At 48.6% G+C, this 57,671-nt stretch carries 55 protein-coding genes and 1 pseudogene (2 of these 56 running past the window's edge); all 56 read right to left on the bottom strand.

Going from position 1 to position 57,671, the window contains the following annotated elements; all coding sequences use genetic code 11:
- A protein-coding gene (pgsA, locus tag FGB90_RS02880; RefSeq protein WP_138809062.1) for a CDP-diacylglycerol--glycerol-3-phosphate 3-phosphatidyltransferase crosses the window boundary here: on the bottom strand, positions 1-63 show its beginning. Its footprint begins 516 nt before the window's first position; 63 of the gene's 579 nt are visible here — the first part of the coding sequence; it begins with the start codon at positions 61-63; the stop codon falls past the left edge of the window.
- A gap of 359 nt (positions 64-422) precedes the next feature.
- A complete protein-coding gene (locus tag FGB90_RS02875) occupies positions 423-1,316 on the bottom strand; it encodes a helix-turn-helix domain-containing protein (RefSeq protein ID WP_138809061.1) in 894 nt (297 codons plus the stop codon).
- 17 nt (positions 1,317-1,333) lie between these two features.
- Positions 1,334-2,107: a DUF3388 domain-containing protein gene (locus FGB90_RS02870; protein WP_138809060.1), complete on the bottom strand. Its 774-nt coding sequence runs from the start codon at positions 2,105-2,107 to the stop codon at positions 1,334-1,336.
- Positions 2,108-2,579: 472 nt separating this feature from the next.
- Positions 2,580-2,828 carry a DUF3243 domain-containing protein gene (locus tag FGB90_RS02865; protein WP_138809059.1) on the bottom strand — a complete coding sequence of 83 codons (249 nt, stop codon included), beginning with the start codon at positions 2,826-2,828 and terminating at the stop codon, positions 2,580-2,582.
- 128 nt (positions 2,829-2,956) lie between these two features.
- Positions 2,957-3,685: an elongation factor P 5-aminopentanone reductase gene (gene ymfI / locus FGB90_RS02860; RefSeq protein ID WP_138809058.1), complete on the bottom strand. Its 729-nt coding sequence runs from the start codon at positions 3,683-3,685 to the stop codon at positions 2,957-2,959.
- A complete protein-coding gene (gene yfmH / locus FGB90_RS02855) occupies positions 3,686-4,981 on the bottom strand; it encodes an EF-P 5-aminopentanol modification-associated protein YfmH (RefSeq protein WP_138809057.1) in 1,296 nt (431 codons plus the stop codon).
- Complete coding sequence (yfmF, locus tag FGB90_RS02850; protein WP_138809056.1) at positions 4,974-6,269, bottom strand: EF-P 5-aminopentanol modification-associated protein YfmF; 1,296 nt, start codon at positions 6,267-6,269, stop codon at positions 4,974-4,976. Before yfmF ends, yfmH begins: the two co-directional genes overlap by 8 nt.
- Positions 6,270-6,585: 316 nt before the next feature.
- Complete coding sequence (locus FGB90_RS02845; protein WP_138809055.1) at positions 6,586-7,305, bottom strand: GntR family transcriptional regulator; 720 nt, start codon at positions 7,303-7,305, stop codon at positions 6,586-6,588.
- 459 nt (positions 7,306-7,764) lie between these two features.
- The gene (locus tag FGB90_RS02840; protein WP_138809054.1) at positions 7,765-10,197 is read right to left on the bottom strand and encodes a DNA translocase FtsK; all 2,433 of its coding nucleotides are present in this window, start codon (positions 10,195-10,197) and stop codon (positions 7,765-7,767) included.
- A 277-nt stretch (positions 10,198-10,474) separates the two neighbouring features.
- Complete coding sequence (locus FGB90_RS02835) at positions 10,475-10,723, bottom strand: YlzJ-like family protein (protein WP_138809053.1); 249 nt, start codon at positions 10,721-10,723, stop codon at positions 10,475-10,477.
- The gene (locus tag FGB90_RS02830; RefSeq protein WP_138809052.1) at positions 10,720-11,481 is read right to left on the bottom strand and encodes a ClpP family protease; all 762 of its coding nucleotides are present in this window, start codon (positions 11,479-11,481) and stop codon (positions 10,720-10,722) included. The genes FGB90_RS02835 and FGB90_RS02830 overlap by 4 nt, the downstream gene beginning before the upstream one ends.
- Positions 11,482-11,553: 72 nt before the next feature.
- On the bottom strand, positions 11,554-13,221 hold the full coding sequence (locus FGB90_RS02825) for a ribonuclease J (protein WP_138809051.1): 1,668 nt from the start codon (positions 13,219-13,221) through the stop codon (positions 11,554-11,556).
- 190 nt (positions 13,222-13,411) lie between these two features.
- Positions 13,412-14,287: a 4-hydroxy-tetrahydrodipicolinate synthase gene (dapA, locus tag FGB90_RS02820; protein ID WP_138809050.1), complete on the bottom strand. Its 876-nt coding sequence runs from the start codon at positions 14,285-14,287 to the stop codon at positions 13,412-13,414.
- Between the two features lie 12 nt (positions 14,288-14,299).
- Positions 14,300-15,523 carry an aspartate kinase gene (dapG, locus tag FGB90_RS02815; RefSeq protein WP_138809049.1) on the bottom strand — a complete coding sequence of 408 codons (1,224 nt, stop codon included), beginning with the start codon at positions 15,521-15,523 and terminating at the stop codon, positions 14,300-14,302.
- A 16-nt stretch (positions 15,524-15,539) separates the two neighbouring features.
- Complete coding sequence (gene asd, locus FGB90_RS02810; protein WP_438502669.1) at positions 15,540-16,592, bottom strand: aspartate-semialdehyde dehydrogenase; 1,053 nt, start codon at positions 16,590-16,592, stop codon at positions 15,540-15,542.
- Between the two features lie 141 nt (positions 16,593-16,733).
- The gene (dpaB, locus tag FGB90_RS02805) at positions 16,734-17,327 is read right to left on the bottom strand and encodes a dipicolinate synthase subunit B (protein WP_138809048.1); all 594 of its coding nucleotides are present in this window, start codon (positions 17,325-17,327) and stop codon (positions 16,734-16,736) included.
- Positions 17,327-18,229, bottom strand: coding sequence for a dipicolinic acid synthetase subunit A (dpaA, locus tag FGB90_RS02800; RefSeq protein ID WP_138809047.1), 903 nt, complete (start codon positions 18,227-18,229; stop codon positions 17,327-17,329). Before dpaA ends, dpaB begins: the two co-directional genes overlap by 1 nt.
- A 206-nt stretch (positions 18,230-18,435) precedes the next feature.
- Positions 18,436-18,672 carry a YlmC/YmxH family sporulation protein gene (locus tag FGB90_RS02795; RefSeq protein ID WP_138809046.1) on the bottom strand — a complete coding sequence of 79 codons (237 nt, stop codon included), beginning with the start codon at positions 18,670-18,672 and terminating at the stop codon, positions 18,436-18,438.
- 66 nt (positions 18,673-18,738) lie between these two features.
- Positions 18,739-19,977 carry a M16 family metallopeptidase gene (locus tag FGB90_RS02790; protein ID WP_138809045.1) on the bottom strand — a complete coding sequence of 413 codons (1,239 nt, stop codon included), beginning with the start codon at positions 19,975-19,977 and terminating at the stop codon, positions 18,739-18,741.
- 11 nt (positions 19,978-19,988) lie between these two features.
- Positions 19,989-20,972: a polysaccharide deacetylase family protein gene (locus tag FGB90_RS02785; RefSeq protein ID WP_138809044.1), complete on the bottom strand. Its 984-nt coding sequence runs from the start codon at positions 20,970-20,972 to the stop codon at positions 19,989-19,991.
- Positions 20,973-21,644: 672 nt separating this feature from the next.
- Positions 21,645-23,756 (bottom strand): polyribonucleotide nucleotidyltransferase, encoded by a 2,112-nt coding sequence (pnp, locus tag FGB90_RS02780; RefSeq protein ID WP_138809043.1) that lies wholly within the window; start codon positions 23,754-23,756, stop codon positions 21,645-21,647.
- A gap of 300 nt (positions 23,757-24,056) precedes the next feature.
- Complete coding sequence (gene rpsO / locus FGB90_RS02775) at positions 24,057-24,326, bottom strand: 30S ribosomal protein S15 (RefSeq protein WP_138809042.1); 270 nt, start codon at positions 24,324-24,326, stop codon at positions 24,057-24,059.
- A 121-nt stretch (positions 24,327-24,447) separates the two neighbouring features.
- Positions 24,448-25,392 (bottom strand): bifunctional riboflavin kinase/FAD synthetase, encoded by a 945-nt coding sequence (gene ribF / locus FGB90_RS02770; RefSeq protein ID WP_138809041.1) that lies wholly within the window; start codon positions 25,390-25,392, stop codon positions 24,448-24,450.
- Between the two features lie 40 nt (positions 25,393-25,432).
- Positions 25,433-26,341: a tRNA pseudouridine(55) synthase TruB gene (truB, locus tag FGB90_RS02765; RefSeq protein WP_138809040.1), complete on the bottom strand. Its 909-nt coding sequence runs from the start codon at positions 26,339-26,341 to the stop codon at positions 25,433-25,435.
- 142 nt (positions 26,342-26,483) lie between these two features.
- Positions 26,484-26,828: a 30S ribosome-binding factor RbfA gene (rbfA, locus tag FGB90_RS02760; protein ID WP_138809039.1), complete on the bottom strand. Its 345-nt coding sequence runs from the start codon at positions 26,826-26,828 to the stop codon at positions 26,484-26,486.
- Positions 26,829-26,859: 31 nt separating this feature from the next.
- Positions 26,860-27,138: a DUF503 domain-containing protein gene (locus FGB90_RS02755; RefSeq protein ID WP_138809038.1), complete on the bottom strand. Its 279-nt coding sequence runs from the start codon at positions 27,136-27,138 to the stop codon at positions 26,860-26,862.
- A complete protein-coding gene (gene infB, locus FGB90_RS02750) occupies positions 27,138-29,288 on the bottom strand; it encodes a translation initiation factor IF-2 (RefSeq protein ID WP_138809037.1) in 2,151 nt (716 codons plus the stop codon). Before infB ends, FGB90_RS02755 begins: the two co-directional genes overlap by 1 nt.
- Positions 29,289-29,363: 75 nt before the next feature.
- Complete coding sequence (locus tag FGB90_RS02745; RefSeq protein ID WP_138809036.1) at positions 29,364-29,663, bottom strand: YlxQ family RNA-binding protein; 300 nt, start codon at positions 29,661-29,663, stop codon at positions 29,364-29,366.
- Entirely contained in the window at positions 29,663-29,935 is a 273-nt protein-coding gene (rnpM, locus tag FGB90_RS02740; RefSeq protein ID WP_138809035.1) for an RNase P modulator RnpM, read from the bottom strand. The genes FGB90_RS02745 and rnpM overlap by 1 nt, the downstream gene beginning before the upstream one ends.
- Positions 29,936-29,947: 12 nt before the next feature.
- Entirely contained in the window at positions 29,948-31,117 is a 1,170-nt protein-coding gene (gene nusA / locus FGB90_RS02735; protein WP_138809034.1) for a transcription termination factor NusA, read from the bottom strand.
- A gap of 112 nt (positions 31,118-31,229) precedes the next feature.
- A complete protein-coding gene (gene rimP / locus FGB90_RS02730) occupies positions 31,230-31,700 on the bottom strand; it encodes a ribosome maturation factor RimP (protein WP_138809033.1) in 471 nt (156 codons plus the stop codon).
- A 270-nt stretch (positions 31,701-31,970) separates the two neighbouring features.
- Complete coding sequence (locus tag FGB90_RS02725; protein WP_138809032.1) at positions 31,971-36,272, bottom strand: PolC-type DNA polymerase III; 4,302 nt, start codon at positions 36,270-36,272, stop codon at positions 31,971-31,973.
- 315 nt (positions 36,273-36,587) lie between these two features.
- Complete coding sequence (locus FGB90_RS02720) at positions 36,588-38,288, bottom strand: proline--tRNA ligase (protein WP_138809031.1); 1,701 nt, start codon at positions 38,286-38,288, stop codon at positions 36,588-36,590.
- 107 nt (positions 38,289-38,395) lie between these two features.
- Positions 38,396-39,655: an RIP metalloprotease RseP gene (gene rseP / locus FGB90_RS02715; protein WP_138809030.1), complete on the bottom strand. Its 1,260-nt coding sequence runs from the start codon at positions 39,653-39,655 to the stop codon at positions 38,396-38,398.
- Between the two features lie 4 nt (positions 39,656-39,659).
- The gene (locus FGB90_RS02710; protein ID WP_138809029.1) at positions 39,660-40,814 is read right to left on the bottom strand and encodes a 1-deoxy-D-xylulose-5-phosphate reductoisomerase; all 1,155 of its coding nucleotides are present in this window, start codon (positions 40,812-40,814) and stop codon (positions 39,660-39,662) included.
- A gap of 42 nt (positions 40,815-40,856) precedes the next feature.
- Positions 40,857-41,648 (bottom strand): phosphatidate cytidylyltransferase, encoded by a 792-nt coding sequence (locus FGB90_RS02705; RefSeq protein WP_138809028.1) that lies wholly within the window; start codon positions 41,646-41,648, stop codon positions 40,857-40,859.
- An 18-nt stretch (positions 41,649-41,666) separates the two neighbouring features.
- Positions 41,667-42,440, bottom strand: a complete 774-nt coding sequence (gene uppS / locus FGB90_RS02700; protein WP_138809027.1) for an undecaprenyl pyrophosphate synthase — start codon at positions 42,438-42,440, stop codon at positions 41,667-41,669.
- A gap of 183 nt (positions 42,441-42,623) precedes the next feature.
- A complete protein-coding gene (frr, locus tag FGB90_RS02695) occupies positions 42,624-43,181 on the bottom strand; it encodes a ribosome recycling factor (RefSeq protein ID WP_138809026.1) in 558 nt (185 codons plus the stop codon).
- On the bottom strand, positions 43,178-43,906 hold the full coding sequence (gene pyrH / locus FGB90_RS02690) for a UMP kinase (RefSeq protein WP_138809025.1): 729 nt from the start codon (positions 43,904-43,906) through the stop codon (positions 43,178-43,180). Before pyrH ends, frr begins: the two co-directional genes overlap by 4 nt.
- A gap of 112 nt (positions 43,907-44,018) precedes the next feature.
- Complete coding sequence (gene tsf, locus FGB90_RS02685; RefSeq protein ID WP_138809024.1) at positions 44,019-44,900, bottom strand: translation elongation factor Ts; 882 nt, start codon at positions 44,898-44,900, stop codon at positions 44,019-44,021.
- Between the two features lie 159 nt (positions 44,901-45,059).
- On the bottom strand, positions 45,060-45,782 hold the full coding sequence (gene rpsB, locus FGB90_RS02680; RefSeq protein ID WP_138809023.1) for a 30S ribosomal protein S2: 723 nt from the start codon (positions 45,780-45,782) through the stop codon (positions 45,060-45,062).
- A 149-nt stretch (positions 45,783-45,931) separates the two neighbouring features.
- Positions 45,932-46,390, bottom strand: a complete 459-nt coding sequence (locus FGB90_RS02675) for a helix-turn-helix domain-containing protein (protein WP_210237223.1) — start codon at positions 46,388-46,390, stop codon at positions 45,932-45,934.
- A 10-nt stretch (positions 46,391-46,400) separates the two neighbouring features.
- Entirely contained in the window at positions 46,401-47,168 is a 768-nt protein-coding gene (locus tag FGB90_RS02670) for a FliA/WhiG family RNA polymerase sigma factor (RefSeq protein ID WP_138809021.1), read from the bottom strand.
- A gap of 27 nt (positions 47,169-47,195) precedes the next feature.
- Positions 47,196-48,074 carry a MinD/ParA family protein gene (locus FGB90_RS02665; protein WP_171051672.1) on the bottom strand — a complete coding sequence of 293 codons (879 nt, stop codon included), beginning with the start codon at positions 48,072-48,074 and terminating at the stop codon, positions 47,196-47,198.
- On the bottom strand, positions 48,064-49,185 hold the full coding sequence (flhF, locus tag FGB90_RS02660) for a flagellar biosynthesis GTPase FlhF (RefSeq protein ID WP_138809019.1): 1,122 nt from the start codon (positions 49,183-49,185) through the stop codon (positions 48,064-48,066). Before flhF ends, FGB90_RS02665 begins: the two co-directional genes overlap by 11 nt.
- A complete protein-coding gene (gene flhA / locus FGB90_RS02655) occupies positions 49,182-51,221 on the bottom strand; it encodes a flagellar biosynthesis protein FlhA (protein ID WP_138809018.1) in 2,040 nt (679 codons plus the stop codon). Before flhA ends, flhF begins: the two co-directional genes overlap by 4 nt.
- Before the next feature lie 125 nt (positions 51,222-51,346).
- Positions 51,347-52,426, bottom strand: a complete 1,080-nt coding sequence (gene flhB / locus FGB90_RS02650) for a flagellar biosynthesis protein FlhB (RefSeq protein WP_138809017.1) — start codon at positions 52,424-52,426, stop codon at positions 51,347-51,349.
- Positions 52,426-53,205 (bottom strand): flagellar biosynthetic protein FliR, encoded by a 780-nt coding sequence (gene fliR / locus FGB90_RS02645; RefSeq protein ID WP_138809016.1) that lies wholly within the window; start codon positions 53,203-53,205, stop codon positions 52,426-52,428. Before fliR ends, flhB begins: the two co-directional genes overlap by 1 nt.
- A gap of 6 nt (positions 53,206-53,211) precedes the next feature.
- Positions 53,212-53,481 carry a flagellar biosynthesis protein FliQ gene (fliQ, locus tag FGB90_RS02640; protein ID WP_138809015.1) on the bottom strand — a complete coding sequence of 90 codons (270 nt, stop codon included), beginning with the start codon at positions 53,479-53,481 and terminating at the stop codon, positions 53,212-53,214.
- Positions 53,482-53,494: 13 nt separating this feature from the next.
- Positions 53,495-54,163, bottom strand: a complete 669-nt coding sequence (gene fliP, locus FGB90_RS02635) for a flagellar type III secretion system pore protein FliP (RefSeq protein WP_138809014.1) — start codon at positions 54,161-54,163, stop codon at positions 53,495-53,497.
- Positions 54,156-54,839 (bottom strand): flagellar biosynthetic protein FliO, encoded by a 684-nt coding sequence (locus FGB90_RS02630; RefSeq protein ID WP_138809013.1) that lies wholly within the window; start codon positions 54,837-54,839, stop codon positions 54,156-54,158. The genes fliP and FGB90_RS02630 overlap by 8 nt, the downstream gene beginning before the upstream one ends.
- Complete coding sequence (locus tag FGB90_RS02625; RefSeq protein ID WP_171051671.1) at positions 54,840-55,205, bottom strand: response regulator transcription factor; 366 nt, start codon at positions 55,203-55,205, stop codon at positions 54,840-54,842.
- Positions 55,206-55,243: 38 nt separating this feature from the next.
- Positions 55,244-55,507, bottom strand: a pseudogene (gene fliN / locus FGB90_RS02620) (flagellar motor switch protein FliN); the annotation flags it as partial.
- A gap of 304 nt (positions 55,508-55,811) precedes the next feature.
- Positions 55,812-56,786, bottom strand: coding sequence for a flagellar motor switch protein FliM (gene fliM, locus FGB90_RS02615; RefSeq protein ID WP_246056028.1), 975 nt, complete (start codon positions 56,784-56,786; stop codon positions 55,812-55,814).
- Between the two features lie 27 nt (positions 56,787-56,813).
- Positions 56,814-57,245: a flagellar basal body-associated protein FliL gene (gene fliL, locus FGB90_RS02610; protein WP_138809010.1), complete on the bottom strand. Its 432-nt coding sequence runs from the start codon at positions 57,243-57,245 to the stop codon at positions 56,814-56,816.
- Positions 57,246-57,317: 72 nt separating this feature from the next.
- A protein-coding gene (flgG, locus tag FGB90_RS02605) for a flagellar basal body rod protein FlgG (protein ID WP_138809009.1) crosses the window boundary here: on the bottom strand, positions 57,318-57,671 show its 3' end. The gene runs 477 nt beyond the window's last position; 354 of the gene's 831 nt are visible here — the last part of the coding sequence; the start codon falls outside the window, past its right edge; its stop codon occupies positions 57,318-57,320.

The raw sequence follows: 57,671 nt of genomic DNA, 5'->3' as shown, positions 1-57,671 counted from the left end.
GAAGATCATAAACAAAGGGATTAAAAAAATCCGGGATATTGTAATCTGATTGGGTACATTCATGTTGGGCCTCCTTATGCGTCAAATCATAAGCGGTAATTCCCGCTTAAGTCCCGGCCGTTCAGGCTATAAGCATCTTTGTCAATTTTACCAGACTCAACCACCAATTGCGAGAGGTTGCCACGTCAGGTGCGATTTTCACCTGACGTGGCAACCTCGAAGCGGCGTGCGGAGCCGATCCCCGGTCTTCCAGTCATACCGGTGCACTCCCGGTATGACCGGATCGGGCGAAGCCGCTGCTCCCTTTAAAACCTCAAGGTGCGATTTTCACCTGACGTGGCAACCTCGAATAAGCGTCCTTAAGGCGGCAGCCGCTAAAAAAGTTCCGGAAGACATCATCTGTTTTCCGGAACTGAATGGCATTATTCGCCTGGATTAAACTGAATGATCAGTCTCTGATGGGTATGATCGTCAAAATCGATAGGGTAATCCAACGGTTCATCATTGATAAAAACATCGACCCCCGGTGCATGCCCTATGTTAACCCTTACTTCCTCCTCCTCGGAGAAGTCGTACTCCAGTACGGTACCGGCGTCAAAATTCTCCCCAGCCAGTGTTCCACCCTCAGTATCAACAATATCAACCCACGTCCTGTCATTCACTTCTGCACGGAACTCAAAAGTGTCTGTGTCTGACAGTGTAAGCGTGGAATTATAACCACTGATATCCTCTACAGAAATCTCCTGCTCCGGTGCTTCCTCCTCCACCGGCTCCTCCTCGTCCGCTTCTTCCTCCTGCTGATCCTCATCAGCGGCTTCGTCTTCGTCTGTCTGCCCGGAGTCTGTCACGGCTGCACTGTCATCGAAGTCACCGCCTGAGTTTTCACGCTGAACAGCGTCATCGCGGGCCTGACTCTGGAAGAAAAATAATGCAGCACCAAGAAGTATAAGTACTATAACTGCAATAATTAACGTGTTAAGCAGGGATGAAACTCTGCCCGTGCTTTTTTTCACCGGTTTTTTCCGGCTGTTTTCTTTTTTCCGGCTTACACGAGGAGGAAGGTTCGCCTGTTCCCCCCGTTTAGCCGGCAGTTCGTCGCTGTGCTCCTCCAAAAGAAGTTCAGGATCCAGCCCAACTGCTTCTGCATAGCTTTTTACAAAAGCCCTGGCATAAAACTCGCCAGGAAGCCGGCTGAAATCCCCTTCCTCGATTGCAGCCAGATAGCGTTTCTGAATTTTCGTCTTTACCTGAAGCTCCTCAAGCGAAAGATTCTGTTCTTCCCTGGCCGACTTTAAACGTACACCTAATTCTGACAATGCTAACACCTTCCAAACTAGCTGATATCGAAGGATGAAAAACCTGAGTCTACAGCTTCGTATGTAATTTCTTCCGATTCATCGCTTCTCAGTTCAATAATATAATCAAAATCATCGAGTGAATACTCCGTTTCACGGATAAAGATATCCGGATGCTCAACAACTTTTGTGGCAGGGAGCCTCATGATCTCCGACACAAGCATTCTGTGTTTCTCGGATGCCCTCATCGTTGAAACGATCCCGTCAATAATATAAATATGATTTTCCGAAAATTCATCATCAGCAAGCTGGCTGCGGATCGTCTGTCTGAGCAGAGTGGAGGAAAGAAATGACCACCTTTTACTTGCACACACACTCGCAGCAACGACTGATTCCGTTTTCCCGACCCGCGGCATGCCCCTGATTCCTATGAGGCGATGTCCGTCTTTTTTAAAAAGTTCTGCCATAAAATCCACCAGAACTCCAAGCTCGTCTCTTACAAAGCGGAATGTTTTCTTCTCATCCTCATCACGCTCAATATAGCGGCCGTGTCTTACAGCCAGACGGTCCCTGAGTTTGGGTTCCCTGATCTTTCTAAGTGTAATTATATCCATCGTCTCAAGTATAAACTTGAGGCGCTCAATCGCTTCGTCACTTTCACTCCGGATGAGCATACCTCTTCTTCTGTGCTCCACACCGTTGATTGTAACAATATTAATTCTCAGCATACCGAGAAGGGAAGCTATTTCACCAAGAAGTCCAGGACGGTTCTCATGTATCTGATATTCAAGGTACCATTCCTTTTTATCCATAAAGAACTCCTTTCCGGAAAGGGATTCGTCAAAACTCGTCAGATTCCTTTTTCTATCATAAAGTATTTTCAAATCGTTTTAAAGAGAAATCATGGAAAAGCCCCTGTATTTTGCCTCAGTCTTCATGGTCAGTGCCGCCTTGAGTTTTTCGGCATGTATGTCAGGGGGCTTTTACGGAGGCTGTGTACGTATGGATTGTTGTTATTGACCAAATTACTTATGCAGCGAAAGGCGGCGACGCCGGCGGGAACAGCATCAGCTGCGAGCGTTACATCCTGTAATTGCTTCGAGCTGCTTCGACGCATACAGCCTCGTAGATTAACTTGCAGAGGAAGAAGCAGAAGGACTTCTCCGGCTCGCTGAAGCGATGCCCGCGGAAAGCGTCCGCCTGCAGCGGAATAAAACAACAATCTTTCCGAAAACATCTTTTACGTAAAAAAAGTGCCGCGGCACGCAGCACTTTTGTTTACGGTTATTTTCCCTGCACCAGCTTTACCATCATGTTCGCAATGGCGTGCTGTTCTTCTTCGTTTGCCACTTTCCACATGTCGGCAAGAACGGCTTCCTGTTCATTTTTCGGCTCCACCTGCTCAGCAAGGTATTCGCCTACCTGGTATGCCACGTCAGATACGACCTGATCGTTCATACCTTCCTGTTTCCCCTGATCAAGACGATCGCCGAGGAAATGTTTCCACTGTTCCCAGTTGTCCAATACACTCATGGTGTACCCTCCCTTTTGGTGTAGTTCTCCATTAGTTTCTCAATATGAAAGGGAACTATGCATAAGAAGGAAAGTTTTTCTCCTGCCGGCTTTACAAAGTTGAAGCCTGTCCGGCTGTGTCTCAGTACTCAGCAGTGCCAGGCGCCGTTAACTGACAGAATCTGCCCGCTCACGTAATCCGAAGCCGGTGATGCCAGATACGCCACCGCCTCTGCCACATCTTCAGGGGTTCCCGGCCGTCCTGCGGGAATTTCCTCCAGCAGTGCTTCTCGTTCAGCATCATTCATATGTTCATTCATCGGTGTATCAATCAGTCCCGGTGCAACGGCATTCACCTGAATCCCCGAAGGGCCAAGCTCCTTGGCAAGTGCTTTTACATAGGCGTTAAGGCCGCCTTTGATCATGGAGTACAGTACTTCACACGAAGCCCCGGTAAGGCCCCAGATGGACGAGATGACAATAATTTTCCCCTTCTTTTTTGCAAGCATACCAGGAAGGAGTCCGTTGGTAATTTCATAAGGTGCGCCAAGTCCGAGCCTGAATGCCTGTTCGGTATCTCCAGCCGTAAAATCCTGTACCAGACCTGTGTAGCTTTTACCGCTGTTATGAACAAGTACATCCACCTCTCCACCGGTTCCCGAAATAAGGCGCTGCACTCCTCCTGCTGCAGCAAGATCGGCCTGAATGGTATGTACATCCGTGCACCCTGCCTTCTCCAGACTGACCAGGAGTTCCCTTACCGCCTCCAGGTTACGGTTATAGTGGAGAACAAGCCTGTACCCGTCCGCCCCAAGACGAAGGGCGGCGGCTCTTCCTATTGAGCCGCTCGCCCCGGTAATCAAAGCTGTAGGAGCCAATTATGCTCCTCCTTTCGGTTTAACAAGACATTTGCTGAACTGACCGTCCGTTCTGAAATGCTCAGCCATGGCCTCCTGCAGATCCTCAACTGTAATGGATTCAAGAACCGGAATCACGTCAAACAGGTTCATGTCATTAAATTCGTAACGGGTAAACTGATTGGCGATGTATTCAGGTGAATTCAGGGATCGCAGGAAAAACCCGATTTTCTTTTTCCTTACCGATTCAACAGCCTGTTCGTCGAGTGTACCTGACGTAAATTCAGCCACCATTTCCTTAATGCGGTCCGCGAGCTTATCAGGTTCGGACGTATCCCCGCCGATCACGGAAAAACCGAAACCGAGTTCACCGGAGTAGTCAAACGAGAAAGTATCATCGATCAGACCCTCTTCATAAAGGGTTTCATAGTTGCTGGAACTCTGGCCGAACATCATTTCCAGAAGAATGTTAATGGCAAGCTCATGACGCAGCAGGTCTTCACCCTGACGGTCCGGAGAACGGTCCTTGAACCCGGTCAGACACTTTCCGGTTTTGACGTTCATCGGTATGGTCTGCTCAGGCTGGTCCACTTCAGGTGGCTCTGCTTCAAAGAAACGCTGAATTCGCTCAGGTTCAGCGAATTCCTTTCCGGCCTGGTTTTCCTTGACGAGCGACATCATCTCTTCTGCATCCACATTTCCTACAATAAATAAAAGCATATTGTTTGGGTGATAGAATGTTTCATAGCAGGTATAGAGGAGATCCTTCGTTACTTTATTGATGGAGTCCACTGTGCCGGCAATATCGATTTTTACGGGGTGGTACTCGTAAAGATTACCGATCAGCCCGAAGTATCCCCGCCAGTCAGGATTGTCATCGTACATTTTAATTTCCTGACCGATGATGCCCTTTTCCTTTTCCACACTTTCTTCCGTAAAATAAGGCTTCTGTACAAAGTTAAGAAGCGTAGTCAGGTTTTCCTTTACGTTTGAAGTACTCGAAAACAGGTACGCCGTTCTTGTGAAGCTTGTAAAGGCATTCGCAGAAGCACCCTGTTTGCTGAACTGCTGGAAAACGTCCCCGTCTTCATCCTCAAACAGCTTGTGCTCAAGAAAATGGGCAATTCCGTCGGGAACCTTTACAGCTTCCTTTTCCTGAAGGGGAATAAAGTGGTTATCGATTGAGCCGTATTTGGTTGTAAAGGTGGCAAACGTCTTATTGAAGCCGGGTTTTGGCAGGATGTATACGTCCAGGCCGTTGTCGAGCTGTTCGTAATACAGCGTTTCTTTGAGCTGATCAAAAGTCTGTTTATTCATCTGAACCACCCTCCATTCCTTTCAGGAAGTAAATTGTATCCAGCTTCGCCTGACCGGCAACACGGATAACATCTTCTTTTGTAACCTTTTCAATGCCCGGAATCCATTCATCAAGCTTTCTGTTCCTCTGACCAAGTTCATTGTGATAAAGAAGTTCAACAAGACCCCGCGGAGCATCCATTGTTTCAAGGAGCTGGTTTTTAAGCACTGATTTCGTCTGCTCAAGCTGCTCCTCTTCAAAATCGCCGTTTTTCATGGCTTCCATCTGTTCCCGGATAATCGTAACTGCTTTTTCGTAATTGGAAGTCTCAATTCCCGACATGACCATAAGTAGGCCTTTGTGGCTCTCCACCCGTGACGCTGCATAATAGGCGAGGCTTGCTTTTTCGCGAACATTGATAAACAGCTTGGAGTGTGAGAATCCGCCGAATAAACCGTTAAACAGCTGGAGAGCAAAATAGTCGTCGTCCTGGTAGGTTACATTCGTACGGTAACCGAGATGAAGTTTGCCCTGGCTCAGATCCTGTTCCTCAAAGATCTCGTTCTCATCAGCTTCCTCTTGAGCGGATGCTGTGGACGGGGTCTTTTCCTTCCTCCGTTCACTTCCGGGTAAAGAGAAGTTCCCTTCCACAAGGCGTTTAATCTCATCGGTCTCCACATCGCCCACCACATACAGATCGAAGAGATCTTCCTTCATTACTCTTTCATAGTAGGCATACAGCTCTTCAGGGGTAATCGAATCGAGCTGGTCTTCATTGCCGTATACAAAAAGCCCGTAAGGCTCATCTTTGCACATTTCCTCGTTTAAGCGCATATTTGCGTAGCGGATCTTATCATCGTATACACTCTGAATACGCTGCTTCAGATTCCGCTTTTCGCTTTTGACAATCGACTCCCTGAACGCACCGTTTTCTGCCAGCGGGTTCGTCACGACAGACGTCATCATTTTAAAGGCCTGTTCCAGAAGCGGAGTGCTGTCTTTCAGATATTTTTCATTAGCCACTTCAAGCTTAAAGGAAATCAGGTGATTCTCGCCTTTTTTATTAACATCTCCAGCCAGCGTGGCACCGTAGAGTCCGTCCAGTTCCTGACGGATTTTCTGGCGGGTCGGGTAGTCTTTTGAACCGCTTTGCAGCACCTGCGGCAGCAGTGCCCTCATCGTATGATCCTCTTCTGTCAGGTCGGCACGGATATGTAGCACGAGCGTGTTTGTTTTGTAAGTATCGGACTTTATTACATGAACATTTACAGGCCCATGCGAAAACTCGTTTACATTAATGGCTTCCATTCTGAAACCTCCTCATTTATCTTAAAGATTAGCTGTAGTCGGAAAGGTTGTTGCTTTATTCCGCTGCAGGCGGACGCTTTGCATCGCTTCAGCCTCCTCGGGAAAAACACCCTGCGGGGTCTTCACCTGATGCTATTCCCGCCGGCGTCGCCGCCTTTCGCTCGATAGTTAATTTGATAAATAGCAACAATCTATACGAACACAGCCTAAAGATTAAAACACATTGTAAAAGTATCCTCCGGCGTTAAAGTTAAACAGCAGACCCGGCGCGTTCTTTATTAGGATACCTTTTTTTAATACGATTATGATATTCAGGCTATACCCGTTTACGGATGACGTGAAATTTAAATTTATCCGCCCTGAAGTAATTCATTGAATAAAGAACCGGACGCTCCTGAAAGTCATAGTGCATCTGCTTAAGCGTGAGAAGTGACGTTTCGGGACTGCATTCAAGCATGCCGGAGATTTTCTCATGATACCCTACAGGCTCAATCTGGGTGTGCGCATAACTGATTGTTGTGCCGGACGCCTCCAGCTGGGTAAAAAGAGATTCCTCCCTGCGGTTGGAATAGTCCGGAAGAAGTTTTTTAGGGATCCGGTCGAGACAGTAGACAACCGGCTGGCCGTCCGCTGTACGCACCCGCTCAATTACAATCATTTCCCCGGGATTCTTATCCTTGAAAATGCGGCAGTCCTCTTCCGTTGCCACAGCTTCCGACTCGGAGAGAAAAATGGTGCCCGGTTCCATCTGGCTTCCTTTAATCATATCCGTTACGCTGTTCAGTTCTTCTATACCTGATGTAAACATCGGCTTTTCGCTGATAAATGTGCCAACACCGTGCCTTCTTAAGATGACGCTTTCATCTTCAAGCATACGAAGCGCTTCACGAAGTGTTGCTCTGCTTACCCCGAGTTTCCTCGAAAGTTCGAATTCGGACGGCAGACGCTGCCCGGGTTCGTAGTGCCCGGTTTCAATATCATTTTTAATACGATCGATCACCTGAAGATAAAGCGGACGCTGATCGGACTTAATCATTGACGTTCTCCCCTTACCACCATTTTCTCTATTTTCACATAATTTTCTAATGTCACTTTACCATGAATCCAGGATGTACACCAGCTTAACAATATATGATTCCCCACCTTACAGATTCACCGTCTTTAGGAAGGAAACCGTTCTGATAAAAAAAAGCTGTTTTCGGATAGATTGTTGTTTTATTGCGCTGCAGGCGGATGCTTTCCGCGGGCATCGCTTCAGCCTCCTGGGGAGTGCTTCTGCTTCTTCCTCTGCAAGGTAAGCTTCGAAGCTGTATGCGTCGAAGCAGCTCGAAGCAATCACAGGCTGTAAACGCTCGCACCTGATGCTTTTCCCGCTGGAGTCACCGCCTTTCGCTCCATTAATAATGTGACCAACAGCAACACTCTATACGAACACAGCCTAAAAAAAGAGAAGAGGTCCCCGGGCAACTGTGCCGGAGACTCCCTTCCTTACTTTTCAGCCATTCGACACCTGATCGTCACTGTGCTTGCTGACAAGAACTTCCCGGGGCTTACTGCCTTCATACGGCCCCACTACGCCCCGGACTTCCATCTCATCGATCAGACGGGCTGCCCGGGTATAGCCGATTCTGAATCTGCGCTGTAGCATGGAAACCGAAGCTGTCTGCATTTCCGTAATCAGTGCTACAGCTTCATCATACAGATCGTCGGATGCAGCTTCCTGAACACCACCGGATTCCCCTTCCTGCGGAATCATCTCTTCTGCGTATTTTGCTTTCTGCTGGTCGATGCAGTAGCCGACAATCCGCTCTACTTCCTCGTCACTCAGGAAAGCTCCCTGTATCCGGGTCGGTTTGGAGGCGCCTACAGGGATAAACAGCATATCTCCCCTTCCAAGGAGCTTTTCGGCCCCGTTACTGTCAAGGATCGTTCTCGAATCAGTCTGACTCGAAACACCGAACGCAATCCGGGACGGTATATTGGCCTTGATTACGCCTGTAATGACGTCCACTGAAGGACGCTGGGTGGCGATAATCAGATGAATTCCGGCTGCCCGTGCCATCTGCGCAAGTCTGGTTATGGAATCCTCTACATCCGAGGAAGCCACCATCATCAGATCAGCGAGCTCGTCTACAATCACGACGATAAAGGGCAGATAGGGTGCCTGATCTTCTACGTCTCTTGACCGGTTTTCTTTTTTCACATAGGCGTTGTAGCCTTCAATATTCCTTGTACCGGAATCAGCAAACAGCTCATAGCGCCGCTCCATTTCAGAAACGACTTTTTTAAGTGCCTGGGAGGCCTTCTTGGGATCGGTCACTACCGGTGAAAGAAGGTGGGGAATGCCGTTATAGACATTCAGTTCCACCATCTTTGGATCGATCATCATCAGTTTCACCTCATGGGGTTTGCTTCTCATAAGGATACTGACGACTATGCCGTTAATACAGACACTTTTCCCGCTTCCTGTAGCACCTGCAACGAGAAGGTGGGGCATTTTGTTTAGTTCGGCGATCACTGCCTCACCTGAGATATTGCGGCCGAGTGCGATGGCCAGCGGGTTCTCTGTATCGGTCATTGCTTTTGCTTCCAGCACTTCCTTTAATGTAACAAGTGCCACTTCCTGATTCGGTACTTCAATGCCGATGGCTGACTTCCCGGGAATGGGAGCTTCAATCCTGATATCCTTTGCAGCCAGTGCAAGTGCCAGATCATCTGACAGATTTACAACTTTGCTTACTTTAACCCCGGCAGAGGGGTAGACTTCATATTTTGTGACAGAAGGGCCGAGATGCACTTCCGTGACTTTTGCATTTACTCCGAAACTTTCAAGGGTATTCTCCAGTTTCCTTGCATTCTTTGAGAGAAGGTGATGTTCTTTCGACTGGTTGGTTTTTTTCGGATTATTGAGCAGGCTTGCGTCCGGAAGATCGTAATTCTCATTTTCCCGGCTAATTGCTGCAAGGGATGCCGTAGGTACGGGTATGACTTCCTCCTCGTCTTCCTCTTCCACAATGCCGGACTTCTCTGGTGCTTTGTTCAGTTCGGGTTCCCCGTATGTATCAGTTGGGCCGGGAGTCCGTGCTGAGTTCTGTTCACCATCGGACGTTTCCTCCTGGTAGGCCTTTGTGGAAAAATCATAAATAACCGGCTCTTCATCCTCAACTCCATTATCCTCGTGCTTTTGGGCAGGCACAGCCGGCTCTTTTGCACCGTTCTCTGATGGCTGGTGGTTCTGTTTTCTCGCCCGGGCTTCCTGTTTCATAGCCTGACGCTTTTCATTAATGGCCTCTTTCATGGAACTGAACATCTCGATTGTCCAGGCTCCCATGGCTGTAAGAGTCTTCTTGACTCCCGATGCAGCTTTGTCAAACCCTTTCTTCAGTACATCCATAACCGATCTGCCCGTAAAAAGAATAACCGAAGCCACCATCAGACCGATGGCGAATGCAATGGTGCCGCCTTCGGCAAACAGGAAATGGGTCATGGAAAATCCGAGAGCCCCGACCATACCTCCACCAAGCGTGTCGACTGCCGATTCGTTATTCAGCTGCATAAAAAAGATATGCCACGTATTACGGATCACTGAACGGTCCGTAAAAGGCGTTTCCCGGGACAGCACTTCAAACTGCCGCACATGCGTAAGCAGGGCCACTGCAAAAACAAACAGATAAAAACCGATTTTTCTTCTGGACCAGAAGCTCGGCCACTTTCTTTTAATCATAAAATAAAAAGCAAGCACAAGCAGACTGCCGGTAAGAAGAATATGCCAGTCACCAAGGATGAACCTGAAAAGCTGCACAATCCCCTCACCGGCGAATCCCAGCCTGGCAAAAGCAACTGTTGCAATGACAAATAAAAACACACCGGCAAGTTCATACGTGAGCTGTGTCTTCCATTTAGTATTTTTCCGTTTACGTTTCCCCACTTGCGATCACCTCTGATGCAGACCGTAAAAAGGTCTGCTGCTTTCATCTGCAGTTCTGTTTCTGTTACTTATACTTCGTCAGCCGGCAGTTAAATGCCTTTATCAAAAACGCTCTGTTCCTGTCTAACGAAAGGAGCACCAGGAACAGGTTTTAAAATATTCAGGACGGCTGCCTGACGGAATAAAAAAGAAGGAGGCCGGCTGACGGCTGCTCCTCTTATACGAACGCACGTTTTCATATCATTATAGCACAGCAGGTACTGCCGAACCAGGAAGGTTATTCCATCCCGCGACTGATACTGTCAGCGCTGAGCATGCTTCCCGGCTGATAGCGGCTGTCGAGATACATGTTCGGGTCAGTGGATATGAGCCTGACAACACGGAACTGCGGAGCACCTCCACCTGCCTGATTGACAGCTTCCACAATAAGCGAACCTCCGTCAACTTCCATTGTCTGCTGCTGCTCCCACACAGAATCATCAACCGGAAAAATCAGGTCCTGTGACTGATACGTATAAAGGATCACTGTACCACCTCACCCTGTTCGCTGGACGAACCTGCTTTTCCGATCAGCTCATTCAGTTTACTGATCGCTTTTCCAATCCCGCCGACTTCATTAATCATTCCGTATTTTACTGCATCTTCTCCAATTACGTTCGTTCCAATATCCCGTGTCAGGTTCCCTTTTGACAGCATCAGATCCTTAAACTTCTCTTCGGAAATATCGGAATTCCGGGTTACGAAGCTGATTACACGGTCCTGCATCTTATCCATATATTCAAATGTCTGAGGAACACCGATGACCAGTCCTGTAAGTCTGACAGGATGAATGGTCATCGTTGCCGTTTCTGCAATATAGGAATAATCGGATGCGACCGCTATCGGCACTCCAATCGAGTGGCCGCCTCCAAGGACTAGCGTGACTGTAGGTTTTGAGAGGGAACTGATCATTTCCGCAAGGGCAAGACCTGCTTCCACATCTCCTCCGACGGTATTCAGGATTACAAGAAGACCTTCAATTTTTCTGTTTTGTTCAGCCGCTACAAGCTGGGGAATGACATGCTCATATTTTGTTGTTTTATTCTGCGGCGGCAGCTGCATATGCCCTTCAATCTGACCGACAATTGTAAGGACGTGAATATTTGTATCCTCCATTTTCGGTACATTGGTTGAGCCAAGCTGCTGGATTTTGTCCAGTATGCCGTCTTTCTCCTTGCCTTTCCCCTGGTCCTGGGGCTGATCCGGATTCTGTCCCGGCTGATCATTACGGAAATCCTGATTCATTATGTGTGCCTCCTCTTTCATACTCTACGGATAGTATGGAAAAGAGCACGCCCTTTCATGCAGACAGGTAAATCAGGATTCCATTATAATCGGCATAATCATTGGTCTGCGCTTTGTTTTTTCATACAGGAAGCGTCCGAGTGCATCCCTGATGCTGTTCTTAATCTGTGACCATTCCATGATCCGCTGCTCCTGGCAGGCTTCAAGAGTCCTGGTTACAAGAGCCTCTGCTTCGTTGATCAGATCCTCTGATTCCCTGACATAAACAAATCCGCGGGATATAATATCCGGTCCGGCGATGCACTGATTGGACCGGCGGTTCAGTGTAACGACGATCACAATAATGCCGTCTTTGGACAGAAGTCTGCGGTCACGAAGAACAATATTTCCTACATCACCGACTCCCAGTCCATCTATCAGCACATTACCGACAGGAACTTTTCCCGTCCGTCTTGCCCTGCGCTGTTCGAACTCAACACACTCCCCTTTATCCAGAAGGAATATCTGTTTCCCTGACATGCCGCAGCTTTCTGCAAGTTGCCCGTGAGCGTACTGCATCCGGTATTCTCCATGAACCGGTACAAAATAGCGCGGTCTGATCAGGTTAAGCATGAGTTTCAGTTCCTCCTGATTCCCGTGCCCGGAAGCATGAACCTTATTGGGACCATAGACAACATCCGCTCCTGCACGATGCAGAAGGTCGATTGTCCCGGATATTGATTTCTCGTTTCCGGCTGACGGAGCTGCTGAAATAATGACTCTGTCGCCGGATTTAACTTTAATATGTTTATGTGTGCCTTTAGCCATCTGGGACAGAGCACCAAGAGGCTCCCCTTTGCTTCCTGAAGTGAGTACGACGAGTCTGTCGTCTTCAAGCCGCCCGGCTTCCTGTGGGGTTATAATCATGTCAGGATGATACGACAGATAATCATGGCTTGAAGCCGTCTCGATCACCCGCTTCATACCACCGCCTGCAGGCAGGACTTTTCTCCCTGTCCGCTCTGCAGCATCAAGAGTCTGCTGAATCCTCGTTATATTCGTTGAAAAAACCGATACAATTACCCGGCCGGATGCATCGTAAAAAGCTTCATTCAGGCTGTTTTCAACCCGTGATTCACTCAGGCTGACACCGGGCTTTTCAGCATTCATGCTGTCCGAGAGCAGACAGAGAACCCCTTTTTCACCGAGAGCCGCCAGTTTACCCAGCTCCGTTTCCCTCCCGTCAACGGGAGTCGGATCGAGCTTAAAGTCCCCCGTATATACAATAGGGCCCTGTGAGGTGTGAAGGCAGATTCCCAGAGAACCCGGAATGCTGTGAGTAACGTGGAAAAAAGTCACCGGGGCTTTTCCGACCTGAATTCTGGACGTACTGTCCACTTCGTTGAGGTCCGGTACAGGGCAGTCTTTTAAATCCCTGCACAGATCTTTCAGAAAGGCAAGTGTGAGCCTGCTTCCGTATACCGGGACGTTCACTTCCTTCAGCAGGTAGGGAATGGCCCCGATATTATCCTCATGCCCGTGCGAGAGAATAATCCCTTTTATCCGGTCCCGGTTTTCAAAGAGGTATGACATGTCGGGAATTACGATATCCACCCCGAGCATATCGTCATCCGGGTACATGAGGCCGCCGTCCATTACAATAATGTCATCATCAAGTTCCGCTGCATACATATTTTTACCGATTTCGCCAATGCCGCCCAGGGCGAACAGGCGGATCCGTTCTGTTTTTTTATTAGACAATCTCTGTTTCCTCCTAAGTTTATATAGTGTTACTCCGTTCAACTCACTGACTGTAGTATAACGCAGGCATAAAATGAATGACAAGAACGATGTGGGCACAGAGGAAGAATTTCGCAGACTGCGGCAGGTTTTCGTTATCATGTAAAAACCCGGAAGGCGGGTTGCCTTCCGGGCTGCTGTTTAAGCTCAATCAGTTTTTAAGAGTATCAAGAAGCGCTGCCAGTGTTTCTCTTTCCTGATGGCTGAGAGGAAGGAGAGGAAGGCGGACACCGCCTGCATCCAGTCCTTTCATCTGAAGCGCTGTTTTTACCGGAGTCGGGCTGGGAGCTGCAAACAGACCGTTCATTACAGGAAGGATCCTGCGGTGGATCGAAGCGGCTTCCTTCACGTTGCCGTTTTCATAGGCCGTGACCATATCCTGCATTTCATTTCCGAGAACATGTGAGGCCACGCTGACGACACCGCTGCCTCCGATACTCATAATCGGGAGGGTGAGACCGTCATCGCCTGAATAGACAGTAAAGTCCTCCGGAGTGCGGTCAATGATGTCAGTGATCTGATCCAGATCTCCGCTTGCCTCTTTTACACTTACAATGTTATCTATTTTGGAAAGTTCTATGACTGTTTCAGGAAGCATATTCGCAACAGTCCGCCCGGGCACATTGTAAAGCATAACCGGGAGACTGGTTTTTTCTGCAATGGTACGGAAGTGCTCATACATACCGCGCTGAGACGGTTTATTGTAGTAAGGCACAACAAGCATGACTGCATCAACGCCTGTTTTCTCCGCTTTTCTGGTAAACTCGGCACTCTGGTAGGTGTTGTTTGAACCAGTTCCAGCAATAACCGGGATCCGCTTATTGACGACTTTAACCGCATGCTCAAAAAGAGCAAGCTTCTCTTCCTGTGACAGTGTAGGAGATTCTCCTGTTGTCCCGGCTACTACAATTCCATCGGATCCATTGGCAATAAGGTATTCAATTACCTGCTCTGTTTTCTGGAAATCCACGTTACCCTTAGCATCAAAAGGGGTTACCATAGCCGTAATAATCTTTCCAAAGTTCATGCTGATCAACTCCTAATTCTGGTCTTTCTCCTGCCCCAGAAACATATCGTGCAGGGCGTTTACTGCTTCAGTCATATCCGCTTCTTTTACAAGCACCCAGATCGTAGTATGGGAGTCGGCTGACTGAAGGATCTGGATATTTCTGACGGAAAGAGCTTCAACAATACGGGACGTGACGCCGGGAACTCCGGTCATTCCTGCACCGACCGCGCTGACTTTCGCACAGTTCGGCGTTGTTTCCGGTGCGAGACCCATTGACTTAAGCACTCCGACAGCACGGTCTGCCACTTCATCCTTTACCGTATAGGCCACCCCCATCGGCTGAATGTTAATAAAGTCCACGCTGATGTTTTCATTGGCCATCGCCTTGAACACTTTGGACTGCAGGTCATATTCTCCCTCTCTTGCAGCCACTTTAATCTGTGTCACATTACTTACATGGGCAATACCTGTAATCGTACGCTCTTCCACATCTCCGCCCGTATCTCCGATCGAAGCGGTAATAAGCGTGCCTTCCCCATCGGAAAACGTCGATCTGATGCGAATTGGAACTTTAGCCTGCATGGCAATTTCCACTGCACGGGGATGAATGACCTTTGCACCCTGGTAAGCCATGTTACATATTTCGTTGTAAGTGGCTACATTAAGGGGTTTGGCTTTCTGTACCAGACGGGGATCCGCAGTCATAATACCTTCCACGTCTGTGAAAATATCCACATACTTCGCATTGAGGGCTGCACCAAGAGCTGTGGCGGACGTATCCGATCCGCCCCGGCCCAGCGTTGCCACAGACCCGGTTGGAGAGGCGCCCTGGAATCCGGTGACCACTGCAGCATCGAGCTGCTCAAGTTTTTCACTGAAAGAGTCCGTCTCCATATCCGTGATCTTCGCGTTGGTGAACTCCCCGTTCGTCAGAAATCCTGCCTCAGCACCGGTAAAAGCTTCGGCTTTAAGTCCTTTTTCATTAAGAAGCTGTGAAAAAACGACTGCTGAAACAGCTTCCCCGCATGAAGCAAGGAGATCAAGCTCCCTCGGGGATACAAGTGTTTTCGAACCTCCGGCCAGACCGAGAAGCGTATCCGTTGCATAAGGATCTCCTGATCTTCCTATGGCAGATACTACGACTACCACTTTTGTACCGGGCTTAACAGCTTTCATTACATGGGCGGCAGCCTTCTCTCTCATCTCGGCTGTCTTCAGAGAGGATCCGCCAAACTTCTGTACAATAATGTCCATAAGCCACCTCTGATATTTACTTGAGCAGTCCTTTTTCAACGAGCGCTTCTGCTATCTGTACTGAATTCAGTGCTGCACCTTTAAGAAGGTTGTCAGCTACAATCCAGCAGTGGAAACCTCGGTCATCGGAAAGGTCCTTGCGAAGACGCCCGACAAAAACATCATCTTTTCCTGCTGCATCAACAGCCATCGGGTAAAGCTGTTCGGAAGGATCGTCCATTACCGTAATACCGGCTGCCTCCTGCATCACACTGTGGATCTCATCTTTTGTAACACCGTCTTTTTCAACTTCGAAAAAGACAGATTCACTGTGACCGGTCTCAACCGGGAGGCGTACACAGGTTGCAGCAACACTGAGGTTTGCATCCCCTGTAATTTTTTTCGTTTCATTGATCATTTTCATTTCCTCAAACGTAAAACCGTTTTCCTGAAACAGGTCAATCTGAGGGACAGCATTAAAAGCAATCTGATAATGCTTTTTATCACCGGACACCGGAAGAATGTTTGCTTCTGCCTTCTTCCCATCCAGTACTGCCCTGGACTGGTCATACATTTCATCAATAGCATCAGCACCTGCACCTGATACTGCCTGATACGTGCTGACAATGATCTTTTTCATCCCGAAAGCCTTTCTTACCGGCTCAAGGGCTGCCACCATCTGAATAGTGGAGCAGTTCGGGTTGGCAATAATACCGTTATGGTGATCAAGGTGATCGGGATTCACTTCAGGCACCACAAGAGGAACATTTTCGTCCATTCTGAATGCACTGGTGTTGTCAACTACAATGGCACCCCGTTTTACTGCTTCCGGTGCGAGTTTTTTCGAAATCGACCCGCCCGCACTGAAAAGGGCAAGATCGATGTTTTCAAATGATTCAGGTGCTGCTTCCTGTACTTCGACTTCTTGTCCGTTAAAAATAAGTTTTGAGCCCGCAGAGCGTTTTGAAGACAAAGGCAGCAGTGATGAAGCCGGAAAATTTCTGCGTTCGAGTGTACGAAGCATTTCCTGGCCAACCGCTCCCGTAGCGCCTACAACGGCTACACGGAACTTTCCTGACTGTTTCAACATCCGATTCTCCTCTCTTCTTCTCTATGGTTTTAAACAGGACATAATACAACGTAGTTAAGGAAGCCTTAACTACGTGTGTGTAATCTGTGCGGAGATTCTCCTGCTGTTATTCTATTTTAGCAAGTATAACGTTTTTTTTCATTACTGACTATACCTTTCCACTAAAACAGGCTGAACCTGCTCCCCTTTAATGGCTGCTTCCACAGTATCACTCAGTTTTGTCATATCTGCAACGAGTGAATTTGGTTTCTTGAAAGGATGGTCCTGACCGAATGGAATAAAGTATATATTTTTTGTTGCCATAAGCCGCATTATATTAACTCCGTTAAGCCCGAGAGCATCATTTGTGGAAATACCAAGAACAACAGGTTTTCCATTACGGAGTGTTGCCTTTGCACCCATTAGCACCGGTGAATCGGTAAGGGCGTTGGCGAATTTGCTCGTTGAGTTTCCGGTCAAAGGAGCAATAACCATGCAGTCAAGCGGTGTTTTTGGACCAAACGGTTCGGCTTTCGGGATGGTATTTACAATCGGCTCTGAGGTAATACTTTTAATTCGCTCGATCCAGTCTTCACTTTTTCCGAACTTCGTGTCTGTATGCTGGACTGTATAAGTGACAAATGGTGTTACTTTCGCCCCCAGTTTTACCAGTTTCTCTATTTCGGGCATCACTTCTTCATAGGTACAGTGTGATCCGGTTAAGCCGAACCCGATATGTTTTCCTTCCAGAGACATCAGGAAGCCCCTCCTTTTCTTTTTTCCCACTGTTCTGTCAGCAGGGTGGCCAGCACATTGGCAATGATTCTTCCAGCCGTTTTCGGTGCCACAATTCCAGGCAGTCCCGGTGCAAGCAGCGCTTTTATTCCTCTTTTTTCAGCGAACTGAAAATCCGTTCCGCCAGGCTTGCTCGCCAGATCCACGATCAGAGCATGTGGCTGCATCTTGGCTATTACAGCAGCGGTAAGCACTTTTGCCGGAATGGTATTAATTATTACATCCACACCGCCGGCGTGTTTGTGCAGGTCATTCAGCTTCACAGGCTCCAAACCCATTTCGTAGGCTCTGGCCAGAAGTTCGGTTTCCTGGGCTGCCACCTTAACCTTTGCACCGAGCAGACTGAACGTTCTGGCTGCCGTCATTCCTACCCGTCCAAAACCCAGTATCATTATTTCGGATGAATGAATTGTTATATCAGTATGCTGGATTACCATCATAATGGTTCCCTCAGCTGTCGGAATGGAATTATAGATCGCCACATCATCGCGGCTGAATACTTCCACGAAGGGACGATTGCTTTTTTCAAGGAGACTCCTCAGTGTCTGAGTGGAAATCCCCGAATAAAGCGTGGCTGTTTTCTTTGTGCGGCCCAGCCATTCCGATGTAAGCTTCACAGGGTCTGCCGAGAAAATTGATTCGATTTCCCCTTTGGCATTCATCCCGCTGACCGGCAGAACGACTGCATCGACGGTCAGAGGATCGATCGCCTGAATCGACTGTTTTTTTGCTCCCGCAAATCCGTCATCCAGCTGATCAAACCCGACCAGAGATACATTCGCGTCCAGTTGGGAAAGCTTTCTTATTATTTCAAGCTGCCTTGCATCGCCGCCGATTATGACCACGTGCATATCCGTCAACATTCGTTTTCTCTCCCCTTTCTTTCCTTATCTATACCAAAGGGGAACCTGTTTGCGATGTTCTTCATCCACATTCTATGTAGGTATTCCTGAGGGTGTGCGGGGGAGACAGGGGGGAAATTCCGGGCCGATTTCAAGGCTGTGAATCACTGCAGTATAACCGGGTGATCTTTCTGCACAAATAAAACAGCCCGCCGGCAGGCAGGCTGTTAAGGCTGGACTTCGATGATAATCATGTCGGTACCTATTTTTTTTATCTGGTGCCAGTAGACTGTCACTTCCTTATCACGTTTACCCAGACCGAACCACTTCAGTGTGGGAATCACGAAAGCCTGAATCTGACCAGTCCTTTCATCAATGACCAGGTCAGTCTGGCCCAGGATGCCGAGGCGTTCCCCTTTGTGATAGTCAATAATCTCCTTGTTGCTGATCTCACTGAGACGCACTGCATTCTCCCCCTCTGTACTTTCTACTGTCCATATTATGAGGGGGAAACGTGTTTAAGACCTTTTTCAGTTAATGCCCTCAGGAAGCTTTCCCTGCGGACTGACGAGTGTCATGGCAAAGTCATTTGAAAATATTGAAGAGCCGGTTTTCCTTACATCATTAAGTGTGACTTTATCAATTTCGTGCACAATTTCATCGAGCGTCCGGTGGCGTCCAAGAAGCAGCTCATTTTTACCGTTCCGGCTCATCCGGCTGTTCGTGCTTTCAAGCCCGAGCATGAGGCTTCCTTTCAGCTGTTCCTTTGCATTCCGCAGCTCTTTTTCGGTAATCCCGTTTTCCTTCACATCGTTCACAACGCTGCTCAGGCATTTATACATTTCATCGAGGTGTCTGACCGCTGTCCCCGCATAAAGTGTCACCATTCCCGTATCATGGAACGAACTGTGATAGGAGAAAACAGAATAGGCAAGCCCGCGATTTTCACGGATCTCCTGAAACAGCCTGCTGCTCATGGAACCGCCAAGCACGTTATTCAGGAGTACAAGGGAATAAATATCATCATGTCCAATGGACAGTCCCTCATATCCGATGCAGAGATGAGCCTGCTCGGTTTCTTTTTTTCTTGCCATCTTTCCGTATCTGAAATCCGGCTTTGAAAGCTTTTTGTTGGACTTATACTGACGCATGCCGCTGAAAGTCTGCTCAATAAAATCCACAAACGACTCATCCACGTTGCCGCAGACACTGATCACCACGTTATCGGCATTGTAGAACTGGTCCATATAATTCACAAGGGAGTCCCCCGAAAAGGATTCGAGGGTTTTCTCAGTCCCGAGGATCGGATAGCCCAGCGGGTGATCCCCGTATCCTGCCTGGCTTAAAAGGTCGTGAACGATATCATCCGGAGTGTCTTCGTACATTTTGATTTCCTCGAGTACAACATCTTTTTCCTTTTTCATTTCTCCCGGGTCAAAAACGGAATTAAAGTACATATCCGCAAGTACTTCCACTGCATGACGGGCATGTTCATCGAGAACCTTTGCATAATAGCACGTGTATTCCTTTGAAGTAAATGCGTTTACCTGCCCGCCGATGGAATCAAAAGATTCGGCTATCTGCTGGGCATTTCTGGACTTGGTTCCCTTAAAGAACATATGTTCAAGGAAATGTGAAACCCCGTTTTCGAGTCTTGTCTCAAATCGGGATCCCGTCCCGATCCACACACCGATGGAAACGGAGCGTACTGTATGATTGGGTTCAAACATTATACGTAGTCCGTTATCGCTTACCACTTTTTTAATCAAATGACATCCTCCTAGTACCACGTCTGTTGTTGCCTTACCATGATGCGATCTTCACTCAGAAGGTCGGAAACAGTTCCTATGTGAAAACCTTTTTCCTTAAGTCCGGTAATCATCATCTCCAACCCCTTCTCTGCAGAGGAGGTTGGATGCATCAGAACGAGCGAACCGGGTTCGGATTTGGTAATAATCTTATCAGCCATCTGTTCAGGCGGCGGCTGGCGCCAGTCGATCGTATCCACCGTCCACATGACGGTATGCATGCCCATTTCAGCTGCAATATTCACTACGTCCTGGCGGAAGCTCCCGCTTGGGGGTGCAAACCAGTGAGGGGTTATACCGAGCGTGGCATCAATAATTTCGTTCGTCCGCTGCAGTTCTTCCCTGATTCTCTCGTTTGACAGCTGCTTCATATCCGGGTGGGAATACGCATGGTTTCCGATTTCGTGTCCTTCTTCTACAATCATTTTAGCAAGTTTTGGATTATTTTTCACCCATGATCCGTCCAAAAAGAACGTTGACTTTATGCCGTGTTCCTGCATCGTCTTCAGCATATCCGGAAGATACTCGTTGCCCCAGGCTACATTCACCATCAATGACACCATTTCCTTCTGCTCATTTCCCCTGAAAACAGGATTTGGCGGCAGATCATCCAGTGTAACCTCTGGTGTGGTCTGACGGAAAACAAGCTTCTGCTCATTAAAAACCCCGCCCTCCCTCATCTTCTCGTACGACGCCTGTTCATCAACGGCAAGTCCATTGAGTCCGGGCACGGCTTTCCATACTTTATCCACCCTTGCATCGACCGGTGCCACCTCATAGGCTGCTTTACGGTCTGCAATGTCCCTGTGTAGTTCTGATGTCCCTGATACCGGGGCTGCAGCCTGATGTTTGAGTTCATATATATAATTGCTTGTAATTGGATTCTGGACACTTCCAAATGTGATCACAAGTATGACCAGAAAGGTACTCCACTGCAGGAAAAACTTCTTAATCATAGGCTGTCCCTCCTTATGACTACCTTATGCAGGGACATAACCCGGTAGAACGAGTGCAGGAGAACCGGGTATTGAAGCCGAAATCGTCCTTCCGGAGCGTCGTTATACAGCAGTACTGCCCCAAACCGTTTGCAAAAAGTTCTTTTCGAAAAGCTCTTTTCGGAAGACCATTTTCGGAAAGATTGTTGTTTTTCTACGCTGCAGACCGACGCTTTCCGCGGGCATTGCTTCAGCCGGCAGAGTAGTTATCATGCTTCTTCCTCTGCCCGAATAGCTCCGAAGCGTCTGCGTCGAAGCAGCTCGAAGCGAACTCACGATGTAAACGCTCGTCCCTGCGGGGTCTTCGGCTGCTGCTTTTCCTGAGGGAGTCGCGGCCTTTCGCTTCGAAATTAATAATACCAATAGCAAAAAACTTTACGAAAAGAGCTTTTCAAAAAGATTGTTTTATTTCTACACTGCCGGCTGATGCTTTCCGCGGGCAGCGGTCCTGCTTTTTCCTCTGCCGGTAAGCTCCGAAGCCGGGTGCGTCGAAGCAGCTCGAAGGTTAATCACGGAGTAAACGCTCGTTGCTGGAGTCGAAGCCCTTCGCTGCGCAATCCGATAACAGCGTTTTAAAAAGAGATAAAAAAAAGAAGACCGCAGCCCGGTCTCCTTCCTGGTTTAAGTGGTATGTTATTTCTTTGCAGACTCTTCCTTATCCTTGAGAAGAACTTTACGTGAGAGGTTCACACGTCCCTGGTTGTCGATCTCGGTAACTTTAACAAGCACTTCGTCACCAATTTTTACGACATCCTCCACTTTTCCGACCCGCTCATTGGCAAGCTGGGAAATGTGGACGAGTCCGTCCTTTCCTTTGAACAGTTCAACGAATGCCCCGAATTTCTCAATCCGTTTTACTTTTCCAAGGTAGGTCTCTCCAACCTGAACTTCACGGACAAGATCCTCAATAATTCCTTTGGCTTTGTTGTTCATTTCAGAATCCGTTGAGGAAATATACACTTTTCCGTCCTGCTCAATATCAATCTTCACGCCTGTATCTTCAATGATCTGATTGATGATTTTTCCGCTCGGTCCAATAACGTCACGGATTTTATCGGGGTTGATGCTCATAGTCAGGATCTTCGGAGCGTATTCCGAAAGCTCTGTTCTTGGTTCCGGGATCGCGCTGAGCATATTATCAAGAATTCGCATGCGGCCCGTCTGTGCCTGGGAAAGAGCTTCCTCTAGAATCTGACGGTCGATTCCGCTGATTTTAATATCCATCTGAAGGGCAGTAACCCCTTTTTTCGTACCTGCGACCTTAAAGTCCATATCTCCAAGGAAGTCTTCCATCCCCTGAATGTCAGTAAGTACGGAAACGTCATCTCCGTCTTTTACAAGCCCCATGGCAATACCTGCAACCGGCGCCTTAAGTGGAACGCCTGCCGCCATCATAGCAAGTGTTGACGCACAGATACTTGCCTGTGAAGTGGAGCCGTTGGACTCGAGTACCTCGGAAACGAGACGGATTGTATAAGGGAATTCCTCTTCGGACGGAATAACCTGTTCCAGCGCCCGCTCGCCAAGGGCACCGTGACCGATTTCACGACGGCCAGGACCGCGGATCGGACCTGTTTCACCGACACTGAAGCTCGGGAAGTTGTAATGATGCATAAAACGTTTTGTTTCCTCAATACCAAGTCCGTCAAGAACCTGTACATCACCAAGGGCTCCCAGTGTACAGACGCTCATTGCCTGAGTCTGGCCACGGGTAAAGAGCCCTGATCCGTGAACACGGGCAAGCAGGTCCACTTCGGAGGAAAGAGGACGGATTTCATCGATTTTACGCCCGTCCGGACGGATTTTATCCTTCGTAATCAGCTTACGTACAACACCTTTGAGGATAATATCCAGTACTTCCTTTGCTTCACCGGAACGGTCCTCATCTGCATTTTCGCTTACGTACTCTTCGGAAACACGATCCATGACTTCCTTAATTGCCGTTTCCCGTGCATGCTTTTCAAAAACAGTCGCTGCTTTTTTGAGATCGTCTTCTGCCTTTTCACGCAGTTCGGCTTCCAGATCCTGATCGTGTGAGATAAGCTTTACTTCCATCTTTTCCTTGCCGACTTTAGCGACAAGATCTTCCTGAAACGCTACTAGACGCTTAATTTCATCATGGCCGAACATGATGGCTTCAAGCATAACATCCTCAGGGACTTCCTCTGCTCCTGCTTCCACCATATTGATAGCATCTTTCGTACCGGCCACAACGAGATGAAGGTCGCTTTTTTCCATCTGTTCAGTAGTAGGGTTGATGACGAAATCGCCGTCCACTCGCCCGACAATGACACCTGCAATCGGACCGTCAAACGGGATGTCGGAAATGGATAGTGCCACGGAGGATCCGAGCATGGCTGCCATTTCCGGAGGACAGTTCTGATCGTTACTCATGACGATGCTGATTACCTGTACGTCGTTTCTGAATCCATCGGGAAACAGCGGACGGATCGGACGGTCAATCAGGCGGCTTGTCAGTACCGCGTTTTCACTCGGACGGCCTTCACGCTTAATAAATCCGCCGGGAATCTTTCCGGCTGCGTAAAGACGCTCTTCATAGTTCACTGTAAGGGGAAAGAAAGGAAGATCCTTTGGTTCCTTTGATGCAGTAGCCGTACAGAGTACAGCCGTATCACCGTAACGGACCATAACGGCACCGTTTGCCTGTTTCGCAAACTGACCTGTTTCAAAGGTCATAGTACGCCCGGCAAACTCCATTGAAAATACTTGTTTTTCCTGTTCCATAACTGGTAGTACTCCTCTCATTCACATGTTTGTGAATTTTACTTCCAAAATATAATTTGAACCCTGCTGGTACCTGTGAACGGTAACCAGGGTGCATAAGCGCAGCGCTTCTGGTCTTAGTTTTGACTTAATCGTATATGTAGTAAACATTTACACGGAAAAAACCATTCACTTGTTTATCATATCAAACCCGAATGAAAAGAAGCAATGGTCTTATCGTTCTCTGCAGCCTGGGCAGAGGTAAATATTTCCTCTTAGTACAACAAAAAAGCGGGAGTGAATCCCGCTTTCTGGTCATTCTTATCGACGAAGACCGAGTTTGTCAACGAGTTGACGGTACCGGGCAACATCTTTGTTACGCAGATACGTCAGCAGGTTACGACGCTGACCTACCATTTTCAGAAGACCACGACGAGAGTGGTGATCCTTCTTATGAGTACGCAGATGATCGTTTAGCGTTGTGATCTGCTTCGTCAGGATAGCAACTTGCACTTCCGGAGAACCGGTATCGTTTTCGTGCTGTTTGAATTCGTTAATGATTTCATTTTTGTGCTCTGGTGATAAAGCCATCCTATGCACCTCCTTTTCAATAATCCCCATTCCCCCAGCAGACGTCGGTGACTCGTTCTGCCAAGTGATGGTTAACATCTATTATCATACAGGCTGCAGCACTAAAGATCAAGCCCCGGATTTACCGGTCTTCCGAAAAGTATCGGAGCGCCTGTCTTTTATCGCAATTGAGCTGCTCAATGAGTCCCTCGATACCCGGAAAGGGGATTTCGGAGCGGAGTCTACGGTGCCAGCGGATCGTTACTGTTTGATCGTAAAGGTCTCCGTCAAAATCAAAAAGATGCACTTCCGTGACGGGCTGATCGGGCCTCTCACTGTTGAACGTCGGTTTGTAGCCCACGTTGCACATACCCTGATACCACGTATCCCCGGCTTTCAGCTCGGTAATATAAACACCGGGTTCGGGAATAAGGTACTGATCACGGGAATCTACATTGGCAGTGGGAAAGCCGATGGTTCTGCCGCGCTGATCGCCTTTTACGACTGTTCCCTCTGTTTCATAAAAACGGCCGAGCAGGCGGGCAGCCTCCTCTGTATTTCCCTCCCTGAGACAGTGACGGATTCTTGTGGAACTGATTTTCTCCTCACCGTCCTCCATTTTGCTCACTGTACTGTGAGTAAAACGGCCCCTGGAGTGAAACGGCAGTGTTTCCATCGTTCCTTTACCAAGTCTTCCGTAGGAATAATCAAAACCGGCCGTAACATGACGGACATTAAGTCCAATCAGGTAATGGTCACAGAATTTCTGCGGAGTCAGTGCTGCAAACTGGAGCGTAAACCGGACGACAAAAAGGTAGTCGGCTCCAAGTTTAGCTATTTCTTCTTCTTTTTTCCCAAGCGGAGTCAGACAGGCCTGAGGTCCGCTTTTCCCGAGCACTTCCCGGGGATGCGGGTTAAATGTCATCACTGCTGTATGAAGTCCGAGCTCCTCCGCCTTCTCTGCCGCGGAGCTGATTACTTTCCTGTGGCCCAGATGAACCCCGTCAAAGAAACCGAGTGCCATGACGAGAGGGGGGAAATCGTCTTCATGATATTGGTGAGGGTGTTCAATGTAAATCGTCTGCACGCTGCCACCTCAATTACATACACGGCACGAGAAACGGCAGCTACACTTTCAGCATTTTCTCCGGTTTCATCATACCAGCTTTGTTGGGATGCTTCTTGTAAATTGCCAGGCATTCCCCCTGTTGATTATACAAAGTAAACAGGTTTTCGTCTACCGATTCGGGGATGGGAAGCACGGCACCGTTCATTATTTTCCCCTCTGTCTGTTTGTCCACAGTAACAGACGGCCAGTCTTTCAGGGCATATTCATACGGAAGCAGTACATCGTAAAGGGTTCCCTTGTCACTGCGGTCCCTCAGTTCCGTTTCAGTAAGGCAGTCAGCGCGGGAAAAGGAGCCTGCTGCTGTTCTTACGAGATCTGACATATGAGCCGGATAACCCAGTTTCTCCCCCATCATAACAGCCAGTGTTCTTATGTACGTTCCTTTGCTGCAGGAAGCACGAAAACGAAATGACACACAGCCGTCCTGCCGGGTAATGCCGGAAGTAAGTTCAAGGGAATAAATCGTTACCTGACGTGAAGGCCTTTCGATCTCTATTCCCTGCCTTGCATATTCGTACAGACGTCTGCCGCCTACCTTTACCGCTGAATACATAGGCGGGGTCTGCTCTATATCTCCTGTCAGGCTCATAAGCACTGAGCGGACCTGTTCTTCGGTGATCGTTTCGGTGATTTCCTTTTTTTTCACCAGTTCCCCTGAAGCGTCCTCTGTCGTTGTGGAAAATCCGATCGTTGCTTCCCCTTCATACTCCTTGCCTTCTGCAGTCAGATACTGTACGAGCTTGGTGGCACGGCCGATACAGATAGGGAGTACCCCTTCAACATCCGGATCCAGCGTTCCAGTATGTCCCACCTTCTTTGTTCTGAATAGCCTCTGCATATCCCGTACACAGTCAAATGACGTTTTTCCCCGCTCTTTCCAGAGAGGAAGAATACCGTCTGCTGTCATAAATGTCACCTCATTTTATGGCATCCAAAACCGTCTGCCTGAAATTAAGTATATATAATAGAAGTTCTGCTGCACGAAGCAGGCCAACGTCAACAGCAGGAAAAAAGAGGGGGACACGCGTCCTCCCTCTTTACCACGGCATTTATTTATCGTTAAGCTTTCTGAGAAGCTCTTCGATCCGGTTACCCCGCTCGATACTCTCATCGAACTTGAAGTAAAGTTCGGGTGTTTTACGGATCTGGATGCGTTTGCCGATTTCGGAGCGGATAAAACCTGTCGCCTTGGACAGTCCTTCAAGAGTTTCGCTGCGCTGGGTATCATCCCCGTAAACGGTAATAAAGGCTGTCGCCTGCTGGAGATCCCCGGTTACGTCGACGGCTGTTACAGTTACAAAACCTACCCTCGGGTCCTTAATCTCCCGCTGGATAATATCCGTCAGTTCTTTTTTTATCTGTTCCCCTATGCGGTTGGCACGCACGTTACTCATTCACTGCACCCCCATTTGTTGTTGCGGAATGCTACATCCATTCCCACTTTACTGATGCGGCTTCTATTTCCGGAACGCTGTCAATGAAATGAAGTGCTCTGGTCAGCTCCTGTTCGCACCGGACACGGTCCGGACTGACAGAGACGATAGTCAGTTCCGTTCTCTGCCAGACATTCTGATGATCCGTTTCTGCAACCGAGATATTCAGACGGTCTCTCAGGCGTGTAACAACACTTTTCAGTACACTGCGCTTTTCCTTCAGGGAGCCGGCGTCATAGATGATCGCCTCAACAGTAATCGAACCGATCATCAGCGCTTGATTTCCTCCATAACGTATGCTTCGATGACGTCGCCTTCTTTGACATCATTATAGTTCTCAAGGGTGATGCCGCATTCGTAGTTTTTCGCAACTTCCTTCGCATCATCCTTAAAGCGTTTCAGATCACGGATACCGCCCTCAAACTGGACAACACCGTCTCTGATCAGGCGGACTGTGGAATCCTTTGTAATCTTTCCTTCGGTTACGTAGGAACCGGCAATCATACCGATTTTGGATACTTTAAAGGTCTGTCGGACTTCCGCCTGACCGATTACTTTCTCCTCGTATTCAGGATCAAGCATTCCCTGCATGGCCTGCTCCACTTCTTCAATTGCGTTATAGATCACGCGGTGAAGACGGATATCAACTTTCTCCTGATCAGCTGTCCGTTTTGCGTTTACATCCGGACGTACGTTGAAACCGATGACGATGGCGTTTGAAGCACTCGCAAGAATAATATCCGATTCTGCAATGGCACCAACACCTGTGTGAATGATGTTTACTTTCACACCTTCGACTTCAATCTTCTCAAGAGACCCGCGCATCGCTTCCACGGAACCCTGTACATCAGCTTTAATGATGATGTTAATATCTTTAATTTCCCCTTGCTGGATCTGATTAAACAGGTCATCCAGACTTACACGGGAGGATTCGCGGCGCTGTTCCTCTTTTTCCTTGACAGCGCGTGTTTCCCCGATCTGACGGGCTTTCTTTTCATCCTCAAAGACCATGAACTGGTCACCGGCCTGCGGTACGTTATTAAGACCCGTAATCTCAACAGGTGTGGATGGTCCTGCTTCCTTTACGCGGCGCCCGAGATCATTTACCATCGCACGGACACGGCCGAACGTGTTCCCCACTACAATCGGATCCCCGACCTTCAGAGTACCGGCCTGGACAAGAAGGGTAGCCACTGCTCCGCGGCCCCGGTCAAGTTCGGCTTCCACAACCGTACCGCGGGCACGTTTATCAGGGTTTGCTTTATAATCTTCAACTTCGGATACGAGAAGAATCATTTCAAGGAGTTCATCAATGCCTTCACCTTTGATGGCACTGACATTCACAAAGATTGTGTCTCCGCCCCAGGCTTCAGCAACGAGCCCGTGTTCTGTAAGCTCCTGCATAACCCGGTCAGGATTGGCTCCTTCTTTATCCATCTTATTCACTGCAACGATGATCGGTACTTCAGCTGCTTTCGCGTGGTTAATCGCTTCAACTGTCTGCGGCATCACACCGTCATCCGCTGCTACGACGAGAATCGTAATGTCGGTAACCTGCGCACCGCGGGCACGCATGGTCGTGAACGCTGCGTGTCCAGGAGTATCGAGGAAAGTAATTTTCTTATCGTTTTCCTCCACCTGGTACGCACCGATATGCTGTGTAATTCCGCCCGCTTCTCCGGCAGTCACTTTTGTATGACGGATGCTGTCAAGAAGCGTGGTTTTACCATGATCGACGTGACCCATGATTGTTACAACCGGTGGACGGCCTTTCAGATCCTTTTCATCGTCTTCTTCTTCAATCGTTTCAAATTCCGCTTCATTGATGACAATTTCCTCTTCTGCCTTAATTCCGAAATCTTCTGCAAGAAGCTCGATGGTGTCATTATCGAGTTCCTGGTTAATGGTAGCCATAACACCCAGACCCATCAGTTTCTTAATAATTTCGGAAGGTTCCTTATTCAGCTTTTCGCCAAATTCCCCTACAGTGATCGGCAGCGTGTAGGTAATTTCCTCCGGCATCGGCTTGCGTGCCGGACGCTGCTGCTCCTGACGTCTTCCGCCGCGCTGATTTCGGTTTCCTCCGCGGTTTTTATTCTGATTTCTGTTGTTTCCGCCGCGGTTTTTATTTCCCTGCTGGTTCGGTTTACCTGAACGTCCCTGTGGTTGCTTTTTCTTTTCTGTCATAGGTGACTGAACACGCCCTTCACTGCTTTGACGCTTCTTACCGGAAGCATCGTTATTTTTATTCTGATTGTTCCCCTTGTCGGAAGACGGTTTCTCAAGCTTTTTCATTGCGTCTTCACTGATTACGCTCATATGATTTGAAACCTCGACATTCATAGATTTCAAACGTTCAATGACTGCTTTACTTGTGGTGTTTTTTTCTTTGGCATATTCATAAATACGCATTTTTTTCATGTGTTTACCTCCCGGAGATCATGGCACCCGTTCTGTGATGATGAAACCAAGAGGCATTACCGGCACCATGATCTGTTATTCCAAGAGCGACTTCAGTTTTTCTGCAAAGCCGCTGTCTTCTACTCCCATAACCACTCTTTCCTCTTTACCTACAGCCTGGCCCAGCGCCTGCCGGGTTCCTGCCGTAAAGCAGGGGATTTTATAATGGCTGCATTTGTCGGTGAATTTCTTTTTTGTATTCGCTGATGCATCCTCCGAAATAATTACGAGGGATGCATGTCCGGCCCTTACAGACCGGAGAACAACTTCCTCGCCGGTAACAACAGCCCGTGCCCTGTAGGCCAGACCGATCAGGTTCAATGCTTTTCGGTCCATCAGCTGTGATCCTCCGGAATTTCTTTTATAAGGTTATCATAAAATTCCTCTTTCACGTCTGCTTTTAAATGACGCGAAAGAATTTTCTTCTTTTTTGCTTCTTCCATTACGGATTTCGAAGCCGTAAGGTAGGCACCGCGCCCGGATTTTTTTCCGGACGGGTCGTGGACGATTTCACCATCAGGCGTACGTACAACACGAATAAGCTCTTTTTTCGGTTTCATTTCGTTAGTTACGACACATTTTCTCAAAGGAGTCTTTTTCCTGCTCACAGTGATCACTCCCTACCTGCGATCGTCGTCTTCGTAATCTTCCATTCCTGTTTCATCGGGCTCGGAATCGTAGCTGTCTTCTCCATCATAGCTGTATTCATCCATATCCGTTTCCTCCTCGGGAGCATTCGGATCATAGAGACCGAGTTCCTCTGCATCAGTTTCACTCTTGATGTCAATCTTCCACCCCGTAAGTTTTGCTGCAAGGCGGGCATTCTGTCCACGTTTGCCGATGGCGAGGGAAAGCTGGTAATCAGGCACGATGACCTGGGTCATTTTTTCCTCTTCATTGACAGTAACCTTAAGCACTTTTGAAGGACTGAGTGCGTTTGCAACATACTCCTTTGGATCTTCAGACCAGCGGACAATATCAATTTTTTCACCTTTCAGCTCATTGACAATCGTCTGTACACGCTGACCGCGGGGCCCGACACAGGAACCGACCGGGTCCACTTCCGGGTCCTCTGCATGAACGGCAATCTTTGAACGGTCTCCGGCTTCGCGGGAGACGGATTTAATCTCAACTGTACCATCATAAATTTCAGGCACCTCAAGCTCAAACAGGCGCTTCAGAAGTCCCGGATGAGTTCTGGAGATCATGATCTGGGGGCCTTTTGTTGTTTTTTCAACTTTCGTAATAAACGCTTTTATTCTGTCATTATGTTTATATGACTCTGTAGGCATCTGTTCATTAAGCGGCATGATCGCTTCGACCTTACCGAGATCCACATAGATAAACCTGTGGTCCTGGCGCTGGACGATACCTGTCATAATATCTTCTTCCCGGTCTATAAAGTCCGAATAAATAATTCCCCGTTCAGCTTCACGGACACGCTGTGTAACAACCTGTTTCGCTGTCTGTGCAGCAATTCTTCCGAAATCCTTTGGAGTAACTTCGATTTCAACCACATCATCCACTTCGTATCTCGGGCTGATGGATTTAGCTGCATCCAGTGAAATTTCCAGACGTGCATCGAATACTTCCTCGACCACTTCTTTCTGCGCAAACACCCGGATATCGCCTGTGTCACGGTCAATGTTTACCCGCACGTTCTGTGCCTGGTTGAAATTTCGCTTGTATCCTGTAATAAGCGCCTGTTCAATCGCTTCGAGAATGACTTCCTTGTCGATTCCTTTATTTTTCTCGATGCTTGTCAGGGCATCCATAAAATCACTGTTCATTTGAATTGGTTCCCCCTTTAATAAAACTCTTCAGCCCACATTGAAATACCCGTCATCTGTCATACATACGATAACCGGGCATCTGTGAGGTTCATGTTTTCCGGCACTGTGGTCAGATGATCACTGCAAGCCTTGCCTTGGCAACTTTGTCATATGGCACCTGGACCGTTCTGGTCCTTGTTTTGACTGTAATTTCGATTGTCAGAGTTTCACCGTCAAAACCGGTCAGCCGGCCTTCAAACATTTTTTCACCATCGACTGGTGCATAGGTGGTAACATGGACGTTTTTACCTACCGCACGGGAAAGATCTGTTTCATTTTTAAGCGGTCTTTCCGCTCCGGGTGAAGATACCTCAAGGTAGTATGCATCCTCAATCGGATCTTCTTTGTCCAGTTCCTCACTGAGTCTTTCGCTGACTGCCGCACAGTCATCAAGATCTATTCCTTTGTCGGAATCAATGTAGACGCGGAGAAAATAGTTCTTACCCTCTTTCACGTACTCGACTTCGACTAATTCAAGACCCAGCTCCTCCAGGATCGGTCCGGCAATCCGTTCGGTGGTCTGTTTAATGTTTCCGGCCATAATTTCGCCTCCCTGCTCTTTCCATCGTCTGATTATGTGGCCAGGAAATGTTCACAGTCAGGCGTGTTCGGGATGTAATGAAATCTGATTACCGCTTCCCCGGGAGTGAACATCTCCTTTTATCCAAAAGAAAGAGTGGGACACTCCCACTCTTTCCGCTGCCGTTATTCTAAGTATTGCCATAATACTATAACATAAACCCTGAAGCCCTGCAAACCGCAGACAGCAGGCCTGTGGTGCTTCGGGGGCGGCAGCAGGGGGTTCCTGCCATCAGAACAGGGACAGCTGGTTCGAGTCGGGCATTCCTTCAAGGCAGCCGTGATCATCCAGGTTCTGTAAAACAGTTTTCGTAATCTTACTTCGTTTCTGGAGATCCTCCTTTGAGAGAAACTCTCCTCCCTCTCTCGATTTTACAATATTAATTGCTGCGTTGGTTCCAACTCCCGTAAGGGCATTGAAAGGAGGGATCAGACTGTCCCCGTCGACAACAAATTCCTTTGCTTTCGAACGGTAGAGATCGACTTTCTGGAAGGAATATCCTCGTTCGCACATTTCGAGAGCCAGTTCCATTACGGTTACCAGACTTTTCTCCTTCGGTGAGGCATCGAGCCCTTTCTGATGAATTTCCTCAATCAGCTTTCTGATGCTCGCCGAGCCCCGGTGCATCGTATCCAGATCAAAGTCATCGGCTCTCACTGTAAAGTAGGCAGCATAAAACAGAATCGGGTGATGGACTTTGAAGTAGGCAATGCGCACGGCCATTAATACATAGGCAGCGGCGTGTGCCTTCGGGAACATGTATTTGATCTTCAGACACGAACCGATATACCAGTCCGGCACACCGTTTTTCTTCATTTCCTCGATCCATTCCTCCTGAAGTCCCCGCCCCTTACGGACAAACTCCATGATTTTAAAGGCAAGTGAGTCTTCCAGTCCTTTGTACTGAAGGTACACCATGATATCATCCCGGCAGCCGATGACATCCTTAAGAACGCAGGTGCCGTCGGCTATAAGGTCAGCAGCGTTGTTCAGCCATACATCGGTACCATGGGATAGACCGGAAATCTGAACAAGTTCACTGAACGTGCTCGGTTTCGTATCTTCAAGCATCTGTCTTACAAAACGGGTACCGAATTCCGGTATTCCGTATGTCCCGGTTTTGCACATAATCTGCTCTTCAGTAACACCAAGGGACTCGGTACCGCTGAACAGCTTAAATACTTCAGGGTCATCCACCGGGATATCCTGCGGGTCAATACCGCTTAAATCCTGGAGCATGCGGATCACTGTCGGATCATCGTGCCCGAGAATATCGAGCTTCAGCAGGTTATCGTGAATGGAGTGAAAGTCAAAATGGGTTGTTTTCCATTCCGATTCCCTGTCGTCAGCAGGAAACTGAATCGGAGAGAAATCAAAGATATCCAGATGATCCGGTACAACGATAATACCGCCGGGGTGCTGACCGGTCGTCCGTTTTACACCGGTACAGCCGCTCACAAGACGATCGATTTCCGCTCCCCTGAGCCTCATCTGATTGTCATCTTCATACCCCTTGACAAACCCGTATGCGGTTTTTTCAGCCACTGTGCCGATCGTACCCGCCCGGTATACATAATCCTCACCGAACAGCTCTTTCGTGTAGTTATGGGCAACAGGCTGATACTCACCGGAAAAGTTCAGGTCAATATCGGGAACCTTGTCTCCCTTAAAGCCAAGAAACGTTTCAAATGGAATATCATGGCCGTCCTTGCTGTACTGGGTGCCGCACTGTTCACAGTTTTTATCAGGCAGATCAAAACCCGAACCGACCGAGCCGTCATCAAAAAAGATACTGTGATGGCAGGACGGACAGACGTAGTGGGGCGGAAGCGGGTTAACCTCGGTAATCTCTGTCATTGTAGCTACGAAACTGGAGCCTACGGAACCACGCGAACCTACGAGGTAGCCGTCATCCAGGGATTTCTTAACGAGTTTCTGTGAAATGAGGTAAATAACCGAGAATCCGTTACTGATGATGGATTTAAGCTCCTTTTCAAGCCGGGCAACCACGAGTTCGGGAAGATCATCACCGTATATACTGCGGGCTCTCGTGTAACACATTTCCCGCATTTCCTCGTCCGCCCCTTCCAGGTTTGGCGTATACAGATCATCCGGAATCGGCTTGATTTCATCAATTTCGTCGGCAATCGCATTGGTGTTTCCGATGACGATTTCCTTTCTTTTTTCCTCGGGCAGAAACGAAAAGCACTCGAGCATTTCATCTGTGGACCTGAAGTGCACCTGGGGCAGTTCTGTCCGGTTCAGCGGGTTTGCTCCGCCCTGGGATGCAATCAGAATCTTCCGGTAGATGTGATCAGTCGGATCCAGGTAATGGACGTTTCCTGTTGCAACTACAGGCTTATCCAGCTTTTCCCCCAGCTCCACAATGTTTTTCAGGATATCCTTCAGTGCGAGCTCGTCTCTTACAATTTCTTTTTCAATGAGCTTGTTGTAATTCGACGGTGGCTGGACTTCAAGATAGTCATAAAACCTGGCTGTCTCCTCCACTTCCTCCGGCGCCTTCTGCATCATCGCATCAAACACTTCTCCATTATCGCAGGCAGAGCCCACGAGGATGCCTTCCCGGTTTTTGGCCAGCACCGACCGGGGTATTCTCGGTACACGGTGGAAATAGTATATATGAGACTCGGAAACAAGCTTGTAGATGTTTCGGAGACCTTTCTGGTTTTTGGCAAGCAGAATGCAGTGGTGGGGACGCTGCTTTTTGTACTCGTCTCCAGTGGATTGACTGTTGAACTCGTTATGATTATTGATACCTTTTTCCATGGCATCCTTCAGCATTTTCCAGAGAAGGTGTCCCGTGGCTTCTGCATCATAGATTGCACGGTGGTGGGATACGAGTTCGATATTGAATTTCTTACAGAGTGTATTCAGGCGGTAGTTCCTGAATGTCGGATACAGCAGCCGTGCAAGCTCGAGGGTGTCAATCACCGGGTTCGGTGTTTTCGGGTAGCCGATTTTCTTAAAGCCTGCGTCAAGAAAGGCCATATCAAAGCTGGCATTGTGGGCTACGAGAATATCGTCTTTCATCCACTCATGGAAATCCTTCAGCACTTTTCCCGGTTCCGGTGCATCTTCGACCATGTCATCTGTAATTCCAGTGAGCTCTATGATCGTGGGACTCAGTTTTTCACCGGGGTTGGCAAATGCCTCGAAACGGTCCACGATCTCCCCGTCCCGGATTTTGACTGCGGCAAGTTCGATGATCGTGTTGTAGACCGCTGAAAGGCCGGTTGTCTCCACGTCAAATACCACATACGTATCGTCGGCAAGCGGCCGGTCTGCTTCGTTGTAGGCAACCGGTACTCCGTCATCCACGAGATTCGCTTCAACTCCGTAAAGAATCTTCACCCCTTCTTTTTTCCCCGCACCGTAAGCTTCCGGGTATGCCTGGGCTACGCCGTGGTCTGTCACTGCGATAGCCTGATGACCCCACTTTTTCGCCCGGGAGACGCAGGAGGAAATCGAAGAAACGGCATCCATCTGGCTCATGGGAGTATGGAGGTGCAGTTCCACCCGTTTTTCACCTTCAGGAGACTTGTCCTGCCGCTCAACTGGCTGTACCTGCTGAACATCACGGGCCATCATGACCAGGTCTCTTACGAACGTATCGTGCTGAACCATTCCTTTTACTTTCAGCCACATTCCCTTCTGGACAGCCTCAAGCACAGGGACGTCTTCTTTGTCTTTTGAAAACATTTTAATCAGGATGGAATCTGTATAGTCGGTAATCTTGAATGTAAGAAGTGTCCGTCCGCTCCTCAGTTCGCGGGTTTCCGCTTCAAAGACATAGCCCTGTACAACTTTCTGGCCTTCTTCCTCCTGAATGGATTCGATTGGATCCGGATTGTCCTTGATCGGTTTGCCGATGGCAACAGAGGAAAGCTGTCCCGTTTCCTTCGCTTTCTTTTCCATTTTCTGTTTTTCCATCATGGCTTCGACCACTTTCGAATGATCCTCTTCCTGCTTTTTCTCGACGAAGCGTTCATACGCTTCCTTCGATTCCTGAACTGTCGTATCAATGTTCAGGGGCGGAAATCCTGTACGTCGGAGAAGATCCTTCAGCGGGTCGGCCACTTTCCTTTTAATCATGGCGGCTTCCGCATCATTCATAGCGTTAATAACCAGCCGGTTCTGGTCTATATGCGGGGTCTGTTCCTGCAGACGTCTGATCAGCCCGTTCGTGGAGCTTTTCAGGCATTCAACGTAAAATGGCCAGTACTGCTTAAAATCCCTTGCAGGGACAGGATCCCGGTCGTAGGAAACGGAAAGTTCCACTTTTGCTATGTGACTGAGTCCCTGGCGGATCGTGGTCTGAAATACATCAAACGCAGGAAAAGGAAGCAGTTCCGGCAGCCGTACTGCAAAATGCCAGCGTTTTTCATTTTTATATACTTCCAGCTTCTCAATCCAGCCTTCTGTAAGGTATTTCGTCCGGAGCTCTTCCGGCATGACAACCTGGTCCATAAGAAGCTCAAAACGTTCCTGTCTGATTTTTTTCTCTTCGTTCATGCGGTTCCCCTCCCTCTGTTGCAGTGTATAATCTTCCGGTACTGCTGTACGGAGTTTTATCTGTTTTCAGCCGTTTTTATCTGCTTTTGTTCAGATTCATCTGATCCAGGCAGAATTCCCCTGCTCCCGGCGGAATATGTCCTGCTTCGGCAAAATAAACCCGGCGGGCGGCGCCTGCTGTATACGTACGTCCCTTACTCACTGCCATTAATTTTACCAGACAGAAAAGGTGCCTGTCAGGAGGAATTCATCCTTCTGTCCAGACACCTTTTTGGAAAGTGATGGTTTCCACTGCCTCTCCGGTGGAAAGCAGGTTTATTTCTTCAGCAGCTGTCTGATTGTGTCTGCCAGTTCGTCCCTGTGGACTTCTGTTTTTTCTTCTTCGCTGCGCACTTTCACTTCCACGATGCCCTCGTCCGCCTTTTTACCGACAGTTACTCTCACAGGCACACCGTAAAGATCCGAATCCTTGAATTTCACACCAGGACGTTCCGCTCTGTCGTCATAAAGGACATCAAACGACTGCTGCAGTTCACTGTATAATCCTTCTGCAAGCGTCTTCTGTGCCTCCTGCTTCAGATTAACGGGAATCAGGTGCACATCAAAAGGTGCTACAGAAGCCGGCCAGATAATCCCATTGTCATCGTTGTGCTGTTCAACAATGGCTGCCACCGTACGGGAAACCCCGATGCCGTAACTGCCCATGACAATTGGCTGTGCCTTTCCGTTTTCATCAAGATAGGATGCTTTCATCGACTCACTGTACCGGGTACCCAGTTTGAACACGTGCCCCACTTCGATACCTTCCTTAAACTCGATGGTTCCTTTACCGTCAGGAGAAGGATCGCCTTTCTGAATCATCCGGAGATCTTCATAGCGTTCCGGCTCAAAGTCCCGCCCCGGATTTACATTCACATAATGCCTGTCCCGTTCATTCGCCCCGCACACACCATTGACAACAGCTTTCACCGCATGATCGGCAAGAACTCTCACATGGCCGGGAACGTTAAGGGGACCTGCAAATCCTGTGACGCTGTTCAGTTCGGCTGCTGTGTCATCCTCGCCCGCAAGTTCCACCACCTGTGCATCCAGGACATGTTTTATTTTCACATCGTTTACTTCATGATCACCGCGTACAAGTACCAGGACAGGTTCACCGTCAACTTTAAAAAGCATGCTTTTGATCAGTTTTTCGGGACTCATCTCCAGGAACGAAGCAACTTCTTCAATTGTCCTGCGGTCCGGCGTATCCGTTTTTTCCAGCTCACGCAGTGCTTCACTGCTCTTTTCGTATTCCGTATGTACAGGAGCAATTTCCACATTCGCTGCAAAGGATGATTCGTTGGAATAGGCGATGGTATCTTCACCGATTTCAGAGAGTACCATAAATTCGTGAGTGTCCTTTCCTCCCATAGCACCTGAATCGGCCACTACCGCCCTGAAGTCAAGCCCGCAGCGGGTAAAGACGTTCGAGTACGCTTCATACATTTTGTTATAGCTTTCATCGAGACCATCAAAATCCCGATCAAAGGAATAGGCATCCTTCATGAGAAACTCCCTGGAACGAAGGATCCCAAAACGCGGGCGCCGTTCATCCCGGAACTTTGACTGAATCTGATAGAGGGTCATAGGCAGCCGTTTGTATGAATTAATATCGTCACGGATTAATGAAGTAATAACTTCCTCATGGGTTGGTCCCAGTGCGAATTCCCGCTGGTGACGGTCCCTCACTCTCATCAGTTCAGGCCCGTAGACATCCCATCTTCCGCTTTCCTGCCACAGTTCGGCAGGCTGGATAGCAGGCATCAGAAGCTCCTGCGCTCCTGAACGGTCCATTTCCTCCCGGATGATATTTTCAACTTTTTTCAGTACTTTCAGGCCGAGGGGAAGAAACGAGTATACCCCTGCCGAGCTCTGCCGGATCAGACCTGCCCGGAGCATCAGCTGATGGCTTTTTACTTCTGCATCACTTGGTACATCCCGGAGAGTAGGAGATAAAAAAGTGCTCTGTTTCATTACTAGAACCGCCTTTCAAATAGTTTGCCAGTTACGATTAACAGCTTAAAAACAGGTCAGAGCTGTGAACACATTCGTCCACAGCCGCCTGTAACCGTCATTCTCACTTAAAGGAAAAACTTATTGATATCGTTCCATGTCACCACAAGCATAAGCAGCATAAGAAGGGCAAAGCCGATAAAGTGGACAAGTCCCTCCTTCTGGGGATCCACAGGCTTTCCTCTGACTGCTTCAAGACCAATGAACATAAGTCTGCCTCCGTCCAGAGCCGGAAGTGGAAGGAGATTAATAATCCCCAGATTTACACTCAGAATAGCTGCCCACTGCATGAGGACAAAAAAGCCCATTGCCGCTACTTCACCAGTATAGCTGTATATCCCCACAGGACCTGCCAGGTGATCCAGACTGAACTGGCCTGTTACGAGCATTCCGAGCGCCTCAACGATGAGAACCGTATAGTCCCATGTCGTCGTAAAGCCGAAAGCGATGGAGCCGAGTATACTGAACTCCGTCGGCGGATAAATGCCGACTACACCCTGAACTTCCTCATCAGGCCCCAGACGCTCTTCAGGTACCATTTCGACTTCAAACGTCTCGTTTCCTCTCTCAACTTCAAACATAAGAGGTTCATTCGCACTTCCCTGGATAATCCGGGTCATTTCCTCCCATGTTGTCACATTTTCACCGTCAATGGAAACGATCCGGTCCCCTTCTTCAAGGCCAGCCTCGACCGCCGCACCGTCATCCGTTACATCACCGACTCTCGCTTCATCAACCGGCATACCTGCCATCATGGCATAAGCCGCGAGAATAACTACTGCGAGCAGAAAGTTCATCATTGGTCCGGCAAAAATGGCCATTGCCCGCTGGGGAATTGTTTTGGACGGAAACTGTCTGTCACGGGGAGCGATCTGAGTCGCCTCTTCATCATGGATGTAATGAGCCTTCTCATGAACCGGGTAGGTAACCAGCCCTTCTTCGTCCGGAAGGTATCCCTGAACAAAAAGCCGGTCTTCAAGATCAATTTTCTCCACCTGAATGACTTTGCAGTCCGGATGCTTGGACTTATTATTTACAATAATATCGGTCACCTGATCCGAACTGTTGAATTTAAGCCCGATTTCATAACCGGGTTTAATCTGGATCATCTCGGGGTCTTCACCGGCCATACGGACAAATCCGCCGAGAGGAAGGAGTCTGATCGTATAAGTCGTTTCATTTTTCTTAAATGAAAAGATCTTCGGACCGAATCCTATAGCAAATTCCCGGCAGAGAATTCCTGCCCGTTTTGCAAAAATGAGGTGCCCCCACTCGTGGATGAAAACGAGAAGACCAAAAATTATGACGATCGCTATAAACGTATTCACCTAATCACAACCTTTTATTCAAGTCCTTTTTGATTCCGGCACGCGTCAGACGGTCCGTCTCGATAATCGTCTCCAGATCCGGGGATGCCTGTACACTGTGATGCTGAAGTGCCTCATCAATCAGATCCTCAATCTCAAGAAACGAGATCTGTCTGTTGAGAAACGCCTCCACCGCCACTTCGTTGGCTGCATTCATCACGGCAGGGGCTGTCCCCCCTGCCCTGCCTGCATCGTATGCCATTTTAAGGCACCGGAAACGGTCAAGATCGGGTTTTTCAAAATGCAGCTTTCCAATTTCCCAGAGATCGAGTCTTTTCCTCCCCGGCACTTCGTGTCTGGCCGGCAGTGAGAGAGCATACTGAATCGGTACTTTCATATCCGGGGTGCCGAGATGGGCCAGTACACTACCATCAATATATTCAACCATGGAATGAATCATACTCTCTTTATGAAGGATCACATCGATTCTTTCATAGGGTATATCAAAAAGCCACCGGGCCTCTATAACCTCAAGACCTTTATTCATCATTGTAGCCGAATCGATCGTAATTTTTGCACCCATGGACCAGTTTGGATGTTTCAGGGCATCTTCCACGGTCACATCACTCAGTTCGTTTCTGGAGAGATCCCGGAAACTGCCTCCTGATGCTGTCAGAATCAGCCGGTCGGCATCTTCTGCCCTGTTCCCTTCAAGGCACTGATAGATTGCGGAATGTTCACTGTCAACGGGAATTAGTTTAACACCTGACTGCTCCGCCTGTTCAGTAACAATGTGGCCCGCGGTGACAAGCGTTTCCTTATTGGCAAGGGCCACATCCTTCCCGGTTTTCATACCTTCCAGCGTCGGATTTAAACCGACACTCCCCATAAGGGCATTGACAATGATGTCACCGGAGCGGCGAACGGCTTCGAGCAGCCCTTCCTCACCGTACCCAACTTCTATATGGGAAGGAATCATTTCCTGTAATCGGGAAGCATCCTCTTTCGATCCCGTACTGACAAAGGAAGGCCCGAACATCCGGATCTGTTCGGCTGCCAGTTTTATATTTTTTCCGCAGGTGAGCGCCTCCACTCTGAACCTGTCAGGATGTGCCTCAATCACTTCAAGCGTCTGCACGCCGATTGATCCGGTGGATCCCAGAAGTATTATCTTTTTCATCAGCAAAACGCTCCTTCTTCGACGTATATATATGTATATAAGCTAAATAAAAGCGAGCAGGTACAGAACAGGCATAACAAAAATCAGACTGTCAAAACGGTCAAGAATTCCCCCGTGGCCCGGCAGTACCTGACCTGAATCCTTTACGGCATAGTGTCTTTTCAATGCAGATTCAACCAGATCTCCAAGCTGTCCTGCAACGGAAACAATCAGAATGAAGACAACCGTTACAGCCGTGGAATCGAATACCGGGAAGAACCATGCATACAGAAGACCGAATACGACAGCCGCAATGATTCCGCCGAGAGAGCCTTCAATCGTTTTTTTCGGGCTGATTTCAGGCCACAGCTTATGCTTTCCGAGAAAACGTCCGCAGAAATAGGCACCTGAATCCGTTACCCAGACGAGTATAAGTATGAAGAAGATGAATACAAGACCTTCTTCAAGAAAACGTGCTTCAAGAAAATAATGAAAACCCAGACCTATATACACCGAAGAGAGAATCACAAATCCGGCTTCATCAAAAGTAAACGCATTTTTGGAAATCACCGTTACTGCGAGCAGTACAACGATGAGAAGCAGAAACATCTCCGCCCTGTCCATATGCAGCGTGCCAAACGGCAGTAACTGATCCGGCAGTAGAAGAATCCACATAAAAAGAAAGGAAATACCGCCTTTATAGGAAAGCGGCGTAATTCCCTTCATCTTCAGAATCTCACCCATTGCGATGGTTGCCAGAAGAAACATGAGGACTGTAAAGGGTATTCCTCCGAGTATAATAATTCCAAGAAAAGCCGCACCGGCTATAACCGCTGTAATAATACGCTGTTTCATGGTCCTTCACCCCTTTCGTCAGACACCGCCGTATCTTCTTGTTCTTTTCTGGTACACTGCAAGCGCTTCTTCAAAGTGGTGTTCTGTAAAGTCAGGCCACAGAACATCGGTAAACCAGAATTCCGCATAGGCAAGCTGCCAGAGCATAAAGTTACTCAGGCGGATTTCACCACTTGTGCGAATCAGAAGATCGGGATCATCAAGACCTTCTGTCATAAGGGCAGATGCCACGGTTTCCTCGCTTACATCATCAATTGTGATTTCACCGCTTTCCACCCTGCTGTATATCTGTCTGATTGCCTGCACCATTTCATTCCGGCTGCCGTAGTTCAGGGCAAAGTTCAGCACCATACCATCATTATTCCGCGTATCCTCAACCGCCTGTTCAACAGCTTCACGGGTATGACCGGGAAGGGCCTCCCTCGAGCCTGTAATTCTAACCTGAACATTTTCCTCAATCAGTTTTGGGAGCTCTGATTTAAGAAACCTTTCAGGCAGACGCATCAGAAAGTCCACTTCAGGCTTGGGCCTTTTCCAGTTTTCCGTGGAAAATGCGTAGAGCGTCAGAACGCCTACACCAAGACGGCTGGATCTCTTCACAATTTTTTTAATGACATTCATCCCTTCACGGTGCCCGGCTACACGCGGAAGACCGCGCTTCTTAGCCCAGCGCCCGTTTCCGTCCATAATAATGGCAACGTGATTGGGAATGTTGTGAGGATCCAGTTCCTTCTGTTCTTCTGAAAGCGGATAATCCGTTTCCGTTTTTCGGTTGGTCCATTTTTTTAACATTTTACTAGTCCCCCAGAAATAACACAATCCTGCCTGAGAGCAGGCGTAAAAGGCTCTTGTTGAAAGGTGGTTTTAAAGCCGGCTCCGGCTCTATCTGCCGAAAATGCAATTGAGCCGAATGGATAAAAAAACCCCCTGTTTAATAGAGGGTCTTTTACTCTGTTTATTCTACACGCTTTCGTCTTACACTTCCATGATTTCTTTTTCTTTGCTGTCAGCTGTCTCGTCTACGTTTTTTACGTAGCCGTCGGTAAGCTTCTGAACGTCATCCTGGCTGCGGCGCAGTTCGTCCTCGGTCAGCTCGCCGTCTTTCTGCAGCTTTTTAAGTTCATCATTGCTGTCACGGCGGATGTTCCGGATTGCCACTTTCGCATCCTCAGCATAACGGCGTACGAGTTTAACAAGTTCCGCGCGACGCTCTTCCGTCAGAGCCGGAATCGTAATACGGATAATGTTTCCGTCGTTCGATGGAGTAAGGCCGAGGTCCGCTTTCTGAATTGCACGTTCGACATCAGCCAGGGACGACTTATCGAAAGGCTGAATCGTCAGCATGCGCGCTTCCGGCACGGAGATGGTCGCAAGCTGGTTAAGAGGCGTCATCATGCCGTAGTATTCCACCTGGACTTTGTCAAGGATCGAAGGATTTGCGCGGCCTGCCCGCAGTGTGGAAAGCTCTTTACGCAGAGATTCAACAGATTTATCCATACGTGACTTTGCATCGTTCATAATTTGCTGGCTCATTGGTTATTCCCCCTGATTACAGTTCCGATTTCTTCTCCGGTGACGGCTCTCTTGATATTTCCTTTTTCCATAATTGAGAACACGATCAGCGGAATATTATTATCCATGCACAGTGACGAAGCTGTGGAATCCATTACCGCCAGTCCGTCCTTAAGCAGGTCAAGATACGTAAGTGATTCATATTTTTGGGCAGTGGCATCAACAGAAGGGTCAGCAGAGTAAACACCGTCCACCTTATTCTTTGCCATCAGAATGACATCTGCTTCGATTTCGGCTGCTCTAAGCGCTGCAGTAGTGTCTGTAGAGAAATACGGATTTCCCGTACCTGCTGCAAAAATGACTACGCGTTTTTTCTCCAGATGGCGGATCGCACGCCGTCTGATATAGGGTTCAGCAACCTGTCTCATCTCAATGGAAGTCTGGACCCGGGTCTGCACACCGATGTTTTCCAGGCTGTCCTGAAGGGCAAGAGAGTTCATTACCGTTGCAAGCATGCCCATGTAATCAGCCGTGGCACGGTCCATACCTTTTGCACTTCCGGCCATACCCCGCCAGATATTTCCTCCACCGACGATGATGGCTACTTCCACCCCGAGCTCGGAAATTTCCTTTATCTGCTCACCAATGGACTGAATGACTGAAGGATCGATCCCGTATCCCTGGTCTCCCGCGAGTGCCTCCCCGCTCAGTTTAAGTACAATTCGGTCATATTTAGGATTTTCCATAACGCCCTCCAAGTCTGGTCTCTTTTCAAAGCTGTTTTTATTGTGAAAAAGGTAGGGGAAAAATACCGTTTACTCGGGAAAAAGGGACACTATGTGCCCCTCTTTTCTCCGATTACTTTTTCACTTGGGACATAACTTCTTCCGCGAAGTTGTCTTCACGCTTCTCCATACCTTCCCCAACTTCGAAACGGGCGAAGGAAACGACTTTACCGCCTTTGGATTCAACGTATTTGCCGACTTTCTGATCTGTATCCTTAACGAAAGCCTGCTCGTTCAGGCAGATCTCTTCGAAGAACTTGCCGAGGCGTCCTTCCACCATTTTCTCAACGATGTTTTCCGGCTTACCTTCGTTAAGGGCCTGCTGCTTAAGAACTTCGCGCTCACGGTTAACTTCCTCTTCGGATACAGAGTCACGGCCAACGTAACGCGGGTTGATTGCCGCTACGTGCATGGCAACATCTTTGGCAGTTTCCTCGTCAGCACCTTCCACAACAGTAAGGACTCCAATGCGTCCGCCCATGTGCAGGTACTCACCGAAAGACTGGCTGTCTGTTTTTTCCGCTACTTCAAAACGGCGAAGGGAGATCTTTTCCCCGATTTTGGCAATCTGGTCGTTGATGAAGTTCTGAAGTGTGCCGTCAGAACCTTCAAATGACTGGCCGAGTGCTTCTTCAACATCAGCCGGCTTGTTCTGAAGAATGTGATCCGCAATTGCTGATACAAGGTTCTGGAAATTTTCGTTTTTGGCAACGAAGTCTGTTTCAGAGTTAATTTCCACGATTACACCTGTGTTTCCGTCTGATTTAACAGCGGTAAGACCCTCCGCTGCAACACGGTCAGCTTTTTTCGCCGCTTTGGCGATGCCTTTTTCACGAAGAAAGTCAACGGCTTTATCCATATCACCGTCTGTTTCTGTAAGTGCCTTCTTGCAGTCCATCATACCTGCGCCTGTTTTTTCACGAAGCTCTTTTACCATTTTAGCTGAAATTGCCATTTGGGTATTCCTCCTTGGAATGTTGTTTTAGCATGGACCGGAACTGTCCGTCCGGACTATGTAGCCTGTCCTTAAAAAGGGTGATAAAGGGTCCGGCCCTCTATCACCCTTTTGGACATTTCTATCTTCATTCATACAGCCGGAGCCGAATGAACGGATTTATGCAGTGGTTCCTTCTTCCTGTGCCACTTCTTCTTCCTCGCCCTGATTGGCTTCAATAACGGCATCTGCCATTTTGGAAGTAAGAAGACGTACAGCGCGGATTGCGTCGTCGTTACCAGGGATCACGATATCCACTTCGTCAGGGTCACAGTTTGTGTCTACGATCGCCACAACAGGGATGTTGAGCTTGCGCGCTTCAGCAATTGCAATGCGCTCTTTACGCGGATCGATAACAAAAAGTGCATCCGGAAGTGTGTTCATGTCTTTAATACCACCGAGGAACTTCTCAAGACGGTCCATTTCCTTCATTAGAAGAACAACCTCTTTTTTCGGAAGTACGTCAAAAGTGCCGTCTTCCTGCATACGCTCGATGTCTTTCAGACGTTTGATACGCTTCTGGATTGTTTCGAAGTTTGTAAGCGTTCCACCGAGCCAGCGCTGGTTAATGAAATATTGACCGGCACGCTCTGCTTCTTCGCGTACAGAATCCTGAGCCTGTTTCTTTGTACCGACGAAAAGAACTTTTCCTCCGTCAGCTGCGATGTCACGTACGTATTTGTACGCTTCCTCGACTTTTTTGACCGTCTTCTGAAGGTCAATGATGTAAATTCCGTTACGTTCTGTGAAGATGTAGCGATCCATTTTTGGGTTCCAGCGACGAGTCTGGTGACCGAAGTGTACCCCTGCTTCCAATAGCTGTTTCATGGAGATAACTGCCACATCAAACACCTCCTTTGGTTTTTTTAGCCTCCGCCTGTCTCTCCTTCAAGCAGAACTGCAGATGCAGCACCGCTGCCTGAATCAACAGACGTGTGTGATTAACACCAGAAGTTACTATACCATATCACAAGGCCAAGAGCAAGAATGTCTCACGATTTATAGTAAAATTTTCTGTACAGACTCACTTCTCCTTTTCCGATCCCCAGCTCCTTTCCAATTTCACTATCCGAAAGTCCTCTGCCCGCAAGCTCAAGGACCCTCGCGGAAATCGCGGGTGATACGGATTCCGGTTCCTGTTCCCCGGGCATGGGCGGGGTGTACACCGGTTCTTGAACGGCCGCTGTCTGTTTGAATGGTTCTGACGTCTCTGACGTGCCTGAAGTCTCTGCAGTGTCAGCCCCGGAAGCGCCGGAATCGCTGTACCGTTTCAGACTGCCGATCAGCTTTTCATTACTGTCTTTCATCTCCTCCGTGTACGCTGCCAGAAGATCCTCCATTTCCCGGACGGCTCCCATATCCGGCATTTCACGATTCTTTTTTGAAAGGAGAAGAATCATGTAAAAGCTCAGGAGATGCAGGAGAAGACTCAATATAATAAAGTAAACCATCATTACCTCCTCAGGATGATTTGCGAAGACTGTGTTCCAGCTTATAGAGGGCTTTAGAGTGGATCTGGGAAATCCGCGAAGTGGAAAGAGAGAGTATCTGACCGATTTCAGTAAGTGTCAGTTCTTCGAAATAAAACAGGCTCAGGACAAGCTGTTCATTCTCCGTGAGCTCTTTCATACATGCAGCAAGCTCCTCATAGTCCGATTCCCGGACAGCATGCTGTTCGGGCGTCAGCATGGAACGGTCGGACATCGACTGGACAAACGTGTCTTTTGCACCGTGCTCACCGCTCTGTTCATCGATCGAAAGGAGATGCGAGACAAAGCTCTCATTCATCGTGCGTACAACCTCAGCCTCCGTCATCCCGGCGGCACCTGCAACTTCTGCCGCTGCCGGCACACGCCCAAGTTCCTGCTCCAGGGTTTCCTGGATGCTTTCAATTTTTTTTGCTTTATCACGGACGGATCTGGGCAGCCTGTCCTCCTGCCTGAGCCCGTCCAGAATTGCACCTTTGATCCGGAATGAAGCGTATGTATCAAATTTCAGATCCCTGTTTTTATCAAATTTTCTGAGTGCATCGTAAAGACCGGCTAATCCATGGCTTTTCAGATCACCTGCATCCACGTTCCGGGGAAGGCCTCCGAGCACTCTCTGGACGTGAAAATCCACAAGCGGAATGTAGGCTTCAATCAGATCATTACATGCATCGCGGTCGCCCTTTTCAAGCCAGAGGTCCCAGGCTCTGTCAAGTTTCCCTTCTGCTTTTGGACAGATCATACCCGTCTCCTCCTTTCGATTTTTCTCTTAGTTTCTCTGAAACAGCCAGCCTTTCAGTTTTTCCGTGAAACTTTCGGAAGCCTCCTGCTGCACAGTGCTTCCGGACAAGTAGCGGTCAGCGGCAGCATTTACAGCCCGGCTTGCCTTTGAACCTGGATATTTTACTGTATATGGAGTCTGGCTGCAGACAGCCTTCCACACATTCTCGTCTTTCGGAATCGATCCGAAAAACATGGTTTCCTTTAAAAGAAAATGCCTGCACACTTTTGAAAGATGGTTAAATATATGTCTCCCCTGCTTTTCATCCCTGCATTTATTCACAAGAATCCGTACCGGAAGGGATTCATTTTTCCTGTGGATCAGCTTCAGCATGCTGTAGGCGTCAGTAACCGCTGCAGGTTCCGGCGTTGTTACCACAAGCATTTCATCTGCTGCGGCGGCTGCCTCAAGTGTGTCTTCGGCTGCACCTGCGCCGAAATCATATATAATAAGATCAAATTTACCTTCAAGTTCGCCCAGACGCTTCAGGAGAATATTCCGTCTGCCACTGTCAAAAGCCATAATCTCCCCCAGGCCGTTTCCGCCCGATATGAAACTGAGTTTGTACCGGCTGTTATGAATCACTGCCTCTGCAGGAAGATTGTTCTCCACCATTTCAGGCAGTGTTCCTCCACCGGATTCACCGAGAATGATATCCACATTGGCCATTCCAATATCCAGATCGATAATCAGTACACGGCAGCCTTTCAATGCCAGTGAAGCAGCAAAGTTTACTGCAAAATTCGTTTTCCCTACGCCGCCTTTTCCGCTGACCACGGCCAGTGTCCGAACACCGTTAACCGGGTTCTGCACGTCACCTCTGAGTTTCATCTTTTTCCGCAGTGCCGAAGCCTGGTCAGTTTCCATATGCGCCATCCTTTATCACCTGCTCAATGACCTTCTCTTTCGTCAGGAACGCAAGATCTTCCGGCACTTCCTGGCCGGTCGTAATGAGTGATCCCTTCAGCCCGGTTTCATTGAGAACCCTGAGCATTGCCCCCCTGGAAGTGGTTTCATCCCATTTCGAAAAAATAACCGATTCCGGTTCCAGCTCACTGAACCTCGCTGCAATTGAAATCAGATCATCGCCCTTACCGGTCAGGGGCAGAACGACATGCACCTGTTTCGAATCCGCTCTTGAAGTCAGTTCTTTAACCTGGGCTGTATAAGCCGGATCGTGATAATTTCTTCCTGCCGTATCTACATACACACGGTCAAAGTCCCTGAATTCCTCTACTGCTTCACTGAAATCTTCAGGGCTGTATACAACAGAAATGGGAATGTCCAGAATCCCTGCGTAGGTTTTCAGCTGTTCCACTGCTGCAATCCTGTATGTATCCGCCGTAATCAAGGCTGTTTTCAGTCCCTTTCTGAGGACAGCTTCGGAAGCAAGCTTCGCAATCGTTGTCGTCTTTCCTGCCCCTGTAGGTCCGGCGAGGAAAACGAAGACCTCGTTTTCCTCCCACGACCTGAACCAGCCTTCCTCCACTTTCTGTTCAAGGGCTTCTTTCATATACAGATTAAAATCAATGTGTGCAGGTGAGTCCTCCTTGTACCAGCGGCTCGTCATTGCATGGTGGATATCGCCCGTCAGCTGTTTCCCGAAACCGTGGAACTCAAGCACGGCCGAGGCATCGCTGACCCCCCCGGGCTGTGCTGCAACCGAAAGAGACCGGAAAGGAGCAGAAGAAGCCGTTTTCGCTGATTCACTATTTTCCGGTGGGGATGCTTTTTCCCGAAATTCCCGCTGAGCTGTTTCTCCAGCAGGACGTTCAGGCCGTTTTTTCTGTTTTTTCATTTCTGCAGCTTCCGGATCGGCAGCTGCAATCACTTCCAGTTTCTTTTTTCCGAAAAAGCCGAGGAAACCTCCTGTATCCACTTCCCTGGAATGGAGAATCACGGCACTTTTTCCAAGTTCATTACGTACTTTCACCATGGCCTCCGGCATATCCGCGGCCTGAAATTTCTTTACCTTCATGCTCCTTTCAACACCCCTGTGCTCTGGACCTCAACATTCGGTTCCAGTTCGTTATAGGATAAGACCGGTATGTTAGGCATATATCGCTCAATAAGATGACGGACGTACATTCTTACTGCAGGTGAGCAGAGTATTACCGGGGAATGGCCTGCCTGCTGCATCCGTTCCATCTCCTGCATGGTCTGCTCTACAAAAACCTGCGACTGATCCGGGCCAAGTGCAAGAAAGTTCCCGTGTTCAGTCTGCTGTACCGCATCGGTAATCATTTTTTCAGCTGCCCCGCTGAGGGTAACGACAAACAGCGGCTGGCCAGGTTCGGCAAACTGGCTGGAAATCTGACGGCTCAGCCCCTGCCTCACGTATTCCGTTAAAAGATCAGTGTCTTTTGTCATCTGGCCGTAGTCAGCAAGAGTTTCAAAAATAACCGGAAGATTCCGGACGGGAATATTTTCCCGAAGAAGGCGGCTCAGCACTTTCTGAATCTCACCAAGAGATAATGGTTCCGGCGTAACATCCTCCACCAGCGCCGAATAGGACTCCCGAAGATGCTCCACAAGCTGTTTAGCCTCTCCTCTGCCAAGCAGTTCGTGGGCATGGCGTTTAATCACTTCCGTCAGATGTGTGGAAACAACAGACGGAGGATCCACAACCGTATAACCGGCATATTCAGCCTGTTCCTTTACATCATCGGTAATCCAGAGTGCCGGCAGACCAAACGCAGGCTCCGTCGTTTCGATACCCGTAACCTGCTCATCCTCCTCACCGGGGCTCATTGCCATATAGTGATCAGGGAGAAGTTCTCCCCTGGCGACTTGGTTACCTTTGATTTTAATCACATATTCCCCGGGCTGAAGCTGAATGTTATCCCTGATCCGGATGACCGGTACAACCATACCCAGCTCAATTGCCAGCTGACGGCGGATCATAACAACTCTGTCCAGCAGATCGCCTCCCTGGGCTGCATCAGCAAGGGGAATCAGACCGTAGCCGAATTCAAATTCCACCGGATCAACATTGATCAGGTTTACAACACTTTCAGGAGACCTGAGTTCCTCTTCCTCTTTCTGCCGGTCTGCTTCATCCTCTTCCTCATCTGGTTTTTCTTCCTGCCGCCCGATAAAGTAACCCCCACACGCGAGCATCAGCGCCACCAGTGTCGGAATCGGCCAGGCAATTGGTGTTACCGCACCGAGAAGGAAAATCGTTATACCGGCTACGTAAAGCATTTTCGGATAGGCAAACAGCTGCTTTGTTACATCATGACCGAGATTGCCTTCCGAGGCTGCGCGGGTGACAACGATCCCCGTGGCGGTGGATACAAGGAGAGCCGGAATCTGACTTACCAGGCCGTCCCCGACCGTCAGAAGTGTATACTTGTCTGCCGCAGCCCCCAGGGGCAGACCCTCCTGCATCATGCCGATAATCAGACCGAAAATAATATTGATTAATACAATAACAATCCCGGCAATGGCGTCGCCTTTTACGAACTTGCTGGCCCCGTCCATGGAACCGTAGAAGTCCGCTTCCTGCTCGATTTTTTTACGCCTTTCTTTCGCTTCCCTGTCCGAAATCATTCCCGCATTGAGGTCTGCATCAATACTCATCTGCTTTCCCGGCATGGCATCGAGGGTAAAGCGTGCCCCCACTTCCGAGACACGCTCGGCACCTTTGGTGATCACGATAAACTGAATCACTACTAGAATGATAAAAATGACAAACCCCACAAGCGCATTTCCCCCGACAACAAAGTCACCGAATGTTTCGATGACGTTTCCTGCATCACCGTGGTTCCCGAGAATAGCCCTGGTTGTAGAGACATTCAGACCAAGTCTGAAAAGCGTAACGAGAAGGAGAAGGGTCGGAAAGATGGAAAACTGGAGTGCTTCCCTCGTATTCATTGCAACGAGAATAATCAGAAGGGCAAGTGAAATATTTATGATAATTAAAAAATCGATAATGCCTGTCGGGAGGGGTATAATAAGCATGATTACGATGGTAACCACCCCGAGAAGTACCGTTAAATCCCTCATTGCCATGAAATTCTCCTCCTTTCCTTCGGGCTTGATAAAGCTTTACTCTTATTTTCTGCATGAAGCAGCACGAAGCGTTGCTCCGATCAGGCCGCCGGCTTTCTGCTGCGCACTTAACCGGAAGACCAGTATTAAAGTTTCTTTTCCAGACGGTAAACATAGGCAAGAACTTCGGCCACGGCTTTAAACAGATCCTCAGGCACCTGATCGCCCACATCTGTTCTGCTGTAAAGCGCTCTGGCGAGGGGACGGTTTTCCACCGTGGGCACCTTACTGTTTTTCGCGACCCCGATCAGTTTCAGAGCAACAAAATCCACACCCCGCGCCGTCACCACAGGGGCATCCATGCTTCCTTCCTCGTACTTGAGCGCAATGGCGTAATGGGTCGGGTTTGTAATGACAACATCCGCCTTTGGAACCTCCTGCATCATCCGGCTGGTGGCGAGCTGACGCTGTTTTTCCTTCACCCTTGACCTGATCAGAGGATCCCCCTCGGCTTTTTTATGCTCGTCCTTCACTTCCTGCTTTGACATACGGATGTTTTTCTCGTGGTCGTACTTCTGGTACAGGTAGTCAGGAACACTGAGAAACACGAGCAGGAACGCCGCTGCCAGTCCCATAATAATTGTCAGGTTCCCTACCAGCCGGATGCTGTCACCGGTGGAATAAAGGCTCAGTTTCATTAAGTCGTCCATCGCAAACCAGATCACAGCGAAAGTGACAAGTCCGACGAGGGTGATTTTAAGCATGCTCTTGAGAAACTCCACCAGTGCTCTGACAGAATAGATCCTTTTAAAACCGTTAATCGGGTTGATTTTACTCAGTTTCATTCTGATCGCTTCAGGTGCATACAGAAATCCCACCTGTATGTAGTTTGAAAAAACGGCTGCCAGTACTGCAGCAAGCATAAAAGGACCTATAATCAGAGCAGCCTGCTTGAGGAGGTCAAGAAAAAGTGCCTCTACATTGCCGGGTGTCAGCTCCAGCATGAGCAGGTTTGAAAACGTATGCTCTCCGATTGTAAAGATATCCCGGGCTGCAAAGCTTCCCGCAAACCACAGACTCAGGAATACAAATAATAGAATAAAAGCGGTATTTACATCCGTACTTTTGGCTACCTGACCTTTTTTTCTGCTGTCCTGCCGTTTTTTCGGGGTGGCTTTTTCAGTTTTTTCCTGGGCAAAATACTGAAGCTGGAGCTTTAGGTACATTAGTCGATTCCTCCATACAGTTCGAGCAGCTGGCGCATAGTGAGCTGAACCGTCTCGATCAGGTGGCTCACGACCACAAAGAACGGGGCCATAACAAGAAACAGCATAATCAGCCCGGCCAGGATTTTGAGGGGCAGACCGACTACAAAAACGTTAACCTGGGGAACCGTTCTTGAGATCATACCGAGTGCCACATCGATCAGAAATAAAGATCCCACTACAGGAAGAGCCATCTGAAAAGCAATAATGAACATCGTATTGACTGCCGTTACAACACTCATGATCACCGCCTCGCTCCCCAGGGGGATGAAGGGCTGATCAAGCGGGACGAACTGATAGCTGTAATACACCCCGTCAAGCATCAGGTGGTGGGCATCAGTGGCCAGCAGGAACAATAGAGCAAACGTGTAAAGGTAGCTTCCTGTCAGCGGACTCTGCGCCCCTGTCTGAGGGTCGATCACATTGGCGATCATAAAACCCATTTTTATATCAATAAATCCTCCTGCCACCTGAATAGCATAGAGCAGTAGTGACGCAGCAAAACCCACTGTCAGACCGACCAGCGCCTCCTTAATAATCAGCGTAAAGAAAAAGCCGTCAATGGCCAGTGCCGGCCAGTCGTATGTAAAGAAAACGATCCAGGTGAGAAAAAAAGCAAATCCCACTTTGAACTGTGCAGGGACGTTCTGATAGGAAAACAGAGGAAGCGTAACAATAAATGCCGACATTCTTACCAGGATGAGCAGGAAGGCGGGGTACCACTCAAGAATCTGTTCCATCCCCGGCTACCCTGTAAACTGATGAAGATTACTGAATATGTCACCGGCAAAAGCAAGAAGTGTCTGAAGCATCCAGGGGCCGAATACAACGAGTCCCACAAGAACTGCCACAATCTTTGGAATAAACGCAAGCGTCTGTTCCTGAATCTGTGTAGTCGCCTGAAAAACACTGACAAGAAGCCCAATTCCGAGTGCCAGAATAAGAAGAGGTCCTGCAATCATTAAAGTTGTATAAACACCCCGCTCAGCCAGACTGATCACCATTTCCGAACTCATAGATTATTCACCTCTAAAAACTTAATAATAGGGACCGGATTACCAGATGCCAGCCGTCAACCATGACAAAAAGAAGTATTTTAAACGGAAGGGCAATCATGACAGGCGGAAGCATCATCATTCCCATGGACATGAGGATACTGGCTACGACCATGTCGATAATGAGAAACGGAACAAAAATCATAAACCCGATCTGGAAAGCGGTTTTCAGTTCACTGATCGCAAAAGCCGGAACCAGGGCGGTCAGGGGAATATCATCGATTGTTTCCGGACGGTCAAGCCCCTGGTATCCCATAAACAGAGCCAGATCTTTTTCCCTCGTGTGCTCTGCCATAAAGGTTTTAATCGGCACGGCGGCAGTTTCAAATGCCTCCTCCTGATTCAGCTCTCCTTCGAACATAGGCTGGAGCGCCTCTTCATTAATTTCGGAAAATACCGGTGCCATAATAAAGAAAGTGATAAAAAGAGCAAGTCCTATCAGAACCTGATTCGGCGGCATCTGCTGGGTGGCGAGCCCCGAGCGTACGAAGGAGAGCACGATGATGACCCGTGTAAAACAGGTCATCAGAATGAGAATACCCGGAGCCAGAGCAAGAACGGTCAGAAGAAGAAGCAGCTGAACCGTGGATGTAAGATTGGCGGGGTCGTCGCTGAAAATATCAAGGGACGGGATTTCAATCATGGCGGTTCACCTGAACGGAAGAATGTTTTTTCTTCTGGTCATCCCTTACACCTTTAAGCCTGCGTTCCAGCACGTCAGGAAAAGAACTGCTCCCTTTTTTTGCTGCAAACGACTGTTTCAGCCATTCCCCTGCTCTTGCAACCGGCACATCCAGGGCATCCGATGTTTCGTGGTCTTTCAGCATCTGCTCGATTTCATCAGGATTACTCACTTCCCGGAGAAGTCGCACATCCTCACCGACCCCGACAATAAGAAGCCTGTCCCCTGCTTTGACAATCTGAACGGAGCGGTTCTGGCCCACATTTACTCCCCCGACCGACTGGATTGTTCTGCTGCCTTTAAGTGTACGGGTACGCCTGTTTATAAAGCGGAGCATTCCGTAAATAAGAGCCAGTACCACCCCAAGAGCAAGAAACATCTGAAACAGCAGGCCGAACAGACTCTGATCGCCGGATCCATTCTGTATACCGGCAGGTTCCGCCTCACCGGCCGGATCCGTTTCACCGGTACTTCCGGAAGGTGATTCATTCTCGTTCAGAAAATCTCCGACAGAACCGTCCCCATCCCCTAACTGACTTTCTGCCGCTCCCGTTCCGGAAGACAGCAGGAAAAGGACAGTGACGATTACTGCCGCTATTAAATTGTTGTTTTTCGTGCTGCAAAAATACATACCCATTCACGATCCTGTCTCGTTTTTAAGTATTGATTCGATCCTGCTTCCGCTCAGCGGTTTGGCCAGAAACGCGGAGGCGCCAGACTGCATGGCATCCACCTTCACAGCAGTCTGGGCGAGAGCTGTACAGATTACGATGCATTTATCACGCTCCAGCTCCCTCATTGTGCGGAGAACAGTAAAACCGTCTCCATTATTGAGAACAAGATCAAGAAATGTCAGGTCAGGTCCCTTTTCCGCAAAAAGCCGGACAGCTTCTACAGCACTCTGAGTTTCATAGAATTCACATGACTCGCAGCTGGAAATCAGATCTTTAAGGAGCTCCCTTGCAAAGTCCGACCGGTCTGCTATCAGAATTTTTCTCGTCACTTCGTCCCCCGTCTGGCCGGCGCCTTTTATCCGGCCGGTTATTTCAGGTTTTTAATCCGGTCACGCTGACTTACGATATCTGTCACGCGCACACCAAAGTTTTCATCAATAACCACAACCTCACCTTTGGCCACTAGCTTCCTGTTTACCATTACATCCACCGGTTCACCGGCAAGTTTGTCAAGCTCAAGGATCGATCCCTTCGTAAGTTCAAGAATATCCCCGATCGACCGTTTCGTACGGCCCAGTTCAACCGTTACTTCCAGAGGAATATCCAGCAGCATACTGAGGTTTTTCCCCTCTCCCGCTGTCACATGGGCGTCCTGCCCAAAATCGGAGAATGCCGCGGTGGCTACCTGGGAACCGGCTTTACCGCCCTCCTCATTCAGGGTATGACCGGATGAGAAATTCTCCCGGGCTCCTGCCGCATTTCCGGGCGCATTTTCATCATGATTTTCATCATCGTCCTTGTGCTCCGTTTCACCGGACGTTTCACCCTCTTCTTCGCTCACGGTTTCGGAGCCGGTCTTTTCCGGGCCTTTCTTCTCCGGCTCCTCTTCTATTCCATTGAGAAGGGCGTCAATTTCCTCCTGGGACAATCTTTCATCATTCATAACTGTCAGCCTCCTCTACTTCCTCTGTAATCTGAACCGCCAGCTTCTGTTTCTGTTTTCCGGGCTGCGCTTTAAACCGGAGTTCACTTTCAACGTTTACGAGGAGCGGATCTGTCACTCTGGAACCGAGCCGTACCACATCCCCCTTCTGGAGGTTCAAAAGCTCCTGAACAGTAACATCTGTTTTACCAAGCTCGACAGTAATATCCAGAGCTGCGTTTTTAATTGTCTCCCTGATGCTGTCCTCTTCATGAAGAGGACGCTCCTTCTGTTTTGTCTGCATCCACATATGCACTGACAGTTTCGGAAGCAGATGCTCGATTACTACATACGGAAGGCAGAGATTGATGGGTCCTGTCACTTCCCCGATGGTTGCTTCAAGTGAGATAACAACAACCGTTTCATTCGGTGATACGAGCTGAATGAACTGTGGATTCTGCTCAAGTTCGTTCATCTCGGGCTGGAACGGCTCTACGGAGTGCCACGCTTCCCTGAATGCATTCAGGGCCCTGCTGATGATCCGTGTCATTATTTTCGTTTCAATCTCCGTGAGCCCTTCACTTTCTGATGCTTCTTCACCGCTTCCTCCCAGGAGCCTGTCAAGCATGGAGTAAGCGATCGGAAGATTTACTTCCATCAGCATCCGCCCTTCTAGCGGCACCGGTTCAAAAACCGTAAGAATGGTTTTTTCAGGAAGAGAGCGGATAAAGTCCTCGTATGGAATCTGATCCACCCGGCTCACATGAATCTCCACAAAAGTTCTCAGCTGGGCGGAAAGCTGGGTAGTAAGAAGGCGTGCAAAATTCTCATGTACTCTGGTTAGTCCCCTGACCTGATCTTTTGAAAATCGCAGCGCCCGCTTAAAATCATAATTGCGGACTTTCCTTTCTTTTCGGCTTCCTGGCCGGGCGCTCGATTTGGAATATATTTCCTCTGTATTTGATTCTGGATTTCTGATTGAACTCACCTGCCTCTCCACGGGAACCGGTTATTGTCACTGAACGATCCATTCCTGTGTGTAAACCCGCGTAACTTCACCTGAATGCACCAGGCTGTTAAATTCAGTTTTCAGCTGTTCCTCCAGCCCCCGGATCGTACCTGATCCTTCAAACTCAGCTGCATCTAGATCGGCCAGCATCTGCAGAATGACGTTTTCGGCCTGGAAATTCCGTTTCTCAAACTCCTGTGCCGCTTCTTCCGTGCTGAGCTGGATGACAAAACGGGTCCTGATTATATTGCCTGACTTTAAGTTGGTCGTAATCTGGTCCGTATCCACCTGCATGGCGATTTCCTCGTCCGGATCGGGTTCTGCATGTGCCTCCGTGCTTTCCTCCGGAGTGGATACAAAGAACAGAACTGCAGTGCCGGCAGCTGTCATAAGAAATAAAATGATAAGCATATAGGTAACAAGACGGTTTTTAAACAAAAGACAGCCCCCCTGTCGTTCCTGGTTTTTTCATTATTCAGCGGGAACAGGGGATACACGCCCCTGAAGACCCTATCGTTTCAGATTGACAAGCTCCTGCAGAATCTCATCCGATGTTGTAATCATCCGTGTATTGGCCTGAAAGCCTCGCTGACCGACGATCATCTCAGCGAATTCCTCAGCAAGATCCACGTTGGACATCTCAAGTGCGGCTCCTACAAGGTCACCGCGTCCCCCTGTACCTGAAACGTCGACCGCAGGAGCACCGGAATTACTGGATACCTGATAAAGGTTATCTCCTGTTTTCTCCAGTCCTCCCGGATTATCGAATGTTGCCAGAGCGATCTGACCAACTGTCTGGGTGTCTCCGCCTTCCAGGATGGCAGTTATGATCCCTGTGGAGGATATATCAAACCCCTCGAACTC

The organism is Alteribacter natronophilus (assembly GCF_006007885.1).
Classification (GTDB): Bacteria; Bacillota; Bacilli; order Bacillales; family Salisediminibacteriaceae; genus Alteribacter; species Alteribacter natronophilus.
This window is presented reverse-complemented; position numbering and strand designations above follow the sequence as displayed.

Coding starts and splice junctions, on each gene's coding strand:
- FGB90_RS02830 (WP_138809052.1), bottom strand. CDS start 11,481: ATGAATCAGGATTTCCGTAATGATCAGCCGGGACAGAATCCGGATCAG.
- frr (WP_138809026.1), bottom strand. CDS start 43,181: ATGAGCCAGCAAATTATGAACGATGCAAAGTCACGTATGGATAAATCT.
- rimP (WP_138809033.1), bottom strand. CDS start 31,700: ATGGCCGGAAACATTAAACAGACCACCGAACGGATTGCCGGACCGATC.
- FGB90_RS02785 (WP_138809044.1), bottom strand. CDS start 20,972: ATGATTAAGAAGTTTTTCCTGCAGTGGAGTACCTTTCTGGTCATACTT.
- fliP (WP_138809014.1), bottom strand. CDS start 54,163: ATGATTGAAATCCCGTCCCTTGATATTTTCAGCGACGACCCCGCCAAT.
- FGB90_RS02720 (WP_138809031.1), bottom strand. CDS start 38,288: ATGAAACAGAGCACTTTTTTATCTCCTACTCTCCGGGATGTACCAAGT.
- fliR (WP_138809016.1), bottom strand. CDS start 53,205: ATGGAACAGATTCTTGAGTGGTACCCCGCCTTCCTGCTCATCCTGGTA.
- fliQ (WP_138809015.1), bottom strand. CDS start 53,481: ATGAGTTCGGAAATGGTGATCAGTCTGGCTGAGCGGGGTGTTTATACA.
- FGB90_RS02665 (WP_171051672.1), bottom strand. CDS start 48,074: ATGGAAACTGACCAGGCTTCGGCACTGCGGAAAAAGATGAAACTCAGA.
- infB (WP_138809037.1), bottom strand. CDS start 29,288: ATGAAAAAAATGCGTATTTATGAATATGCCAAAGAAAAAAACACCACA.
- FGB90_RS02865 (WP_138809059.1), bottom strand. CDS start 2,828: ATGAGTGTATTGGACAACTGGGAACAGTGGAAACATTTCCTCGGCGAT.
- rbfA (WP_138809039.1), bottom strand. CDS start 26,828: ATGAGTAACGTGCGTGCCAACCGCATAGGGGAACAGATAAAAAAAGAA.
- FGB90_RS02745 (WP_138809036.1), bottom strand. CDS start 29,663: ATGGACCGAAAAGCATTGAACCTGATCGGTCTGGCCTACAGGGCACGG.
- dpaA (WP_138809047.1), bottom strand. CDS start 18,229: ATGTTGACGGATATGCACGTGGTCATAATCGGCGGCGATGCAAGGCAG.
- FGB90_RS02725 (WP_138809032.1), bottom strand. CDS start 36,272: ATGAACGAAGAGAAAAAAATCAGACAGGAACGTTTTGAGCTTCTTATG.
- yfmH (WP_138809057.1), bottom strand. CDS start 4,981: ATGAATAAACAGACTTTTGATCAGCTCAAAGAAACGCTGTATTACGAA.
- nusA (WP_138809034.1), bottom strand. CDS start 31,117: ATGAACAGTGATTTTATGGATGCCCTGACAAGCATCGAGAAAAATAAA.
- FGB90_RS02870 (WP_138809060.1), bottom strand. CDS start 2,107: ATGGATAAAAAGGAATGGTACCTTGAATATCAGATACATGAGAACCGT.
- FGB90_RS02705 (WP_138809028.1), bottom strand. CDS start 41,648: ATGAAACAGCGTATTATTACAGCGGTTATAGCCGGTGCGGCTTTTCTT.
- tsf (WP_138809024.1), bottom strand. CDS start 44,900: ATGGCAATTTCAGCTAAAATGGTAAAAGAGCTTCGTGAAAAAACAGGC.
- FGB90_RS02845 (WP_138809055.1), bottom strand. CDS start 7,305: ATGATTAAGTCCGATCAGCGTCCGCTTTATCTTCAGGTGATCGATCGT.
- flhF (WP_138809019.1), bottom strand. CDS start 49,185: ATGAAGGTAAAGAAATTTCAGGCCGCGGATATGCCGGAGGCCATGGTG.
- truB (WP_138809040.1), bottom strand. CDS start 26,341: ATGACAGCAGACGGTATTCTTCCTCTCTGGAAAGAGCGGGGAAAAACG.
- pyrH (WP_138809025.1), bottom strand. CDS start 43,906: ATGGAAAATCCTAAATATGACCGAATTGTACTTAAACTGAGCGGGGAG.
- dpaB (WP_138809048.1), bottom strand. CDS start 17,327: ATGTCTCTGGAAGGAAAACATATCGGGTTCGGCTTAACCGGATCACAC.
- FGB90_RS02675 (WP_210237223.1), bottom strand. CDS start 46,390: ATGGTTTACTTTATTATATTGAGTCTTCTCCTGCATCTCCTGAGCTTT.
- pnp (WP_138809043.1), bottom strand. CDS start 23,756: ATGGAACAGGAAAAACAAGTATTTTCAATGGAGTTTGCCGGGCGTACT.
- dapG (WP_138809049.1), bottom strand. CDS start 15,523: ATGGACATTATTGTACAGAAGTTTGGCGGATCCTCTCTGAAGACAGCC.
- FGB90_RS02710 (WP_138809029.1), bottom strand. CDS start 40,814: ATGAAAAAGATAATACTTCTGGGATCCACCGGATCAATCGGCGTGCAG.
- FGB90_RS02670 (WP_138809021.1), bottom strand. CDS start 47,168: ATGATCTGTCCAAAAGCAGAAGGGAAACTTGACAGAGCCTGGGACCTC.
- flhB (WP_138809017.1), bottom strand. CDS start 52,426: ATGTACCTAAAGCTCCAGCTTCAGTATTTTGCCCAGGAAAAAACTGAA.
- FGB90_RS02755 (WP_138809038.1), bottom strand. CDS start 27,138: ATGATCGGTTCGATTACTGTTGAGGCGATCATCTATGACGCCGGCTCC.
- yfmF (WP_138809056.1), bottom strand. CDS start 6,269: ATGGAAGCCATTAATGTAAACGAGTTTTCGCATGGGCCTGTAAATGTT.
- asd (WP_438502669.1), bottom strand. CDS start 16,592: ATGTTGAAACAGTCAGGAAAGTTCCGTGTAGCCGTTGTAGGCGCTACG.
- flhA (WP_138809018.1), bottom strand. CDS start 51,221: ATGGCAATGAGGGATTTAACGGTACTTCTCGGGGTGGTTACCATCGTA.
- rpsO (WP_138809042.1), bottom strand. CDS start 24,326: ATGGCTTTATCACCAGAGCACAAAAATGAAATCATTAACGAATTCAAA.
- dapA (WP_138809050.1), bottom strand. CDS start 14,287: ATGAACTTTGGAAAGATTATTACGGCTATGGTAACCCCTTTTGATGCT.
- FGB90_RS02630 (WP_138809013.1), bottom strand. CDS start 54,839: ATGGGTATGTATTTTTGCAGCACGAAAAACAACAATTTAATAGCGGCA.
- uppS (WP_138809027.1), bottom strand. CDS start 42,440: ATGTTAAAAAAATGGACCAACCGAAAAACGGAAACGGATTATCCGCTT.